Genomic DNA, 57,671 nt, shown 5'->3' with positions numbered 1-57,671 from the left:
ATCCCCGGGCGGAACAGTATCTATGTGCGTTACTATCCACAGGGTTTTGCTTTTGTCTTTGCCAGGAATCGTCGCAAGCAGGTTCGATCTCCATATTCCATTCTGGTCTTTTGTATCATAACGCTGAACACTGTATCCCATTTTTCTGAGAAGTTCTTCGAGCCAGTCGGCTTTCTCTTTTTCTCCAGGACCACCGAAGGCTGGGTTCACTGAGTTGATCGATATGAACCTTTTCAGGGAATCCACCATCTCGTCTTTCAATTCTTCTATCTTTTTTGTTATCTCCATCTGAAACACCTCCCAAGTACAAGTATATCTCTCTAAAAAAATATTTGAAATAACCCCGTGGAATTTTATATAATTGATTGATAGAAAAAATTTAGGGAGGTGTTCACATGGCAGAGTTCTTTCCAGAAATCCCAAAAGTGCAGTTTGAAGGTAAAGAAAGCACAAACCCGTTTGCATTCAAATTCTACGATCCAAACGAGGTGATCGACGGTAAACCTCTCAAGGACCATCTGAAATTCTCCGTTGCCTTCTGGCATACCTTCGTGAACGAAGGAAGAGATCCGTTCGGAGATCCAACGGCCGATCGTCCCTGGAACAAGTACACCGACCCTATAGACAAGGCCTTTGCAAGGGTGGATGCTCTCTTTGAATTCTGCGAAAAACTCAACATCGAGTACTTCTGCTTCCACGACAGAGACATCGCTCCCGAGGGAAAAACACTGAGAGAGACAAACAAAATTCTGGACAGAGTGGTGGAGAGAATCAAAGAGAGGATGAAAGACAGCAACGTGAAACTCCTCTGGGGTACCGCAAATCTCTTTTCACATCCAAGATACATGCACGGTGCAGCGACAACCTGCAGTGCAGATGTTTTTGCGTACGCAGCTGCCCAGGTGAAAAAGGCCCTCGAAATCACCAAAGAACTCGGAGGAGAAGGATATGTCTTCTGGGGCGGGAGAGAAGGATATGAAACACTCCTCAACACGAACCTTGAACTTGAACTCGAAAACCTCGCCCGCTTCCTCAGAATGGCCGTGGATTACGCAAAAAAGATCGGTTTTACCGGACAGTTCCTCATTGAACCAAAACCAAAAGAACCCACCAAACACCAGTACGACTTCGACGTTGCAACCGCCTATGCCTTTTTGAAGAGTCATGGTCTCGATGAGTACTTCAAATTCAACATCGAGGCGAATCACGCCACGCTCGCTGGCCATACCTTCCAGCATGAGCTGAGAATGGCAAGAATTCTTGGAAAACTCGGAAGTATCGATGCAAACCAGGGAGATCTTCTTCTTGGATGGGATACCGACCAGTTCCCAACAAACGTCTACGATACAACTCTTGCCATGTACGAAGTGATAAAAGCGGGAGGCTTCACAAAAGGCGGGCTCAACTTCGATGCGAAGGTGAGGAGGGCTTCTTACAAAGTGGAGGACCTCTTCATAGGGCACATAGCGGGAATGGACACCTTTGCTCTCGGCTTCAAGGTGGCATACAAACTCGTGAAGGATGGTGTTCTGGATAGATTCATCGAAGAAAAGTACAGAAGTTTCAGGGAGGGCATCGGAAAGGAAATTGTTGAAGGGAAAGTGGACTTTGAAAAACTCGAAGAGTATATAATAGACAAAGAGACGATAGAACTTCCATCTGGAAAGCAGGAGTACCTCGAAAGTCTTCTCAACAGCTACATAGTGAAGACCATTCTGGAACTGAGGTGACCCAGAATTTGAAACTCCTGAACATTAAAAGGCTGATTTTTCTTGCTCTGATCGTAGCTGGAATTGTAGCGATCATAGTTGCATCCGGTCAGGAAAAGAAGGTGAAATTTCCAGAAGGAGAGATTGTGATCACCGATGGAAAGAAATCTCTGAAACTCCGTGTTGAAATAGCAAACACACCTCTTCTGCGTTCAATTGGCCTGATGTACAGAGAGAGCATCCCGGACGATTTCGGGATGCTCTTTGTTTTCGAAGAAGATACAAGAAGCGGCTTCTGGATGAAAAACACCTACGTTCCCCTCGAAATCGCCTTTATAGACAGAAATGGCATCATATTTTCCATTCAGGAAATGGAGCCATGTGAAAAAGAACCATGCAAGGTTTACTATGCTCCAAAACCATTCAAATACGCTCTGGAAGTGAAGAAGGGCTTTTTCGAAAGGCACGGATTTAAGGTAGGAAGTAGGATTTCAATAGAAAAATAAGCGGAAAAATTCTCAAACAAAAACATAGTGGGTTTTCATCTTTTTTGCCTTGTACATCCTCGAGTCGGCCACTTTCAAGAGTTCTTCCAAATTCGTTCCATCCTCTGGAAATTTTGCAACACCCACGTTGGCAGATATGTGGGTTTCAGTGCTCCCTATTCTAACGGGCATCTTGAAAGCAGAAAAAAGTCTCTCCAGGAAAGAATCCAGGTAATCTTCCTTCATATCGTATAACAATAAAGCGAATTCATCTCCTCCAAAACGGGATATGACGTCGCTTTTTCTTATCCGGTCAATAATCCTCTTCGATATGGTTTTCAAAACCTCATCGCCGAAAGGATGACCGTAAGTATCGTTTATCTTCTTAAAACCAGAAAGGTCCAAAAAGAGTATAAAAACCTTCTTGCCCTCACGTTTTGCAATGTCGAGATATTTGCCCCCAAATTCGAAAAAATAACGCCTGTTTGGAAGCCCTGTTAGAGGATCGTGATAGGCCATGTGCTCCAGTTCTCTTACATTGAGATAGAAATCCTCACATTCTGATGCAGAAAGCAATGACTGGATCAACAAGATAGTTTCTTTCTCCAACGGTTTCTTCAAGTAAAGTAGCAACATTTTTCGACACTCACTGTCTTTTATGAGGGAGACCACAGCGGCATCCCTCTGAAACTTGAAAAGTTCTAACACCTCGTCTATCGTGAAAGAAAAACCTTCTTTGAAGAAAAGAGGAACCTTCCCCACTGATAATTTCACAGAGAGTTCTTCCCTTTCGTTTTCCAAAAGAACAAACCCCTGTACACTTTGAATGGAACCCAGTGTTCTTTTCAAAAGTTCGTGATGGCCATTTTTCATGTTTCCCCCCACCTCAAAAAAGAGCGGCCAGAGCCTTTTAGGCTCGTGGCGCGCTCTTTTCAAAACACAGAGAAGTTCGGGATCCTTATCATTTGATATTGTATCACAATTTCATGATAGAACATCATTGAACCGACCGTATCCGTAATTTGTCTTTGCACCAAGTCCATAGACTTTGAGCATCTCTATGAATCTTTCTTTTATCTCTTTCTTTTCTGAATCTTTGATCGACCTTTCGAGATCTTCCAGAACTGTAAACTGAAATATTCCTTCTCCCACAACGATGTATTTCACAGGAACTGGATCATACCAATCGTTCGGTGGAGACTTTTCTTGCATGTAATAAGGTTGAAAGTGTGGATTGATGATGTCAACTGAGAGTCTCAAATCTGATACAGGTATCGCATCGAGAAAGATCAATGCTCCCTCCTTTTCTTCATCCCCAAAGATATGAGAGAATTTGTCAAATTCCCCATTTTCGTAAAGAAAACTGGCGAAAGTTCCTTTTATGGCACTTCCTGGGATAACAGGAACACCGTAGTTTCTGGAGAGTGTGATACCGACCTCGACAGGAGAAGGAGATCCAGCCCCCACAAGGAGTTTGCTTCTCACCTTCATTTTTAGATTGATTATTGGTTTTCTTTTTTCATGAATGAGTTTCCGACGTGTTTGCAAAATATCTAAGATGTACTTTTTTTCCTTGAGATTTTGAAGAAGATCAATCATTTTTTTAAGAATTCCCTCTTTGTTATTATCGCTTTTTTTCAAAGAAAAGAAACTGTACTTGTCCCAATACAAACTCAAATTTTTACTCTCTGGAAGATTCATTTTTCTCACCACCTATGAGGATCTCTGCACACCTTTTGAGCCATTTTGAAGCCTCGAGTGCCGCTATCTGAATCTTCAAGTATTTTTCGATATCGATATTGTTCATCATATCTTCAGATAAATTTCCTATGCCCGTCATCTCTTCGATCAATTTCTTAAGATGATTTAATACCGTATTCTTTTTCTTTTCTTCGAGGAAGATCATTGCTCCAAGGATACCATTTTGCACGATTAAACTTCCCAGTTTTTTCACTGTTTTGAGATAGTCATCTTTTTCTTTCTCAGATACTTTGTCGTTTTCAGATATTTCCCTGACTAGCTCCATAGCTTTTTTCCCAAGTTTAAGACTGAGAATCTCCATCTTCATCCCCCCACGCGTAGATCCACACCATACCTTTTCCAACGGTTTCTTTTCCTCCGATATTAACGAGATTACCGTGTACTGTACTTTTAAAAGTCTCCATCAAAGAATCTTTCATGTTGTTGTAATAACTTTTTCTCACCACAAAGTACATCACCGTATCTTGCGGCAGATATTCTTCATACCACAACCCACCTTCTTCGACTGTTTTTGTCTCCCTGTTAATCCTTATTCTCGGCACTACTTCTGTCATGCTTTGAACTATCTCAGAAAAGAGAGTATCGTTCACTATGACCACATCACTTTTTATCTTGTTTTTCAAATAATCTATCGGTGCACATCTAGAAATTTTGGCTATCAACCTTCTTGTTTTTGGAAGATCTATATCAACTGCCTCCAGTTTTATCTCCTCAAGATAGACTTTTCTCGCATCGAAGAGAGGAAGACACTTGTCGTAATCTATCTTTGCCCTTTCTTCTATTTCTTTGATAACCTCTTCTTCATCGACCGCTTTTGCAAATCTTACCAAGACAAGGGGACAAGTGACCCAAACGAAAAGTTTGTCCGGGTTTCTAACAGGAAACAGAAGTATCTTTGCTTCGGAGAAGTTCAGATTTCCAGGTTTAGTTTCTTCTCCACTTTCAGGATCGCTTCCGAATATCTCTATTTCTTTACCCTTGTCTTTGCTATTCACTCTGAAATACGCCCTCAACGCTCCTTTTATTCCCTGTATAACGGGAAACTTCGTGGTTCTTTCCCTTTGAATCGGAAGATCAACAACACCCGTTTCAAAACCAGTTCCCGCGTGAACCTGGGTTTCTGCGTAGAGGAGAAAAACCTGCTTTTCTTCCATCTTCCTATCCCTCCCTAAGTTTTTTCCATTCCATGAACACGTACCTTCCGAATCCAAAGTCCCTAAGTTCACTTTCCTCATGCTCATTTTCATTGGCTTTATCACCAAGATAGTAAACCGCACCAGGAGATACTGCATGATAAATCTTCTTGGGCATTTTCTTCTGAAGATCCCATCCTGACACTGGAAGTTTTCGTACACCAACCGTTGTCAGAATCTTTCTTCCTACCAAAGTCCTCGAAGAAGGAACACCTCCACCACTGAACACGGCAGGGGTCACGAGGTAAACCGCGACATTTTCCTTTTCAAGAGGATCAAACACATCCGTTTTTATCTCCTCGATCTCCACGTTTACCCATCTACTTCTGAATCCAAGGAATACCCCTTCAATTTCGGATATCAATTCTGCTGTTCTTTCATCGTCTGTTAGCATAACGAAGCCGCCGTTTCTGAACCTGTAGTAGGATATCGAGTATATCATTCTCTCTCTGGCTCTTTTCTTATCAGTTTCAAGGGCAATTCCCACACGGGTTTCTCTGGCAACAAACTCAGCATGTTTAAGGGAAACGGCCTTGAAACTTTCTCCTTTTCTCATCCTTTCGAGTTCTCTCAGTTCAATGAAATCTTCCTCGATTTTGCTGTCTGCGTCTAATTCTGGTTTCCAGGGAAGAAATCCTTCTTCCGTTTCCAGAACCGGCATGGTTTTGTACTCATCACCAACTTTGTACACATTCTTTGGAATGGGAAAGCAGATTTTCTTTCCGTCGGAGGTGTTCTCAAAGATGAAAGGTCCGAACATCCTGATCGTTCCTGCCCTTTCTGAATCTCCGGGGTCAAAATCTTTGCCTCTTCTCATCAAAGCAGTCCTGACGGCTCCATAAAAGGGAAACGATGTTGGAAAAACACTCTCCACTCTGTCCGAGAAGGAGAAACTTCTCACTTCGCGAAAACCAACCCAATCTTCGGGTTCAAAAAATATTCCCCACAGTTTCACGAAACTTCACCTCTCTTCATGGTACGAAAAGTTATCAAAAATTCGAGAGTGTTCGAAACGGCCTCTGCGAAGGTAAAGTGTAAATCCTTCATGTAGAAGTCGACCATCTTTTTCAGGTGGTCTTTGAGTTCTTCTATTATCTTCTTCTCATCTTTTTCTGTATGGATAGATCTTTTCAAAACATATTCTATGAACTTTTCAAAGTATTCTTCGAAGAGAACATAATCTGGAGAAAGAAGTTTGTACAGGCTTCGGTGGGAGACTTTTTTGTTCTCCATATCTTCCAGGATCTTCAAGGATCTGTCAACCACATCCATATCGCCTATTTCCCACTTCGATCCAATGAAGATCATCTGACCAGATCTTTTCACATGAGAGATGCAGAAGGCATTCCGACCATATCTGTTCTTTGCCTGTCTTTCCGCTGCTCTTGCCATTTTCAGGGCCACCTGAAGTGGAAATTTGTGATGGACAACGGCAATACCTGCACTCATTGTGGTATTTTCACCCATCAATGGGGCAAATGGTTCGCCATTTAGATAGAGAATTCCATCTTTTGCTACAAACTCTTTCCCCTCTATCTCTACTCCCTTTCCAGAAAAGAACTTTCTCAACTTGTTGGCACATTCCAAAACACTGTCTGCAGGAAGAAGTGCCAGAACATCGTCCCCACCACTGTAAATGAGCATACCCTTGTGTTTCTCTACTATACTACTAACAAATTGAGAAAAGATTCCAAGGGTTCTTGAAACACCTCTGTGGTACGCGGGCTGGATTGTTCTTATCTTTCTTAAAATTTCCCACACCTTGCTCAATTCTTCATTTCTTTCGAAAGCATCTTTGACTTTTGGATGAACCACTTTTTCCAGAGGAGGGGCTTTTTCTCCAAACATCCACTTTCCCATCTGATCTCCATCCATCAGAAGAACTCCAATGTACCCGTTCTTGAACTTCCCAGGATCTTTGATATTCTGATTTGCTTCGTTGTTCTTTGCAATATCTGTCGTTGAATCAAATTTTAGTTTGATTCCAATAATCTCTGGAAGGAGTCTTTTCACGGCATTCAGTGTTCCAAGTTTGTCAACCTTTTCTATATCCTCCCACAAAACACATGCTCTGACTCCTGCCCCGAAATCGTCTGCATCCATAAGATCCGGAAAACCCGGGTAAATATTTTCTTCGTACTTCGGAAAAGATCTGGCTGCCTTTTTTGCGGCAAGTTTTGCAGAAAGAAGTTGATGAAAATATCTGTAGAACGCACCCGAATTCTCCTTGTATCCACCGTGGTCTTTCACTATTTTCAAAGCCTCTCTGAACTTTTCTATATCCTTTCCCACGAAAAGTTTTTTTATGGTCCTTTCAACTTCGTCGGGATTGGAAAAAGACACACTTGCTGTTTGTATATCGGGGAAAAGACCTACTTGGCAGTTGAAGGATTCCTCGTTGAATGTATATTTATATTTCTTCAGTTTTTCCTTTGTTTTATCAGTGAGTTCTTTCCACCTGTCTTTAATTGATTTTTCGCAGTCTTCGAGAATGCATTTTACTTCCGATTCTGGAACTATTGCGACGAAAAGGTTCGGAAGAGATGCGACGCTTTCGTTCGAAGGTACAGGACAGTAGTTTCCAAGATAGACCCCCATATCATTGAGAGTTTTTTCAACAAAGTAGTTCCCTCTTAAATAAGGAGATATGATGGAATCGAAACCGTATTTTTTCCCAACAGTTTCTATGGCGGCGTAGATGAGATACGAGAGAAGATAGCTTCCTGCCCACAAATCCCTTGCCTTTCTGGCCTGGGAAATGATCTCCTGAACAGGGCCTATTGCAACCGCTATTAGAGAAGCTTTTATTTCATTGCCTTCTAAACAGCCCTTCAGGGCAGATGTGACGTCCAAGTGGTCTATTATCGAGTGGTTGGCTATTCTGGTATCCGCTGGAAGAAACTGGCTTCCGTTCACAAGGTAGGGCAGATTCCACCAGAGAGCATGGAAGAGTTTTTCATAAGAATGGTTTTTCTCTTTCAATTCTTTCAATCTGCCATCCAGGAGCCTTTTCATTTCTTCGATGTTCTGGCTTTGAAAGAAATCTTTCACTTCATTTAGTTCTTCTCCGGTGAAAGGATGGACAAAAACAGTTTCAGCGAATGAGACGTAAATCTGCTTTCCAATTCTTTCATATGGAATCGGGAATCTGTCCATGGCACTTGCCAATGGGTCTTCTCTTCCTCTTTCGGGTTCGACCTCAAGGGTTTGCAGGATCTTTTTTGATACTTCTTCATGTTTTATAACATCAAAGGCCTTCGTTATAGGATCATGGAAAAGAGCGGATATCTTGGATTTCCAGAATTCTTCTCTGTTATTCACGAATATCCCCCCTGAAGCTCCTCAAAGCCTTGTGTTTTTAAGATACTGGTGACTTTTTCATAATCCTCCTTTTCTTTCACAAAAACCTTGACTTCGAAATCCTGTGATTCTTTATCTTTAATCACTTCCGCTATCAAACTGCCGTCTTTTTCAGATGTTACATTGCTTCTCATGAGAAGGAAGATCAACTCCCAATTCTTTTCATCTTTTCGGTGAGCAGAAATAAAGAGTGGAGATGCTTTTCTTCCCTTATCGATTCTTCCCTTATCGATTTTGAGTTCTTTCAGGGATGAAAAGACAACTACTTTTCTACCTTGAAACCCTTTCCCTTGATATTGAAGAGGAAGGCCCAATATAGCAGTGGGCACGTGTATTTTTGCTTTTCGCGAATTCACCAAGTGATTTTTGATGTGTCTAACACAATCTCCGTCGGAATATCTGAGTTGTTTTTTCAGTTCGATATAAACGTTAGCAGCTTCCTTTAAAGCTTCAATGACATTTTTTACCTTTTTTGCGGGAGATTTTAATATCATACAATCAGCGAAATTTGGAAATTCTGGCATTTCTTCGAATTTGGTTGGTTGCAACCTGAGTCTAATGTTGCTTTTGGAATTGTGTTTCTTTACAAATTCTCTTATTGCTTCTTTACAATTTTCTATAGCTCCAATATAATCGTTTCTATCAAGAGAAGGGTCTATTATTTCAAATTCTCCGAATCCTTTTCTGGTTTTCGCTCCAAAGCCAGAAAACGTGGAAACAAGCCACAACAGATTCAAGATAATTTGTTTGATATTTTCATCTCTTGTGTGAAGGAATATACTGAACCTGGCTTCAGGAGGAAGATATTCATAGACCGCCTTGTTATTTTCATCGTACAGTCCATACAAAAAATATCTGAGGGATTTTAGAGATTCGCATATTTGAACCTTGTATCCTTTCTTATTGTTTTTTTCTACAAAGGTTCCCAGAGTTTTCGGTTCACCATATGTTCTAACTTCCAACCCGAACGGTGCCTTTCTTTCTTGAGATCCGAAGATCAAACTCTCAAGATATTTCAAACCTTTGTATTTTTCATTGTTCCATCTTTTTTGTTCTTTGTCACTGAGATTTTCCGTGTCCTCAAATGTGTAAATATCTATTATCGTTGGAGCGATCGCTCTGAACCAGAATCTGAGAACACCTTTGATACTCTGTGAACTCAATTCGAAGGAATAGCTTGCCCCCCTTGAAAACATTGGCGTCACAATTCTGCACTTGATTTGTTCCAAAACCGTCACCTCCCTCAGAGGATGAACCCATTATCAGATTTCTCTAAACCCAGTGCCTCCAATTCGAAAACTTTTCTAGAATCCATCACATAAAACCTCACAGAATCTTCTTTTTTGTCAATCAATCTTTCTATCTCTAATTTTAACTTCTCGTATTTCCCTGGAGAAAGTTCGCCTTCAAGAACGGAGTTTTGGACCCATTTCAGATATTTCCTTGCAGTCTTTAGGATTTTTGCAACACGCTTTTCGTTAACGTCATAAACCATGATGATATACATGATGATCACTCACAAAAGAGGTTCGTACAACTTTTCTCCCAAAAGATGTTTTTCAAGTTTGTAAAGTTCCATCTTTATGAGAGATCTCAACGAGACATTTCGGTTCAACTTTTTGTGAAAGACAGTTTCTCTGAGAACTTGTTCGTAGTTTTTTATGAAAAGACTCTTTCCTTGATCGTTCAACATCAAACCTTCAGAAACCTCATCGAAATGCTTTTCGTTTATTTGTTTTGTATTAACAAGGTTCAAAAACAATCTGTCTACGATGACCGGTTTGAAGAGCTCTGAAATATCCAGATTCAGTGTGAACCTTCTGAAATTGGTCTCATGTAGATATCCAATTCTCGGATCAAGATGAGTCTGATATATGAGGCTCAAAATGGTGGTGTAAAGGAGGGAATTTCCAAAACTGATCAAGGTGTTTGCAAAGTTTTTTGGAGGTCTTCTGGTTCTTTTTCCTATGCGAAACTCTTCGTCAAATACCAGTTCGTCCAGCTTTGAGTAATATTCTTCTCTTGCATTTCCTTCTATTCCCATCAGTTCAGAGATGTCCTCTGCTTTTTCTGTTTTTTCTTTGTATTCTCTGAGAGAATCGTCTGTCACCTTTCTTTTCTTTAAAAATCCGATCATGCTCTGGATCGATCCAGAAACAATCCTTTTTGCAAGAAACAGACGCTTCTTTTTATCGATGCAGTGTTCTGCCTGCTTCAAGATCAAAAAACCACTATTCAAGTATTCTCTGGGATAAAAGGTGCCTACATAGTACCCTTCTCTGTTAAAAAAATGAAGAGGGATTCTTTTCTGGGTGAGAAACTCCAGGAACCTTTTGTTCAGATCAACTTCCCCAAACACCTTTATGTCCATCACGTTTTCAACAGGAATGTACTTCTTTCCAGATTCTGTTTCGATACATATGGTGTTTGCCTTTCTTCGCAAACTTCCGCTGGTGAAAAGATACACACTTTCCATCTTTCCACCTCACGAGAAACAAAACAGCTCATACCCACACTTTCTACAAATTCCTTTTCTTTCGGGAAGTGGTGGGAGATCTTCTTTTATCAGAAGAGAAATTTCTTCGATCACCTTCTTTATTTTTTCTCTTTTCTCTTCTGTCAATTCAACGGTGATCCTTCTGTTTTCCGCTGGCACTATGATCTCTCCTTTTGCTTTCACTCCTCTCTCTTCCAGCCTGAAAAGATAGTACAAAAGCTGAAGTTCAGCTCCCTTGATCGAAGCAGATGATTTCTTAACTTCCCCTACAACCTTCACTCCATCTCTCTCGAAAAGCATGTCCACTTTCATTCCTGGAAGATTGGGACCTGAGTTGTAATCTTCATGAAGAAACCTTCCTATTTCGATGTACATGTTGTTTTGATCAGGAACGATGTTTCGAGACATGAGCCAGGCTTCTCTTTTGCAGTTGATGTAACTCAGAACAACCGAGCCTGAGATCAAATCACAATCACCTCGCCTGAGCCTTCCACCCTGAGCCCCTTGATCGGATGGTACCAGTTGTCAAGAACGTTTCTTGGAATAACCACCATGCCTGCTATCGTCTCAGGATACACAGCATCTTTCTTTACCCTCGCGCTCACGATGTAGGGGGAAAGTTCCCTAAAAAGCTTCTTCAAAATCGAGAAACTCTCTCTTGTTCTTTTTTTGTCGAAAAACTTTTGAAACTCTTCGAAAACTCTTTCAGATTCTTCATCTACCAAAACAACAAATGGAACCGTCGGCTCCGGTGTGATGAGACTAAATTGTCCTATTTTCGCGAAGTTCAATATCTCCAAAGCTTCACCGATCTTCTTTGCATCGGGATTTCCAAATCTGTTTACGTGATCAAAAAATCTTTCTACAAGTTCGAAAAATTCACTCTCTTCTAAGGTTTCATAATTTTCCAATATCTTTTTTGCGGTGTCTGTAAGGAACCTTCCATAAACGTAAGAAGAGAAAAGAACGTTTCGCTTGTCCTTGACCGGAGCGACGATCACTTCTCCTTTCTTTGTTTCAAAGTGCCTGTTACATCTGCCCGCTGCCTGAACAATACTGTCAACGGGTGCTATGTCCCTTATCACCCTTTCAAAGGAGATGTCTACCCCCGCTTCCACAACTTGAGTTGTTACACATATGTCGTATTCGTTTATTTTGGATACAATTTCCATTCTGTGTTTTGGTATCACTCGGGAAGAAAGAAAACACACCTTCCCTATTCCCTCTACGGTGTCGTATATCTCTTCCGCCTCTTTTATAGTGTTTGTAATGATAAGTGTTCTTTTGCCGTCTTTCAAGGTATCTTTTATGAATTGTTTGTATTCTTCAAAACTCATTTCTCTTTCTATCTTGAGTATGGTTCTGTTTAGCCGGCTGAAGTAGATTTTTTTATCAAACACTACTTCTTGTGCGTCTTTCAAAAGAGATGGTTTTGTGGCGGTGGAAAGAACCACGGTGGTTCCCATCTTTGAGAGAAACCTGATAGTCTTTTCCACAGCGCTCCAGTATTCGTGGGGAATCGCCTGAACTTCATCGAGTATGAGGACTGCCTTCGGAAGTTTGTAGAAGAAGGGAATCTTTCTCAGAGTAATGATAGATTCTAAGAGCGAAACGAAGGTAGTAACAACAACCCGGGAGTGCCAAAGATTTATCAAAAGATCTTCAACTTCTTCGTACTTGCTGGAGTATTCCGGATTTGAAAGATGATGGAAAGGCAAAACAAAGAAAGGATCGTCTGTCTCGAACATTTCCCTGATTTTCTCCACCGTCTGCTCTATAATGTTGATGAAAGGAAGAGCGTAGATCACAATCGTGTCATCATCAGCAAAATGACTGGCAAAAAGGAGATTTCCCAAAGTTTTCCCTATTCCGGTCGGTGCTGTTATAGAGTAGATCTTTCCTCTTTCTGGCTGAAACCTCAGCACCTCTTCCTGAAACTCCCATCTCAAACGATCGATCTGATTCTTCTTTCCCAGTCTTTCTCTGTAAGCAAGGATCTTTTCTTTTTCGTAAGAAGGAAGCGGGGGTAGTGTTTCATCTTTGAAGACTACATCCTCTCTGTCAGAGGAGACAAGAATGGACATGAAAAGGTGTATCAAAAAATAATCGGATAGACTTTTTTCGCCAAGAAGTGCGAATTTGCTTTTTGTTTTTCTGAGCTCCTCGATGGTATCGGATAGATCCATGTCGACAAGATTGTACACTTCCAAAAGATCGAATGGGAGGGATTCGAACTGTTTTTTAAGAACGTCCTTGTTTGGATCACTCTCCAAGAAATCGTCGAAACGACCATGGTGCTTTCTTACGATCTCGAAACCAAAAAGTCTGAGTTTCTCCGGCAACTCCTTTGATCTGTGGAAAAATGCAACAGCAGAAAAAAGGGCGTGATTTCTCAAAGATTTGTTCACTTTCTCACCGTTCAAATAGTCTTGAAAATACACAGTTCCTTTGCCGATATCGTGTGATTCTGAAACCAGTAGAATGAATTTCTCCAGTACATCTTTTCCATACCCGAACAACTCTTTCCAAGAAAGATCGAGTGAGTAGAACTTCTCCAGAGATCTTTTCTTCACACCGTTTAGGTGGTCAACCAACTTCCTGTCGGGATGAGACCTCATCACATCCAGACTATATTTTGGCCTTCTACTTTCCACACTTCTCCACCTTCCACCTTCACAGGAGAGAGATCCCTTCTAAATATGTAGGTTGTAGCCTCAATGAGGTTTCTTTCTTCATCCATTTCTCTTGTAACCCTTTCAAACACAAGATAATGAGCCGGCTCTGGAGCAAGCTTTACAGTGTTTGGAACAACCGTGTGTACCTCACATGGGGGATCCACACGTACAGCGTTGTATTCTCCAACATAATCCAGTTTTGCTATGAAACTAGCTACTCCAAGGTACGGAGTGAAAATGGTTTCGTTGTTTTCAAGAAGAAGTTTCAATCGGTGAAAATCTTCGTTGTCCCAACTGAAGAAGATTCTGTAAGACGGTTCCTTCAGTAGTTGGAGACTGACCCTGATCCTCTTTGAAGCTTTCTTTTCTCTTTTTGTTTCGACAAAGTTTGTTCCTGTTCTCAAAAATCTCAGGGGACCTTTTATTTGAACCGCTACTTTTGCATTGTTGAGTTTTGATGGTTTGGGATAGCCAAGAACGCAACCAATAAGTCCCAGAATCGTCGTTCTTGGTGGAAAAGGAAGAGTATAGGAAGAGGTGGTCGTGTATGGCCTTCTGAACAGAGCATACGGAGCGGAAACATCAAAAACGAGAACTTTCATAATTACCACTCCAGCTTTTCAAGTTGAAACCCTCCGAATATCTCCTTGAAAGATCTTTCGATACCGTTTTCCAAGAGTCTGAGGCGATCATCGACGCTGTACTCAATTTTTTCGATTTTGTCTTTCAAAGAATCGAGTCTTCTTCGAAGATCCGTGATGTCGAGTTTCAGCTCGGAGACGTCTCTTATCTCTTCGTCTTCTTTCTCGGAGACAACTTTCACAAGGTAATCGAGTTCTCCAGAGTGGTAATTCACACCTTCCTTGTAAATGACCCTCACAAGAAGTCTGGGGTTGTGTTCCATCTTCGATCTTGTGATGAGATTCTTCGTGCCTAACCATACTCCTTCGAGGAATTTAGAAACATCGTCTTCCGTGAGACCAGTGAACCTCGCAGAGTTTTGATTTATCACTCCGTAGAAAGCAACGAGAGCATATGGAACCAGCTGATCCTCGCGAAAACTTCTCTGCTTGGAATCCTTTGTGGCAAACGCAGCGGTTCCCTGAACTGTCATGAGTTTCACTCTGTGAAGGCTCATTCCGTATCTGAACTGGATGGGACCCGTTATGGAAGTCTCCATAGCCCCCTTCTTCGCCTGTGGGATAACTGCTCCAAAGAGTCTGATATCGATACACTTCTGACATGCATCGGCCACATCTGTGATATCAAGTTCTCTCATTCTCTCTTCAGGTACTACGGCTTCGCCTGTTACCCAAAGGGTTTCGTTGTAGCGCTCTGCGAGATAATCTCTAACCGTCCTTTTGAGTCTCACATCGGTGACAAAGAGTTTTGAAGTTTCCTCATCGAAGCGTGGTCTGTTTTCGTCGAGGGGATCTCCGTTTGGATTTGCCCACTTCACATCGTAGATGAAGAGAATTTCACTCCTGTTCAGCACCGGATTCATCAGCATCTACCTCCTTGAAGAAAGTCTTTCCAAGTGTCAACCCTGAAACAAAAACAAAACTGATTTCATCTGGTAGTGCAGACCAATTTCCCGCTTCCAAAAATGCCTTGGCTGTTTCCATGAAAAGTTCCGCCACGTTTTCGTTCATGCCGTTGTACGCTTCTATCTTGGCTCTGATCTCCGGGAGAAGTCCTTCCACATCTTTTTTGTTCAATCTAAGGCTTTTCAGTTTTTTCATGAAGGCTTTGGAGTTTCTCTTGACGTACTGAAGATAAAGAAGGTAACTTGCAAGAACTCCTTCCAGAAACACCGCCTTTTTCCACGGTTCATCGAAGAATTCGGGATACTTTGAAAAGAAATCTTCTCCTTTCAAGGTAGGAACACCCCCTTTCAAAACGTTCAAGCGTTTCAGATAGACGTACGTTGCAAAGGCCTCGATTGTTGAACGCTTGTCTTCTTTTCCAAGAATATCGCTTCTTATTCTGGAAAGAAAAAGTGTTATTAACAACCTCTTGTCAAAGGCCCCTTCGGAGAAGACAGCGTTGAACAGCGTGTTGAAGTATCTGTCGACCTTTTCAAAGAACTTGTATATTGTAAAGAGATTCACAGAAACGTTGAATCCATCCTCTTTCAGTTGATTTTCCAGCTTTTCCGATTCTTCGAGGACTTTCTTTATCCTTGTGGGAGAAACCTCTTCGGTGTGAAGAACAATTCTTTCTGCCTGTTGCTCTTTCTCTATCACGATGAAATCGAAAACAGCTTTTTCGTTAGCCAAAACGTTCTCTATATCCTTCTCTAACCGTGCAAAACTTCGAAGTTTTGATCTTCCTTCTGTGTCTTTTATCTCTGCGATCTTCTCCACAACGGATTCCAAAATATCTGATTCAGATACAGAGGGAATGATCCAAAGGATTCTGTTTTTAAAAAACGAAAAGGAAAGCTTCTCATCGATCACTCTCCTTGCTTTCTCCAAAATACTTTTGCAGTCTTCACATATCTGTATGGGAGGCTTTTTGGAAAGGAATGGTGTGAAACTAGGTTTGTCGAACGTGGCGAATTTGAATATGTCACTCAATCTTAGGTTAGCTTCCTTTCCACAGAGAAAACACTTTGTCTCTCCATTGCTTTTTCCTTTCTTAACTGTCTCTTCGAACACTTGAATTATCTTTGGAACTTCTGCTGGGAATCTTCCATCTATGGATATTGTTAGAAATCTTTTTCTTAAATCGTGTTTTCTAAGTAGGTCAATTATGAGTTGTTTGTTGTTTTCTAAAACTTGCCTTATGTCAGACAAAGTTGGATGATCAAAAAAGCCTGTGAATATTTCAAAAGTTCTTTGTGCAGAGTCTTTATCTTTATCTTTTTTCTCGGGCAAAAATTTCATTGTAGGAGAGGAAGACACAGAAAAATTCCCACGCTGTTTTCTGTAGAGAAAAACCTTTGAACTTTTCCCTCCAGGATTTTTCTGAACAGGTACGATCCCTTTGAAAATCAAGCCGTTTGGCGTGGTCTCAAGAGAGATGACAAGGCCTTCTTCCTCAGGAACTTCTTCAGCGAAATCGGAAAAAGAACTGGTCTGAGTTTTTCCAAGATCATAGATTTTCTTCAACATCTCGATCCCCCCAGTAAATTCTTTTCAATGAACCAGCTCTGTTTGTATTGTTTGCTGTTTTAACCTTTCGTTTTCGAACAATTCCACCCAGTCTTTGAAGTTTTTCGTTTTCGTCTTTGTTTCTATATTTTTAGGCACATTTTCCGCCAAAAAGTTCGGTGCCTATACCCAAAAAGGAAGGATTGAGGCTACCCTCCTTCTTATCGACAATGTCCATACCTCTAAGGAAGTATTGAAACTAGCTCCAGAAATTGCAAGATTACTTCAACGATGCTAGTTTCCATACCTCTAAGGAAGTATTGAAACACATACACTTGATGATTAACCCATGCCCACCACGCCCCAAGTTTCCATACCTCTAAGGAAGTATTGAAACGTGTGGTTTCAGTTCTATTCACGGGTACGTCTACTCCGTTTCCATACCTCTAAGGAAGTATTGAAACAAAACTTCAACTGGCACAACGAAGATTATGAATATATGTTTCCATACCTCTAAGGAAGTATTGAAACATTCCTCTATAATGTGTGATATCGGTGTTTCTAATAGTGGTTTCCATACCTCTAAGGAAGTATTGAAACTGGGAAAGCATATGCTAGGGATCTTGGAAAATGCTAGTTTCCATACCTCTAAGGAAGTATTGAAACTAAACGAACTGGCAAGACTGACAGACTCCTCAAGGGAGTTTCCATACCTCTAAGGAAGTATTGAAACCCCCCGACGACACAAACGACGATGTCTCCTTCTTCGAGTTTCCATACCTCTAAGGAAGTATTGAAACCTCGTGCGTCTTGTATTTCTGATAGTTCTTTTATCTGGTTTCCATACCTCTAAGGAAGTATTGAAACTTGGAGCAGCTTGCGCTTCTATCTTTACACCACCAAGTTTCCATACCTCTAAGGAAGTATTGAAACAAGTTACATCACTATCACAGGGTATAGGGCTTCTGTTGTTTCCATACCTCTAAGGAAGTATTGAAACAAGATGCGGGCTATTTAGATGGTGAAGGATGGGTGGAAATGTTTCCATACCTCTAAGGAAGTATTGAAACACTTTCAAAACGCCCATCCTAAGCCGGTTTCCGATATCGTTTCCATACCTCTAAGGAAGTATTGAAACTTCGCAAGGATATCGGCTATCTCATCAGACAAAGTAGTTTCCATACCTCTAAGGAAGTATTGAAACTTTTGGAACCGAACGAAGCGGAGGTTTAATAATCTTGTTTCCATACCTCTAAGGAAGTATTGAAACTATATATTTTCTTAGTGTACTATATTCCCTGTTAGAGTTTCCATACCTCTAAGGAAGTATTGAAACACTTGAGCTTACAAACAAGAATAATATCTCCATCACGTTTCCATACCTCTAAGGAAGTATTGAAACGTTCCCAGTCACTTGCACGTCACCGTCAGTTGTATTAAGTTTCCATACCTCTAAGGAAGTATTGAAACAAGGAATCTTTGCTACTGGAAGTCACACAAGAGGACAGTTTCCATACCTCTAAGGAAGTATTGAAACGAAAAAAGAATTCAGGAGAATTTACAGAAAACAGCTGTGTTTCCATACCTCTAAGGAAGTATTGAAACCCAAACCCTGTTCTCTGAGTGCTTGCAAAATTTGATTACCGCGTTTCCATACCTCTAAGGAAGTATTGAAACTTTGATCGTAATAGATAATCATTGAGTAGGGTAAAGAGTTTCCATACCTCTAAGGAAGTATTGAAACCCGTTGGATTTCAAAGAAATTATACCACAGAACATATCAGAAAGCAAGAGTATATAAGAAGATAGAGAGGGTGTTTCATCATAGGTGATTCTAACACACAGAAAGGGTCAGTCAAGTACTGTTTGGAAAAATGGAATAATTGCATAGTCAATGAAAAGCCTAAACCATAGCAAAAACAAAAGATAAATTACCCTAACCTAGGTCAGGCCATTTTGGGGTGTTTCAGGGGAAAATCAACTAGTTCTTGTTTTCACAAATTCTCGTAAAAAGGTCTACCTTAAAGTGTTAAAGGATAAGTATGTCGCTTCTTTATTTGTCGTCAAATCATAAGTTCATGTTCAAGTTATTTCTGAGTAGTTATTTTCCTTTTTCGCTCATTATTCCTTTTTTATTGCATAGCTTCCGGTACCACAAAGGCGCATGAAATTTTTCGTTACCGGTAATTGCATACTCTATATCACACATCCAGTGCCAAATACAAACACATCCCACTTTGTGAATAAATGGAACTTACCATGGTTTAGTGAATAAAATAAATGAAGTAAATTCAAATAAACTTTTGACTAACATATAAGTTGTGGAATGTATCACAAATTCTGAAGATTTGATAAGATATCACTGCGGAGGTGATATCTGTGAATCCCTATGAAGTTCTCGGTGTTGGACCTGATGCTTCAAAGGAAGAGATAGAAAGGGCTTACCGTGAACTTGTAAAGAAGTACCACCCCGATCGCTACAAAGACCATCCACTCAGAGATCTCGCAGAAGGAAAAATGAAGCAAATCAACGAAGCGTATCAAATGTTAATGAATGGAGATTTCTCAAAGCAATCATCCCAGAAAAGCAGTTCAAATTTTTATCCGTACTCATATTCCATGAGTTACAGAAGAAGGGACGATTGTCGAGACATACTGGCATGTCTTGGATGTGCTTGGTGTACCGACACTTGCTGTGAAGCATGTGGGGGTGATTGTATCCCTTGCATGTGAAAAAGATCTCCTACGGAGGGATAATTTCTGCCCTTGTCATTTTCTTGCTTTACACGGGAAATTTCACAAAGAGCAAGATCTTTTTCGCTGCTCTATGCAGTGTTTTTACAGGATTTCTGGTGGAATTGTTTGGTAAGGGAGCTATTGCATTGATCGTTGCTTTGAATCTACTTTCGTTTCTTATCATTCCCAATCCAGGGTACGTTTTGATATTCCTGGTGCTTTCTTTCTATTCCCTCGTAAGGAAAAAATCTTTTCTTCTCAGATTTTTTTATCTCAACGCGAGTTTTTTTCTTCTCTTGATCGTTGCCATCAAGTTCTTCAAGATAGAACTTCCTGAAGTTTCTTCCATTCTCTACATTTTCGGAGTGGCAGGTCTTCAATTAGCTTTTCTGGCTTACGACTATCTTTACACAAGAATTCTCGATTATCTTCTTCATCTTACAAGGGAGAGAAAATGATGTTTGGATATATCAAACCATTGAAGTGTGAGCTCAAGGTTAAAGAATACGAAGAGTTTCGAAGATACTACTGCGGGATCTGCCGTGCTCTGAAGAGATATTCTATCGTTCCAAGATTTCTTCTCACCTACGAGGCAGCTTCACTTTCTCTTCTTCTTTCGAGTCTGAAAGGTGAGCATGTAGAGAAAAAGAAAAACTTCTGTTTCTTCACCTTGAAAAAGGTGGAATACTACCAATCTGAATCTATAAACCGTGTTGCGGAAATTTTTGTGGCGCTTCTTTCTGAGAAGATGAAAGATAACTACCTAGACACAAAAAATCCAATTTATCTTCTGATCAAATCCTTTTTGAAAAAAGATCCAGAAATATCGAAACTCTTTAACGAATTCTACTCGCTTGAAAGAAAAAAGGCAAATTTTGAAGAACTCGCAAAAGAGCAGGGAAGAATACTTGGAAAGATCCTGGAATCGACCGTTGAAGAAGAAAAACAAAAGAGAATCCTTTACTATCTTGGTACGTACCTTGGAGAGTGGCTCTACATCGTTGACGCGTTCGATGATTTCGAGAAGGATAAAAAGAAGGGGGTATACAACCCCCTCGTCGAAGAGTACAGAGATTTTGAAAAAGCAAAGGCCGCTACAAAGAGCATTCTCGAAAGCTGTGTCAACGAAATCTGGAAGACGTACGATCTTCTGGATATAAGGAGAAACAAGCCAATTCTTGATAACATAGTGTACCTTGGGATACCGGTTGTAACAGAGCAAATTTTGAAAGAAAAGGGAAAATGTAGTTGAGGCTAGGAGGTTTTAAAAAGCACTATTTCACCGTATTGAGGATAGTAGATCTTTATCTTTCCACTTTCGTATCTTCCAGTTAATGGTGTTGCATTCTCGAATCCAGTGAGCCTGATTGTTAAGTACCCGTACTGGTCTATAGTACCAGTTATATCTAAAAGGATATCTATTCCCATGCTGTTTGCACCGAATCTACCCGTAAAACTGAATCCGTCTTGTTGTTCAACGACCAGGACAAATTTCATTGATTCTACCGTCCCATTGTTGTCAAAATCACCCGTAAATGTCTGACTTTCCCATCTTCCTTTTATAACAGGAATAGAAGGACCAGAACTGGACGACACGCAGGAAGTAACCAGAAGCAACGCAGCAACAACCAATCCAAGAAAGACAAATCCCTTCTTCATGATATCTGACCTCCTCTTTGCACATTGGTCCTCTCCCATTCTTTCTTGCACGGCAGGTTGAGTTTTTTGATGGAGAGAATAGAACCTGGTAGATATGCTCTAACGGAGGCAACCCCGGGAAACTTCAGGCAGGAAAGGCTTTAAAAAGTAAAAGGGAGGGAAAGCGTTTCTCATTCAACAACCCTGTAAACTTCCACATCTCCCAGTCCAAGCCTTCTGTTTTTTCCCACACCACACAGTCTTGAAAGTCTCACAAGAGCCGTTGTTTGAGGATCTAGCGTTCTCAAAGTGACGACAAGGCCACTTTTAAGATTTTTCGCGGAAACAGGGAGGAAATTTGGCTCGATTTCTTCTCCTAGAAAGAGCTTCATGTCCTCTTTGAGTTGTTTCAAAGAAAAGGAATTTACACCTTTTACCTTCAAAGCAAACACACCTGGATCTTCAAAGAGGGTCTTTTTGTCGTAGATTTCAACGTACGCTCTTTCGGGTTTCACGACGGCATTCATCACGCGCGGGACGTTGAGAACGAGGAAACGAAAAAGTGAAGAAAGGGGTGAGGAGAGAACAAGTGCATACCCGCTCCTCACCCTGAAAGGGCCTATCACACGAAACGTCCCATCGGGTGCTTCTTCTATGAAGGATGCAACCGCTGGATCGATCGACTCGATTTTTGAAAGAACGAACTCCCACTTTTTCTCACCGGAGAGTTCCTCTTCTACGTAGACTGGGAACCTTCCAACCACAGAACACACCACCCTATGGGAGAGATGAGTTTGTAACTTCTATTCTCTTCTTGGACAAGATATCTCCTTGTGAGAGGCGCTTCGTCGTTTCCGTGATTCTTTATGATGTTTCTCACCCTTTTTCTTGTCTCTTCGTCGAGCAAAATGAACAGAGAGTTTGCCATGAGTCCTCCACCGTATCCTACGTGAATCAGAAAGGTATTTTCCTTCTTTGCCTTTTCTATCTGTTCAAACCTTTTTTCTATCTTTTCAGTGTCTATGTTTTTGAAGTTTTCTTTTGCCTTTTCGAAACGCTCTTTTTCAAATTTGAACACCTCTGTGTAGAAATCATCAACGATCTTCAAAATCTCTTCGAGGCTTTCTGGAAGATCCACTTTGTAACGCTTCCTTGTTTCTTCAAGGAAATATCTGTAATCGTCCTTTGCAAAGGTTATATCAAACTTGAATTCCTTTTTGATAGGCACAAACTCCACGGGAAATGTTCTTGGATTGTTATTTGGACGGGCCATGTAAAACACACCAACATCATGGACAACAACCTGTGCGACTATTCTTTCAGAATCAGAAATTCTCAAGAAACGAAAGTAATCGCTGTTGATGTTTTGGTGGTCGAATCTAAACAGTTCATCTAAGAATTTACGTGTTCTGAAAAAATTTCTTCTTCGATTTGAAATATCTTGCCTGACATTTTCACGAAACTTTTCAAGATATTTTTTGTTGTTCTTCAAGACGTACCATGTCAGTGCAAGTCTAATGGCTCCTTTCAGAGAACTTCCGGGAATGTAGACGGTTCCGTCTGGATGATGGATCAACTCCAATATTTCGGGAGCTCTTTTTCTGGTTTTAAAATCTGAATAAAGGCTCACTTCGTAGAAAATGCCGTCAGTTAAATCACCAGCGATAGATGGAGTGAGAGGAGTTGAAAGAGAATCTTTGAGTTCTTTGTGCTTGGCGAAAATTTCAAGAAATTTTCTTGTTTTGAGTCTTACCGCATGGTTTTTTCTTTCACCACTTCCAAGCACAACGAGATTGCAAGGTGGGTACTTTTCTCCACTTCCTATGTGAAGCGGTGTGAGGGTTTGGAGGATTACTTTCATGATGCATCACCACCGAATGCCACACAGAGTGGTGAGGTCTGAACGAAATAATCTTCTATCTTCAACACCCCACGGCCCACAGGTTTGAAAGGAAATACGGAACCTTCTTGGATATAGTGGAGTTCTTTTTTAACCTTCATAACGTCTTTTTTCACGCCTCTTCTTCTTACCACTTTGTAGAAGCCTTCGTTCAATCTTCTTCTTTCTTCAACAGAAGGTATAAAAAGAGACAGAGAAAGATAGTATTTTCCTTCTTCCGAAAGAAAGGGAGCTTCTTCAAAGTCTGCATCGAACAAACCGTATCCGTAAGTTGAATCTCCACCAAGTCCGCTGTCACCAAGAGATCTCACAGAAGCCTTGAATAATTCCTCGTATTCGTCTGGAAACTCCGCCAGTACAACTGGTGTGAAGCTTTCTTTTACAAAAGCAACCTCAACAAAATAAAGGTTTGAAGAGTTTGTGACTCTGTCCAGAGTGTTTCTTGGTATTCTTGAAACTTCTACCGGAGACTCTTCACATACAGATTCCATTGCCTTTTCTATCGATGTGTAATCCTTAAGACTGTCCAGAAATACATAGTTCGCTTTTTTCAATTTCTTGAAGTCTCCCTTCTTGCTGTCTTCATCCTCTGGATCAAGAACGTTGTACGAAAGAGGCTTTGGAACAAGAAGGCGCTCTTTTTTGTCAGATTTTTTAAGGAAAATAAGGGAGGAAACCTTTAGATTTTTTGCAAAATCTTCTGCTTTATCCGAATGTTTAAACGCATGATACACAATAGCCCCGTAGATGGTATCAGAGTGAATGGTGGGGAGGGTGGAATCGGATTCATCCCCCCTTCCCACCCTGAAACCACCCCGGAAATTCATTTTCACAAGAAGGCGCACTTCTATCACCCTTTCACAAGTTCAGAGATAGCTTTCTTGAAGTCTTCGATATCTCCTTTAAGAGTTTTCGATTTTGGATCTTCTTTTCCAAGGTAGTAGTCTGAACTCTTGAAGATCAACTCTTCTATTTTGAACTCAACCTTCCCGTATCCTCTGCTTCCACTTCCCCCAAGATAGTCGTCTTCGACGAGTTCAAGTGCGGTTGCTATGTTTTCAAGGTCTTCTTTTATATGTTCTTTGTTCTCTGCAGTGTAAACAATTTCAAATTCAAATTCTGCACCTGCAGGAACTCTTTCGACCGGTCTTGGAACAGCACTGCATGTGACCCTATCAAGAGCGTTTTCTGTTTTCCATTCCGTATATGGAAGATCTGTTTCCATGTTGAGGAGTCTGTCTTTCGACTCTTCCGTGAGAAAGGCATCTCTTACGATAAGACGAGAAGGAATGCTTATCCTCTTCTCATTATCTAATTTTCCAGATGCTCCAAAAAGGCGACATATCTCACAATCTTTTTCTTTGCAAATGTGAATACTTATCTTAGTACTCCCATCAACTATAGGTACGAGATCCTTATTTTTCAATCTTTCCATCAGACTTCTCATCTTTCCCTTTATGGAGCTTCCTGGAATGTAAGGTTCGCCGGTAAGAGGATTTCTGATAACAGGATTATCAACTCCTCCGATGTTCACACCGAGTTCTTGACCACCCACTCTGAGACCTGTTTTTAAGATGATCTTTCCTTTTATAATGTACTTTCCATGAATCGGTCTCTCCACCGCTCATCCCTCCTCACTTTCTCACTGATCTGCTATTCCTTGCGGTTTCAGAATAGAACTTGTGGTACGCAAGAACTGCATCGTAGAACTTTTTGAATTTCTCGAAATCTTCTGGCGTTTTTATCTCATCTATGAGTGGTTCAAGAACTTTTCTGAGTTTTTTGATGTCTTCGGAAACACCCCTGCCGGCCTGATAAGCAAGAAATATCTTCATGAAATGGACTTCATTCAGAATATCCTCTTTGAATGCTTGCTGGTTCTGACTGTACTTTCTTCTGTTGTAAGCGTACTTGCTCCATATCTTTGTCAGGTGTCCGTGGAATTTTCTGAGTTGGTTTGTGTTGGAAAGGTTTTTCCCAATCTCCTCTGCCTTTTTCACAAGATCCATCAAATCGCTTTTGAGAGAAACCTCCACGTCTCATCCCTCCTTTTTCCTTGCAAGAAGATCTACAAACTGGAGAATTACGTTCAAACTGTCTTCTCCGAGTTCTTCGAGTTTTTCTCTTGTCAGACTGGCCACTCTTTTGTCCTCTTCTTTGTTCTCTCTTGCTTCTATGTAGGCAAGAAAGGCTCTGTTGAGAGGGGTGTCCTCTTGTGTGAGTTTGAGAGCCTTCCTGATAACGCTTCTGTCCACTTTCGTTGCAAGTTCCTTCAACTCCGAATAAACTTCGTACATTTTGAAGAACATCTCCCAGCTAACGGCATAGTAGTTTTTGCTCGAGAATGCGATGCTGTTCTTTCCTGATCTTTTTGCAGAACTTTCTGCCCTTTCGGACATCTCTCTTATGAGTCTCATACTCGTTTTTTCGTCTGTTATAACATAGCCTGCAGAGAAGGTGATGAAGTCGTTCGTCGTAAACTTCGAAAACTCCTCTCTCAATTGTTTAGCAACATCGAGCACATCGTTCCAGCCTCCAACAAGGTAGAGGTCGTCTCCTCCAGAATAGATCACCATTACGTTTTTTCCCTCGACAATTTTTTCAACCCTTTCTTTGAAGAAGAAACTCATGAGCCTTGAAAGTGTGCTGTATCTTGAAAGGGTTTTTCTTTTAAGACCATCACGAAAGATCCTTCCCAGATTGTCAACGTCAACAAGAAGGCTTGCTATCTTCTTTCCAGGTGCTTCTTTTGCGATCTCCTCGAACTCTTGGTGCTCGAAATACGTTATCACCTGGATTCTTCTGACGTTTTCTTCGTTTTCTGAGAACTGATATATGTCTCTTATTTTGTAAGCACCTTTTTCTGGTTTTTTAGAGAACTCGAAGTGTTTGTCGAAGATCTCGAACTTTCCATTTTCCTTTTCAACGATATAAACGTGATCTTTCTTGAGAAGATCTTTTCCGAGTTCGTACATTTCTCTGCAGAAATCACAGGCTATTTCTTCTTCACTATCGCCTAGGGTGAAGAGCTTTTCAACCCTGTTTCCACACACTTTACACGTAAAACTTCCCCTTTCTGTAATCGAAGAAAGATCGTCCGGGAAAAGTTCTTCGAGGTCTTCTTCTGTGTACATTCTGAGTTTTCTCAGGTTCACCTTCTTTACTATGTCATCGAAGATATTTTTCATGTCGCTGACATCATTCGCTGAAAACTGTGTGTATTCCATCACAAGATGGAGTGAAAGCCCTTTCTTTCTAAACCAGGCGTTCAGCTCCTTTCTGATACCTTCAAGAGCCTTCTTCACCTTTTCTGTGTTGGAAAGAACAATATAGAAGTGACCACCGCCTATGAAGTGAACGTTCGTTCTGTAAAAGCCCGTTCTTTCAAGAATCTCATCCACAACAACTTCTTGAAGGATTTCTATGAAGAAACTCCTTCCTCTGTAAGACCTGAGAGCTCCCTTTGAAGAAACACTGGCGATGAAGTTCTGTATTCCAGAAACGTCTCCTCCCACAAGGAGGAAGGGTTTCACAGCGGGATTTTTGAAATAGTTCTTCATCTCATCGTAAGTTCGGAACGTTAGGTTATTTTCCTTCGCGTAATCGTACAGGGAAATGGCGAGCATGGCCGTGACCTTCAAATGGTCGTAGAGAGAAATATCCATGTCTCCTTCCACTTTGGTTTCCTGAGGAATGAAGGAGAAATACTTGTACACAAGGAAATTCACATCATCTGGAGATAGGGTTATCTTCTCTGCATCTTTAACGAACGATTCATAAAGATCAATGTGACTTTTCTCTTCTTCTTCCATTTCAGTGACAGCCTCTGTTATTCTGTCTGCGGACTTAACGGGGAAGTAGGTAGGCTTTCTTGCGTTTTCCTTTTCAGGAATCTTTGAAAGAAGATTTTCTATCCTGCGATGTTCGTTGAACCTGCCTCCCTCAGTCATTCTTTCACTGCTGGACAGATTGTCCGCAAAGCACACATACCAAACCTTTTCATCATCTAACTTCTTTTCTTTAAGATCTTTTTCATGGTGATAGTGTATGTATTTTTGGAACTTTGCAAACTTCTTTGCTTTGTTTGTGAAATCATACCCTGCCAGTTGATGTTTTTCTGCGCTTTTTTCCGCTCTTCTCACAACCTTTCCCACATCGTGAATGAGAGCACCCAGAACTATTTCCTCCCTCTCTGTGTCGCTCAAGAGAAACTCACCCCCTTATCCTGGTGTTCATTATTAAGAATTATAAAACAAATATCCAAATTAAATGAAATTGAAAAAAAAGGACACAAGAGTGCGTCCGTTAGATGATCCCTTTGCTCTTAGCTTTCATTATGAGGTCTTTCACTTCGTTGTAGACCATTGCAATGACCGTTATATCATCTATGTAGCCTACAGCTGGTATAAAATCTGCTATGAGATCAGTAGGTATGAGAAAGTACAGAATAGCTCCTATGATTATTGCCTTGGTCTTTCCCGGTATCTTCATTCTCCCACTCATGACTGCTTCGAGGAGTGCCCAGAGATCTTTGAACTTTTGAAAAGCCTTGCCGAGCACATTCTTCTTCTTTTCCGCTTTTCTTGCCGCAGCGTTCAGTTCTGATTCCGAGATGTTGTCTCTTTTGTAATTATCTAAGTAGTCCATCGAACCACCTCCTTCTAGTGTTGTTCCATGTTTTTAAGTACACTTTCCGACAAACCGTTTTATGATTTTCCTGGAAGTCTGCCAATCTGAAAATTTTTCCATGTTTTTAAGTACACTTTCTGGCACACAGGATCATGTTAAAATAAACACGAGTACAACGAATGGGGGGATCTATGTGAAAGTCGCACGTGTTTTTTCAAAATCTTCTGATGTAACAATCACTATAAGATACTCCTCCAAGATTGGATTTTCTTTTTCTTATTCTGGAAAGCCCATAGACTATAGAAAAAAAGATATGATAGTTATAGAAACAGACGGTGAAAAAGAAGAATTCTCTGGATTTTCTCTCTTTGAAGCTATAAAACTGGCGAAGAACATACTCAAAAGCCCTGCCACTCTCATCTGTCCCATAGGCACCTCCGTACTTACTAAGAGAAATATGGAAAAAGCCTTGAAAGATATAAAACCCATTTTCTCTGAGGAAAATCATCTGAAAAGAATAAAAATGCTCTGGGAAGCAAAACTGGAATTACAGGAGCTTCCAGCAGAAGTTAGCTCTTTTGTTGGAATAATCAAAAGTGGCTTTGCCATCGATAAAATCGTTCTGATAGCGTTCCCCGATAAGAATAAAAAGTATGAACATCTTGAAAAGTTGAAAGAAGTATTCAAAGAAAACATCAACATAAGTATGGAAGAAATTAAAAAAGAATTCTCCCCAGCAGATAGAGGAAGTTATTCTTCTCTCTTTGTTGACCTTTGGAAAGTCTTGAAAGAGCTGATAAATAGAGAGAAAGATAAAACGGTTCTTTTCAATGCAACAGCCTCCTACAAGATAGTTACTTTGATCACCTCGGTGATGTCCTTTCACAGCAGGAGAAACGCTTTCTATTCCTTTGAAGGGAGTCAAGAAACACTCGAAATACCTCCTTTTGGTATGGATTGGGATTATTCCTATCTTGATGAGATTCTTCCATTCATTCAGGCAGAGCAGATGGACCTTCTTGATATTCCTTCGGAGCTTCAGGACATATATCTAGATGGTTCCGTTTCTTACTATCCTCTAAACGAGATAAAGGAGTTGTACAAAGAAAAACGAGATGTCCCTTTCGACTACGGAGAAAGGTACATAAACATAATCGATTCTGAAGAACTGAAAAGTTACTTAAGAGAGGGAATAAAGCGTGTTTGGTCGTACATGTGGATAGGTGATCAGATCCCTGAAACCGTTGAACATTCTCAAAGACACAGTAGAAGGTTGATGAATCTAGCATACCACATCATCAGAACGATGGGACTTGAAAAAGTATCCGAAGAAATAGATCTGGAAGGTAAGTATGTAAACGGGATTTCATACAGGGATATGTTCCTTTTCATTCTAGGTGTTGCCATCTACGTTCACGACCTTGGTCATGTCTACCCGATCTTGAAAACATCGGACGGAGAGTACATTCTGGAAGGTTTCCCTTCCCTCATAAGAGATCTGCACAACGAACTCACCGTGAGCCTTATTGAGAGCGGTGAATACAACGTCTTGGGGATCGACGAAGGGTTCAAAAACGCCAAATCTTTGAAAGAAATCTTTGGTGAAAAAAAAGAAGAAGTAGTAAACGCTATAAAACTGGTATGCCGCTATCACAGAAAGCATTTACCAATCTATCAGAAAAGTACTCTGAACAAAACAATGGAGATACTTACAAGGGCTTTCAAAATAAAAATATCACCGCTTGTCGATGAAGCAAAACAGATAGAAGATGAGAAATTACGTAAAATAGTCATAAAAGCAGCTCAGTGGTTGAGATTCATCGATGGGCTGGACGTTCAGGCAGATCGAACCGTCACAGAAAGTTATCAGAGGATGAGAGTCGAAAGGACTTCAAAGGAAATAAACTATCTGTATAGAAAGTGGCTTATGATCGATCAAAAGGAAAAGGAAGAGTTTCGATCGATCCAGGATAAGATCGAAGAAATCTACAATTTGAACATTGATCTGTTAAGCCCAGATAGATCCAGAAAGATGGAAGAAATTTCAAAGGAATTGGAGAGTTACCTCTACAAACTTTTAGAAAGTGACAAAAAAAGAATACTATCCTCTCGAACAGCTGAAATCCTCTTCAAGATTGCTTTCAAAGCAAGGCAGTTTGTTCACTTTGATAAACACAAAGCGGTCAGCACAGTGTTCCCTGCAAGATTCGATGAGAAAACGAAAAAACTTCTCATAAAGATCTTCAAAAATCCGGAATTCAACGCCGAAAGTGAAATGAAATCTATAAAAGAGGAAATAGAGAGGGAGAAGGAAAGTGCTGAACTTACGGATTTCGAACTGGAGGTGCTTGTGAAATGAAAGGGGCAGAGTTTTCCACAACGGTGTTGAAGAATCTTTTGAATTTCCTTTCAAAACAGTTTGGGGTGAATCCAGAGTTCTCAATAGAAATTCAGGAAGAAGTGGAAAACGATACATCGTGCATCGTCAGATTCTCCGCTAATGATAAGGCAATCGAATTTCCACTCTTGTTTCCGAACGAGGAGAACGTTTATATCGCTCTTGGAGAAAAACTTGTGACTCCTTATGTGATAATACCGGATTTCAAAGCGGCAAATGAAGAGGATGAAGAGAATGAGGAAGAACCAACACTTGAAGAAAACAGAGTGATGAATCTTGATGCGCACAAAGTAGCGCCCGGCTATCTGTTTGCAGTTGCATCCACTTTGTTTTACTATTTGTCATCCGGGAAGCTAGAAAAAGCAGAACCTCATTTAAACAAGCTCTATGGTAAAAAAGGAGCCCTCTTCTGCCCTGTATTCAGAAAAGAAAAAAAGACCTACGGAGTAAAGATACTCGTATTTCAGGACCTCGAAAACTTAAACGATCTTGAAAGAAATTTTCTGGCAAAGAAAGTGGTTTACCCACGAGAAAAAGTTCCAGAGAGCATGCGCTATCCACATGAAAGTCACGTTCGAAGAGTGGATCTTTTTGAAACGCCTGAATCGGAAAAGATTGGGCTTCTCCTTTCCCTCACAGAAAATGCAAGTTTCAACCCTGAAACACTTTCGATAGAGGAAGGAGATCTCTTCAGTCTTGCCACGTATCAGATTCCATTCATACTCCACTCAGATGGTGCACGCGTTCTGATGGGTTCTAAAAATCTGAAACAAGCCATGCCGTTGAAGAATCCAGAAGAACCGATCGTCAAAGCCGAAAAGAGTCTGAAGTTAGGTGTAAATGCCTTTGTAGTTTACATGCTCTATAAGGGATTGAACTTCGAAGATGGTATAGTGGTCAGTGAGTCTTTCGCCAAGAAGATGCTTTCCGAAGTTGAGGAAACCTACAAAGTGACTCTGATGGGCATTTTCCCGTCGGAAATCGAAGAAAAAGGAAACACAATCGTTTTTTCATGGGAGGCGTCTAAGAAATCGAACGAAATAAAAACGGAAGTTCGGCTGTGTAAAGATATAGGTTCAAAGATAAGAAGAGGGGATACGTTGGTCGAAATGTCGATCTACGAAAATGGAAAAAATATCAAAAAGGTGACAAAGCGATACGAGGGATACTACGATGCAGTAATTGAAACCATAAAAATTCATCCTCCCAAATATCCTTTCAAGGCTCAGAGCAAAGAAGAAAGCGAAATGCTGATCGAATTTCGTTTGAAAGTGATAAAACCTCTCAAAGTGGGAGACAAATTATCGGGAAGACATGGAAACAAGGGAGTAGTGAGTAAAATCTTGCCAGATGAAAAAATGCCGGAGGTGTTCATCGACGGTCGGTGGCAAAAAGCAGAAGTCCTTCTGAGTCCACTTGGTGTAGTTTCCCGAATGAACCTGGGACAACTTTATGAAACTACCATATCTCCTCTGATAAAAAAAGGCCTGTATCAAAGCGTCTTTCCTATGAATTACAGATTCTCGGACGAAGAAAGAAAGAACATCCTAGAAAGGTTGAGAGATCTTGGTGCAGATGAGCTTGGAAGATACAGAGTGAGATTCGAAGGCAGAGAAATAAGAGCACTTGCCGGGTTTCAGTACATCATCAGACTCGATCACTGCGTGGGTGACAAAATACACGTGATAGGTCGAAATGCACCTATCAGTCCTATAACGTTCCAACCTTTCAAAGGAAGAAGAAGAAAAGGTGGTCAGAGGTTCGGTGAGATGGAATTTTGGTGCCTTCTGGAGCATAATGCTTTCAAAACCCTGGAAGTTTTCAGAAGATGCAATACAAAAGATTATGATCCAACACCTAAACTGAACGAGGCATTGAATGTTCTCATATACAAACTCGGTGGAAAGGATTCTTCCGGAGAGAATTTCTCCTATGTAGTGGAAGAAGGGAAAACAAAAATTGTTGAAAGGATAGAAAAAAGCAGTATTCTTGAAAACGAACATTTCAACAATTTCTTGGAGTCCCTAGCTAAACAGAACCAAAAACAATTTATAAACCTTTTCAAGAAAGAAGGTTATGTGAGAAATGTAATGATCGCAAGAAGGTTGTTCTACTCAGGAAGAAGCGTGATCGTACCTGCTCCGTATCTCGAACCAGACACCGTTTTACTTCCTGCGGAATTTGGAAAGGCATTCACTGGAAAAGATCTTTCTCTCGAAGAGCTGAACAAGTGGGCCAAAGGGAAATATGTCCTTCTCAACAGGCAACCCTCACTTCACAAAAACAGTGTTCTTGCATTCAAGTTCAGATTTTGGAACGAACTGGCAATAGGTTTCCCTATACTTGCCTGCAAAGGATTCAACGCAGATTTCGATGGAGACACAATGGCAGTTTACTTCCCAATAGAACAATCTCAAGAACTTGTCAGAATGACCATTAAAAACGTTCCCTTCACACCTGAGAACGGTTCTCTTGCCATTAGTGTTGACCAGGATTTCGTCTATGGACTCTACAGACTTGGAAAAGCAAAAAACAAAAAGGAAGCCCAGAAGTATATCAGTGGTCTGATACAATCTGGAAAATTCGATGAGGCTGTTAATGCCCTACAAGAAGCTCTTGAAAAAGCTACCGAAGAAAATCTCACACTGAGCATTTACGAGATAGAGAAGGACGAAGGTAGTTTCAAGATAATCAAGGAGACGAAATGTCGTGGAAACGAAGTTCAATATACCCAATTGAATGAGAAAATAGATCATTTGAACGAAAACTTCTTGAACGGTGTGAGTTTGGAAAATTACATCGACTACATAGCTAAAAGGGCAAGAAGAACCCTTATGGACAAGAAACTCCACGTTGCAAACGCCGGAGATTTCACCAGAGAACTTGTGGAGATATTGGGAGATGTTATTTTGGAAGAAGAAGGTGAAGGTGTTCTGGAGTACTCTTTAGAAGACATCGAGTGGCTCTCTGAAACAGGTTTGTTGAAAAACGCCCTTCTTGGAAGATACGATCTAGATGAAAGGAAATTTCTAGAAGAGAGCGACCTGGATGAAATATCAAAAAACCCCAGGAAGGTGAGGATATATTCCCCCATCGGTGGAAAGGTCACCAGAAGATCCTTCGGTCTTGATCCTGCAACGTTCAAACCACTGGAAGTGAAGTACGTTGGGGTCTACGCAGGACACACGATAGGTGAGAGAGGAACGCAGCTTTCAATGGAAACCTTCCATACCGGAAAGCCTTTTAACATGGCTGTAGTGAGAGCGTACATTTTCAGAAAGCTGGAAGAGTCAAAGTCTTTCGTAGGTTTCATAAAGAAACTTTCTACTGAGATCGATGAAGATAGAATAAGAGAACTGTTTAGTAGCTCAAAAGGAATTTTTGAAAAATTAGACCTGAACTTTATCTACTTTGAAATCCTCTTTGAAGAGATGAAGAAAGGAAAGAGGAAAATCCTGAACAGATTGAAATCTTGGGGAACTAACGAAAACAAAGAAAAGATGAAGGAACTCCTCAAAGAAAGGGGATTTTTAACGGCCATTAGTTATCAAAACGGGCACAATCTTGTAAAACTTGTCGAGAAAGGTGATTCGTTCGAAGAAAAACATCCCAGAGCCTTCATGTTCTCAGCCTACAAGTTGAAGGGGGAATAAAAAATGTCTGAAATCAGGAAACAAAAAAGAGAAAGGAGTACTGAACAAAAAACGTCACAAAAACAAAAACGAAGATACGCACTCTCTGATGTCTACGAGACTCCTGATGAGTATCTCGAGATAGAACCAGAGGACACCACATGGGATGACGAAAGAGAAACCTCTGTTTATCGAGATTTAGAATACAACATCGAAACGTTGGGGTATGAGAAACCCTTACAGTGTGCAGCTTTCATTTTAAAAACCAAAAAAGGATATCGATGTTTTTTCACAAAACCTTATGAAAAGGTTCCGTACAGGGAAATTGTGGAAGAGATCACGGAAAAACTCAACGAAGGAAAGGAAATTGAAGAAATAAAGGGAAACATCACTTCAGGTGGGAAGTCAAGAACGAATCTGAAAAAATACGGTGTTGTTATAAAGACCAAAGAAAATCTATACTCCTTGAACTATTTCACCGCAAAAGGAAGACCCAAAAAAGAGAGTGCAGAATCCCTGGCTGAGCACTTTTTGGAGAAGCGTTTAGAAGACATTAAAATCGTGCAGAGTTTGAGTCCCTCGAAACTGGAGGAAAAGCTAGAGAAAATGCTGGATGAAGAGTATCCTACCATGGGAGAAAGGAAAAAGAAAGAGGTGAAAAAACATGTCCTCAAGAAACTCCAAAGTTGACATAGTGATCTTCTTCCGAGACACGAATCTGAAAGACGTCGTAAGCGAAATCCTCAAAAACCTCAAAGAAAAAGTTGCGAAAGATTTGGGAAAGCCGGAACTGGAAAGATTTGAGGTTCATGAAAAACTCCCTGAAAAATCACAGAAGATAATACTCATCACAGACGATCCCAGAGTGTGTGAACATTACAAAAAAGACTTCGAACGCATTTTGTTCTTTGTAGAAAAATCCATCCCATCTTCTCTAATAGACCACCTTATTGACTATCCAGTATCTGGCATCTTCTCCAAGAAAAACTTCATGACAGAATACGAAGAGAAGGGGAAATTTGAAGCAAGAGTAAAGGAAATAATCAGAGATCTTCTAGAAGATGAGATCGAAGAGAAAGAAATCAGAAAAAGCATAGACTGGAAATACAGTGCAGAAGATCGTGGTAAAAAGTTTGTGAGCTTGTTTCTGGACCCCGCAATGGAAAAAACAGTAGAGAACATAAGATACATAATACGTCAGTTAAGAATAATATATGAAAAACTTAAACTGGTAGAGATTCTAAAAGAAAGAAAGAAAATAATGAATCAATGGGAAAAGAGCGGGGATCAGAAATGGAAATCTCTAATCGAATTTTCTAATTTTGAGAAATATTTTGAGCAAAATTATCGAATTGTTCCTTCTGTTCTCATAGAAGGGCCAACTGGATCTGGGAAAACTCTTCTTGCAGAGCTCATAGCAAGAAGTATTTATGAAAACATCAAGATTGACAAGGTGGAATTTTCTGACTTTTATTCGAAGATATCTATTCTAAATCTCGGAAATCTCGTTGAAACAGAGTTGTTTGGTAGTGCAGAAGGAAGTTTTACCGACTCGAAGGACTACCCTGGAGAATTTCTCTCCTATTCAGGCGGGGTAGTTTTTCTGGATGAGATAGGGGAACTACCACCTGAGACACAGGCAAAGCTTCTTCTTTATCTTGATAACTTGAAAGTCAGACCACTTGGAAGAACAGAACAGTTCTTCGCTCCAACCATCATTATTGCAGCAACAAACAAAGATCTTGAGCATGAGATTACCAAAGGCACCTTTAGAACAGATCTTTACAGAAGATTTCTCTTTAGAATAAAGCTTCCGTCACTGAATGAAAGAAAAGAGGATTTTAGATTGTTAATCAGTTTTGTTCTGAGCACATCTCCCTATAATACAGGAAATGTCAGGTACATTAGTATGAGAGCTATCAAAAAACTGGAGAAACACAACTTCACTGGAAACTTCAGAGAACTTGAAGAAATACTCAGCAATGCCCTGATAAAAGCTAGTATCGCCGATAGGGATATTATCCTTGAAAAAGATCTAGATATCTGATTCACAGCTCTCACAACGATCTCCCAGAAAATCTTTTTATATCCTCAAGATATGGTTCTATGATGTGAGAGAGTCCTGAAACGTCGAAAACTGCCGTTATAGGGATTTGCTGATATGTCCACGCTCTTATTACGAACGTTTTTGTTTTCATCAATTTCTCTAAAAATTGATAAACAGATTTTCCAGAATAATTAGAACTGTAAAAACTCGCTTCACCGTTAGTTGAAGGATTCCAGAGATCAAATATCGGTTCTTCATAGTCAAACTTGTAAACAACCGTGTGTTCGTACAACGTTCCAACAAAATGATCCCAGTAAACATAGGGTTCGACTTTTCTCAAGGAGTAATCGATACGAATATAAAGAGAAGGTACTACCAGGAAGTTATCGGGCACATAGTCATAGTCCGTCGCCGTAGTGTAGATAAAAACCTTCTTGCTGCCTGTGAGTAGATCTTTCTCGACATTTGTATACCACATGGAAAACATCAATGTACAGGACAGAACAATGGTCAAAATAAAAAACCTCTTCATGAAAACACCTCCTATTCACTTTTTCCGTGTTTCGGCCATGATCTTTTTTTAAAAAAGACACTTCAAATCTCTGTCATTTCATTCGTGGCAACAAAAGACTTCGTTTTTTACAAGGTATGCAAAAAACCGAACCGGCAGGAATGAGAGTCCTTCTTGAATCGATCGTGACAGCACAGATCTGATCAGCCCACCGGTTTTTCCTGTTATTCATGCTTTATGCTATGAAAAAAGGTGACAGAAAAGGTGAGAAGAACAAAAAACGCCCAGGCGGGCGTTTTTTAGATATTCTCGGACAGAACCTTTTCCACTTTGAATCTTACAGCTTCCAAAAAACGATCCGACCTGTACCTACAATAGGCTTTCATATAAAGTGCTCCTTTTTCTGTAAAAAGTTCTACCTTTAAACATCCATCCTGAACAAGTGTCCTGATAGAACTTCCAGAACTCTTCTCAGAACTGCCTGTCAGGTGCAGAGAGTTTATCCATGGAAGTTCAACCAACTTTTCAATTATCTTGTAAGCCTGTTTAACGACCTTTTGACCATGAATTTCAAAGCCAACCAGTTTTTCTTCAGGTTCTCTGTTAGAGTAGAATATGGGATGATCGATGGCTGAGTAGTCCCATTCAACGCTCTCTGCGTAGATCAAACCCATTGGATTCAAAGCAACAAAGTCTTTCCCGTCTATATGTACTCTATCAAGAAACAGCTTCATCTTTTCAGGGACATCTGCCCAGCTTTTCCACCCAATAACCTTTAGAAATTCTGAAAGTTCTAATTCACCGGCAGCGTCGAGAAGAGTAAAGATCAGTTTGTTTTCGTTGTAGATTTTTTGATCTAAGCCTATCGGAAGAGGGGGAAGTTCCACCATGTGATTGAATCTATCAAATCTGTAACAAACAGGTATGCCAAGAGCCTGTCCCAGAGCCACTGCGTAGGCTATCTGTGCTTTGTATCCTCCCGTTGCATTGATGACAACCCTTTCTCTATTCAATCTCGCATACTTCGCCATCTCCCTGATAAGGTTTCTCAATCCTTTGTTTCTGAAAGTGAATTCGTCACTGTCGTTCAATCCTTCTACTTTCACCACATGAACATTTTTAAAGTCCAACTCATGGTCGTTTTCTTTGAAATAGTCTTTTAGAATCTTGCCAATCTTTTCCCCTTCGGTAGTGTCTGAAACAAGAAGGTAGAGTGTTTCTCTTTGATCTACAATTCCCTGTTTGACGATGCTTGCCATAGAGTTGATCTCTGCTCCAAAGTTTCTGTTGTTCAGAGGATCATCCTGTTTTCTCAAAATTCTGGATATCTCTGAAAGCCTATCTTCTTCATAAAACCTCTTGGCTTCCTCACCAAAGACCAAACCCCTAACGATATTGTTTTGAAGACTTGCCCCCACTGTACAAATCACATGATCCCTCATGCTTCTCCCCCTTTCAAAGCTACCATTCCAAATCCCATACTGTTCTTTTCTCCAAAGCCTGCCTCATAACCGATCTCTATCAGTTTCCTATCACCCCTTACTCTAAATGGAAAGACAACAGCTCTGACGAATACATCTTTCAACTTGATTCTTTTTGTTATACGCTCTTTGGATTTTATATAGTTCCAATCTGGAATGATTTCTACATCACCCTCTGGGTCTTTTCCATAAAAGATGCGGTACTTCTTATACAGGTTTCTCTTGAAAGCCTCGTAAAAGCCTTCTTCACCGGGGTGAAGGTATCTGTGAACCAGTTTCCCGTTTTTTTCTTCAGGAACACTCACAACAAGAGGAGAGATCATGATGAAGTTGTATTCTGAAAGGACTGGAAGAGAATCTTCAACTGTGATTGACTGAACCACGAATTCTGCCTTTCCAACTCTTATCACAGGATTTTCAGATAGAGAGGAGAACATATACCTTACAAAGTCGACGACAGGGGAAGATACGTGCCACCATCCCTTTCCCGGAAATATCACTAGCTTATCATCCTTCACCTTTGAGTTTTCCAAAAAAAGTTGAGAGAAAGTAAAAAATTTGAATCTTTCTCCGTATCCTCTCTCATGAAGAAATTTGGCGAAGTTCTCGTTCTGAGAAGCCAGCTTTTTGTAGATAAACGACGAAAGAAGGTAGTTGTAATTCAGAGGAATTATAGCCTCCGTAGTTTGAAAATGAATTTTTATCCTCATATCATACCCCCTTCTTTCTTGTGATAATTTTATCATTAAATTAGTAAGTCACACAGCGTGTAATTCTCCTAAACACCCCCCATGGTGATATTTTTTGTCTTCAGATTTTTCGAATCACAGGACTTTCAAAAATGCATCGTACAGAGTTGTTCTTTTTCTCGATCTAACTGAACGCCTGATAATCCTGAAATCCCTTGGGTTTGCAACTCCGTAGTTATACCTGAAATGCAGTATGTCATTTTTGTTTTTGAAGGCAGGCAAAAGACTGTACCTGACAACATCTGCTTTAAAACCTATCCTATCCCCAACTGCTATATCAAGAGTGTGGGGCAATCTTTTTATCACCGTCCACAGATGATCGATTTTCACTGATTTGCTTCCGTATCTGACGATAACATTAGTTAATAACATCGTTGGATAATTGCAAGACGGATGTCTTGTCGCACCGAATTTTTTCACATTACCAACAATCTTAACAGTTTTTCCAACAAATTGTTTGAGTTCGGTCCTGATACCTTCTTTTTGGAGAACTTTCATGTGTGACCACCTCGGATTTTACAAAAGTGGATCGATGAATCTTTTGCTTTTTGTATCTCACTTCTGAATATCTAATTGTGTCGAAAAAAGCAGTGGGAAAGCTCCCACTGCCAGGAAATACTTATCGGGTCATTCTTCTTAAGACTCTTCAGTAATCTCTTCGATGATTTCTAATGTCGTTGCTACACCTGTCAAGATCGCCGAAATTACTTTGATGGTACTCATCTGGTTCACCTCCTTTCTTTTCAGTTTCATCCTCCAAATTTGTAAGTACACTTTCTGACATCACAAATAACCCACGAACGCATTTTGGTTACCTCTCTGTTTTGTTTCCTTCTGAATTTTTAAGTACACTTTCTGGAAAAACAATGAAACAAAAAACCGGGCTCAAAGCCCGGTACGTTTTCTGGATTCAAATTTCAGAATTTCACATAAGTCCCCTTCTGCTTTGCAAATTCCACGAGCCTTCTGTACGTTGGATGAACAGAGAGAGTGCTGGAGTCTCCTATTGCTATCAACTTTCTTTTGGCTCTTGTGAGAGAGACGTTGAGCCTTCTCAGGTCTTCGAGAAAACCTATTTCTCCATTCCTGTTGGATCTCACAAAGGATATGATGATCACCTCTTTTTCTCTTCCCTGAAACCCATCCACGCTATGAACTTCCACATTTTCACCGATTAAACTTTTTATAAGATCTACCTGATCATCGTAGGGAGTGATGACGCCTATCCATTCTTCCTTCACTCCCATCGAAAGAAGTCTTTCCACTGTTTCTTTCACTATCTGCGCCTCCAATGGATTTTCTTTGGATGGTGAGTCCTTTCTCTGTCTTTCGAATCTATCCGGCTTGTCTTTCGTATCTATGAACACAAGAACGTTCTTGGGAGATAACACAATATCCCAAAATCTTCCAAAGTTTGGAATCTCTACGCCAAGATCAAAGAGCGTGATATTTCTGACAGTTTCAGCTGCTTTCAGCTTTCCGTCGTAAAATTCATTACTCGGAAATTCCATCAACAACTCGTTCATACGGTACTGAATGTCGAGAAGGGCGGATTTTTCAGGATAGCGTCTTATGAGTTCTTCAAAGAGTGTTCTGGACAGATCCCTTGCCTCTTCTGAGAGTATCGTTGGGGGAAGTTGTTTGTGGTCTCCCGCAAGAACGAACTTTTTCCCCCTGGATATGGGAATCAGGATGCTAGGAATCGTTGCTTGGGATGCTTCATCCACCACCACGACGTCGAAGAGAATACCAGAGACTATATCGAGGGCGGCGGACGAGTTGGTGGAGAGCACCACCTGGGCTTTTCTCACGATGCTTCTTGCTATCGCCTCTTCTTTTGCTTCGATCAACTCCCGCACTTCCTGGATCTGGTTGTTCAGCTTTATCCACTCGGCCATCTCTTTTATCTTTTCTTTTGGAACTCCTCTGACGCTCCAGTTCTTTTCGGCGTATTCCAGGATCTTTTCATCACTCAGACCTCTTCTCCACTGGGGAGATGGTTTTGTGAATCTGTCTCTTTTCTCGATCAGTCTGGAAAGATTTTCCTTCATCTCTTTCACCTTTGTGTATTCATCGTGGGTTTCTATCTGGTGTGCGAGGGTGGATTCTTTCAGGTGGGGTGACACCCTCGAGGGATGACCGATCCTCACAAGAGACACCTTTCCCCAGAGCCTTTCCACCAGATTGTCCACTGCAAGATTGCTTTCTGCCGTGACAAGAAGTTTTTTACCGCGCTCTGCCTCCTGCCTTATGTACTCCACAAGAGTTCTTGTCTTTCCTGTTCCGAACGGACCGTGTATGAGAAAGAAATCAAGACTTCCAAGAGCCAGAGAAATTGCTTCCTTCTGACTTTCGTTGAGTCCCTCATCGAACGGGGTGAACTCTTCTTCGACCGATTCCGCTGGCTCTCTTTTTCCGAGTAGAAATTCCAAGACTTTTTTTCCTTCTGAAGAGAGGCTCTGTAGATTCTCTATCTGTCTTCTGAATGTAATGTCACTCGCAAACAGGTCTATTCTGACGTTTTTGAGTTTCCAAGAAGGAAGTCTGTCAACCGCAACGGTGATGAATCTTGTTCCTTTTTCTACCACCGTTCCTGTGTAATCACTCTTTAAAGGATTTCCTTTACTTATGAGCACAAGGTCTCCCACACTGATTTCGGTGTCTATTTCCTTTCTTCTTCCAAATCTCACAAGAAAGTACCCGAGTTCTTCTCCCACAAACTTTCCCGTGAGACCAAGAACGGCTCGGCCTTTCTTTTCCCTTTCCTCTCCGGAGAGCCGCTTTATTTCATCGAGCATGGCAGAGATCTCGGCGTTTCTTTCGAGTTCCACAAGTTTTATGAGTTTCTTCACAAACTGATGAACCGTCATTCTTCCTTCACCCTCATCTTCGATCCTTCCTGAACAAATTTCCCTCTGAATTTTCCCTCTTTCAACATCAGATGACTGTCCAGATCATGGTACTCGAACGCCCCGGTTCCGAGAGCAAAGTGAACGCTCTGATTTATCCCAAGGCTGGACTCTCCCATACACCCGATCATGAGTTTTAATCCGGCTGTTTCTGCTATCTTCACTATGGCAAGTGCATCGGAGATACCGGACTTCATGAGTTTTATGTTCACATAATCCACTGCTTCTTCTTTCACCAGTCTCATCACGTCAAACTTCGTCCTTGCAGATTCGTCCGCCGCCACTGGAAACGGAGAATGAAACCTTACAAACTTCAGACCGTCGATATCTTCTCTTTTCACTGGTTGTTCGAAAACTGCAACGTCTATTCCTTTTTGATAAACTTCTTTTGCGAACTCCACCGCTTCTTTGGGAGTGTATCCCATATTGGCATCGACGATGTATTTCGCACCGGGAGTGACCCTCGCTATCTCTTCCATCGCTTCTATGTCTTCTTTCAGGTTCTCTCCAACTTTGACCTTTATAACCCTGAAACCTTCCTCGAAGATCCTCTTTGCATCATTTATCCTATTCTCTACTGTGTCTATTCCCACGGTTTTGTCTGTCTCTATTTCATCTTTCTTTCCTCCTAGGAGATAACAAACCTGAGTTCCCAGTTCCTGAGCCAGAGCATCGAGAACAGCAAACTGTACAGCTGCTTTCAAACTCGGGAAAGCAAAGAGTTTATCCGTGATCTCAAAGATCCTTGCATAGTTTCGAACGTCAAAGCCGGTGATCATGTTTTTTACTACGTTTTCAATTGCCAAAAGAGCTTCCACCCTCTCCCCGTTCACTCTGAACGAAGGAGATGCCTCTCCATAACCCTTGATTCCGCTCTCGAGTGTGATTTCGACCTCCACGTTTCTGCTCTCTGAGGAGATGCTTCCTGTTATATGGAACGGCTTTTCGTACTCGTACCTTCTGAGAGTGAACTTCACGTCCACTATTTTCGACATCCTTCACACCTCCTCAAAACTCAAAACTTCTATAAAACTTTCGAACGGAAGACGACCTTCATCACTTTCTGCCTCTCCCATCTGATTGTCAGTTGGATCGTTCCTGAAAAAGCGTGGTTTGGGATCGAAATCTTTCATGAAATCGTCGTTTGCCACCATCCTGAAACCATCCAGGTTTCCAAAGTAGAAACTTCTGAAATCTTCCCTTTCCCTCCTTGCACCTCCAAAGGAAAGATCCGCTGGAAGCCATCCATAAGGTTCGATGTAAAAGAGTGCCCAGTCGTGTGGGGAAGCAAAGAGTGGATTTATGTACCATCCGGACTGCCATCTCGCCGGAACACCTGCTATTCTACACATCGTTATGAACAACAGAGCCTGAAAACCACAATCACCTTTCAGGTTGTTCGCCACAAAATCTGTGATGTTCTCGTAGAGAGCGTACGGTTTCACATAAGAGTACCTCACGTTGAAGGTGATCCAGTCGTAGATCTTCTTTGCTTTCAGATACGGATTGGTTTCCTTTCCCACGATCTCTTCGGTGAGCCATCTGAGTTTCGGTGAAAAGACGATATGAGGAGGTTCTTCTCTCAGAAACTCTCCAACAACCCCCGTTTCTGAAACCTTCTCTGGCTCAACACGATTCACCCACTCTCTGATGATGTACTCGAACTCTACAAAATAGGTGTTTTCCTTTCCTTCGAAATATATCGTGCGCTGGGGAACATCGTTTGGTGCAATATAGAACGTTCTGTGACTCGCCCTCAAAAGTTTCACACTTTCCACCTGAAGATCTTCCTTTGGAAACGGAAGCCACACACGGTTCTTGGAAGTAGTTTTCTTCAATTTCAGGGTAATTCTTGCTCTTACACGATATTTCTTTGGATTTTCTCCATTTATGAGACGTCTCAGACGTTCATGAAGAATCTTCCTTGCTTTCTCTCTCTTTTCATCTTTCTTTTTGAGTCTTTTTTCGTACTCGGGCTTTGCAAAAACAAGGTTGTGATGAAAGCGTCTTTCGAACTTTCTTTTTCCATCAACAACGATGTAATCGAAAGCGCCGTTCTCTAAAAGATGATGGAACTCTTCTTCAGAGAAATTCTCAAACGTCTCTTTGAGTTTTTCATAGGCTTCTCTTTCATCGAAAGGATAATCTTCAAGGAGCCTTTCGATCCTCTCTTTCTCGTAGAGAAGTCTTCCTCGATGAAGGGATGGTAGGTCTTTCCTCAAAAAGTCTTCGATCAATCTCAAAGCAGTCGAATAGTTTCCAAGCATTTCCTCTCGGATGATTTCTTCTGGTAAACTGTAGATGAGAAACTCCATGATCTTAACCTCCTGGAAGGGAAGTGATGGGTATGTTCATAGAACTATCTTACCCCATAGAGGAGAAAATGTTGACGTATCCAGATAACCCTCCTACCCGTTTCGAGCCGGTGGATAGGATCGAGCAAGGAGATGTTGCCAACACCACAATGATCCATCATTTCTCCCACACAGGAACTCATGTGGATGCCCCATATCACTTTTGTGAAGACGGTTGGACTCTCGATCAGATACCACTGGAATATTTCGTGTTCGAACATCCTTTGCTAGTGAACAGGGAAAAAGAACCAATGGAACTGTTCACCTTGGAGGACCTCGAAGGATTGGATCTGAGCAGAGTGGATCTTCTTCTGTTCAGATCAGGATTTGCAAGGTTCAGAAAAGAAGATCCTGCCACTTACAGATTCCTGTTTCCTGGAATTTCCCCTGAACTTGCAAAATTTTTGAGAGAAGAAGTTCCCTCACTCAGGGCGATCATGCTCGATTTTCTCAGTGCCGATCCCATCGTTTCGGGAGCAAAAGAGGGATATCCTGCACACAGGTGGCTTCTTTCGAAGAATTTCAGTAGAAAAAGACCGATAATCATCTTCGAAGATGTGAATTTGGAACCTGTTGTTGGAAAGAAGATAAAACGTGTGATAGCACTTCCAGTGAGATTCAAAGGACTGGATGGAGGGCCCGTCAGTATTCTGGCAGAGGTGGAGTGAGTCAGAATAGATTCATCGCAAGAGAAGAGAACACAGGAACGGATACGTTGTCATCTATCGACAGAGGAAGAACCTCACATGTTGTGGCAACCACGCTTCCCAAAAAGGCGGGAAAGAAATCCATCAACCCAGAAAGAAAGATCGTATAAGCGACAAAAAGGTTGACGGCAAAAGCCGCCATTGTTCCTTCGAAACTTTTGTGAAACAGCCTTTTCCTTCCAAAGGAGACTCCCACGATCTTTGCAGTCATATCACCGAAGATGAGAAAACATCCCGCTGTGAAAGAGATCTCCCTTTCGAAAAGCAGAAAACTGAGAAGTACTCCAAGCAAAAATAACGTCATGGAGGAGATCTTTTTTCTTTCTTCGCTTCTGTAGATCTTCACCTCAAGTTCCTCGTGGAAGAATCTGTGAACCCGCCGACTGATCAACCTCGAGATATCGGCCAGAAGGAAGATGGAGAAAACTATCACCACAAGAAGCAAAAATTTTTCCTTTTCCATCTTCAATCCAAGAAGAAGGAGCAAAAAAGCAGAGGGTCTGACCAGAACTCTCCAGCTTGCTTCGCCCAGTTTGATGACTTTTTCCTCAAGCACGTTTCTCAGATTGATCGTCCAGAGTGTACCCACAAGGACCCAGAGAAACCAGAGGTTGTCTACTCTCCTGAACGATAGGACTAACCCAAGAGCGGGAAGAACGAACAATCCTACAACGTCTCCTTTTCTGGTAGCCCAAAAGAAAGTGAACACAAGTAACAAAAGAACAAGCAGGTCAGAAAGAAAATATTGAACCGGAAGTTTCAACCACGTATTCCAAAGAAAGAAGAGAAGAAGACCAACGCTGGTTGCCGCTCCCTTTCCCCCTTTGAACTGTAAATAGAAAGGAAAAACATGACCTATTACTGCAAAATATCCTGAAAGAAGTGCGACAAAATCCGATTGTCCCATCATTTTCGAGATTTGAACGGCGAGGATACCTTTTGTTGTGTCGTAAAAAGCAGTGACGGCGGCCGGCCATAATCCAACCGTTCGATAAACGTTCATGGTACCTGCGTGCCTTGTTCCCACGCTCCTCACATCGATCCCCGCCATGGCTTTCACAAGAAAATAAGCGGGCAAGAAACTGCCAAGGAAGTATCCGATCAGAAGAGAAAGAACTATTTTCACTCACCTCGAAAAAACCCCGCCGGTCGGCGGGGCTGTTTCACACATCAAGTCTCAAAAGATCTCTAAGGTGCTTTTTTTCCTCATCGATGATCAACTGAATCGGCTCTTTTTCTGGCACAAAACCCAATATTTCACTGTAGAAAACAATGGAGTCTTTCTCCACCTCTATTGCTCTTCTTACAGCTTCTCTCAGGTCATCGGGTGGTGTGTCCTCCAGCTTTGGGAAGATCGAGATCTCGGCAAGGGACTCAAGGTATCCGAGAACCTCATCGGAAGGATTGAGATCTTGTTCGTATTTGTCCAAGATTTCCTTGAATCTTCTTGAATGATCTCTTTCCTGTTCTGCAAGCCTTTCAAAGAGTGCTTTTGTTTCCCCTTCTGTTTTCTCTGCCAGGTTTTTGTAGTAGGAGTACCCGGTTGATTCGATCTTCAAAGCGATGTTCAAAAGATCCTTCGGACCTATCATTCTACCGCCTCCTCCACGGGCAAAGCCGGTGTGACTTTGCTGATGGCACCGAACCTGCAGACCTCGATACAACTACCGCACCTGACACACTCTGCCTGATCTATCACATGTGGTTGTCTCACCTGACCGCTTATACACTGAACAGGACACACCCTCGCACAGGCGGTACAACCGACACACTTTTCTGGATCTATCACGTAACTGATGAGTGCTTTACATTTCTTGGCAGGGCACTTTTTCTCTCTGACGTGCGCAAGATACTCGTCTCTGAAGTACCTCAGGGTTGAAAGAACAGGGTTTGGTGCGGTCTGGCCGAGTCCACAGAGGGAAGTATCCTTTATCACGTTTGCGAGTTTCTCGAGTTCTTCAATATCTTCCTCGGTTCCCTCTCCAGATGTGATCTTTTCCAGGATTTCGAGCATTTTCTTTGTTCCTTCTCTGCAAGGAGTACACTTTCCACAGGACTCTTCCACGGTGAACTCTAGGAAGAACCTCGCAACGTCGACCATACAATCATCCTCGTCCATCACGATCATTCCACCAGAACCCATGATCGCCCCAAGTTTCTGAAGAGACTCAAAATCAACAGGGGTGTCTATGTACTCGGCGGGAATACATCCCCCACTAGGGCCTCCAGTCTGGACGGCTTTCAGTTTCTTGTCTCCTGCTATTCCTCCACCGATCTCGTAGATGAGTTCTCTGAGGGTGATTCCCATTGGAACTTCCACAAGTCCCGTGTTCTTTACTTTACCGGCAAGTGCGAACACCTTCGTACCCGGAGAGGTCTCTGTTCCATACTTTCTGAATTCTTTCGCACCGTTTCTGATGATCCAGGGAACGTTCGCCAGCGTTTCAACGTTGTTGATCACCGTTGGGTATCCCCACAGTCCCTTCTCAACGGGATAAGGGGGCTTCACCCTGGGTTGACCTCTTTCTCCTTCTATGGAAGCCATGAGTGCCGTCTCTTCACCGCAAACAAACGCTCCAGCTCCGATTCTGATTTCTATGTCGAAGAAGAAATCTGTTCCCATGATGTTTTCCCCGAGAAAACCGTATTCTCTTGCCTGTTCCAATGCAATGTTGAGCCTTTCTATGGCGAGGGGATACTCAGCCCTGACGTAGACAAAGCCCTTCTGAGCACCGATTGCATAGGCGGCGATCGCCATACCCTCTATGACAGCGTGTGGATCTCCCTCGAGGATGGATCTGTCCATGAACGCTCCTGGATCTCCTTCGTCTGCGTTACACACAACGAACTTCCTCTCAGCCTTTTGTTTTGCAGCCAACTCCCACTTGAGCCCTGTTGGAAAACCTGCTCCTCCTCTTCCCCTGAGGCCACTGTCTTTGATCTCCCTTATCACATCTTCTGGTTTCATCTGAAGAGCCTTTGCAAGGGCAAAGTATCCATCCCTTGCGATGTATTCTTCTATCTTCGTTGGATCTATGATCCCGAGATTTCTTGTGACGATCTTCACCTGTTTTTTGAAGAATGGAACTTCTTCATGAACCCGCGGGACGGGTTTTCCTTCCGGTGCTTTGTAAAGATGTTTTTCGACGATCCTTCCCTTGAGAATGTGTTCTTCTACTATCTCTTTTGCTGCCTCAGGAGTGAGTTTCTGATAGAACACTCCTTCCGGATAAATCACAGCGATCGGACCCAGTGTACACGCACCCATACAACCCGTCTCTATCACCCTGACAACTTCATCGAGACCGTACTTTTTCAATTCTTCTTCGAGGGCGTCCTTGACACTCTTTTCACCCGCAGAGATACAGGCTCCTCCCGCACAGATGAGGATCGTGTTCGTTGTGAGTGGCACTCTCTTCACCTCCAGTGTCAGACTTCTCCTCTTTTGACAACTAGATCTTCTACCACTCTACCTTCCAATATATGCATCTTCACTATCCTCTTTGCATTCTCAGGTGTCACCCTACCGTACACAACGGGTTCCTGCCCTTCGAGCCTCACTTCCACCGTCGGTTCAACCTCACAGAGGCCCATGCAACCAGACTGAACCACGGCCACATCATCCACACCGTGTTCGTTGAGTGCCTCAACGATCGCTTTCAGAGTCTCTTTCGCACCGGCAGCAATTCCACATGTTCCCATGGCAACCGTTATTTTCCCTCTCTTACCCGTCTCGCCCCTCAGCTGTAAATCCTTGAGAGCTTGTTCTTTTATCTTCATGAGTTCTTCCAGGCTTTTCACCTTACCCATTCCTCATCCCTCCCGCCTGTACTTGTTTATGATCTGAGGTACCATGTCGGGTGTCACTCTACCGTAAAAGTCGTCCTCGTCCACCATGACAACCGGTGCCATACTGCACGCACCAAGACATCTCACACCGTGAACAGAGAAGAGTCCGTCGCTAGTAGGTTCATCTGGCTTCACCTTGAGTTCTTCAAGGAATCTTTCAAAGATCCTATCTGCTCCCTTCACATAGCATGCAGTTCCAAGACACACCTTGATCTGGTGCTTTCCTTTCGGTTTTGTGGAGAAGAAGTTGTAGAAAGTGACCACACCGTAGATCTTGGAGAGAGGAACATTGAGTTTCTCCGAAATAAATTCGAGAACGTCAGCGGGAAGATAACCGAACAATTCTTGGGCTTTGTGAAGAACTTGTATGAGGACATCTTTTTTTCCTTCGTAGTTGTTCTTTTCTATGAATCCATCCAGTTCTTTGAAGAGTTCTTCCTTTGACTTAACCAACACGGCCACCTCCTAACAAGATTAAATCGAGATTTTTTTCACAATTTTCATCTGATATTTTTTTCACATTCATCACACCAATTATACCATTCTAGGATGCTGTACACCGAAAAGAAAAGAAAAATTCGTGAAGTGATAGAATTAAAGAGGGCGAAAGTTCAGGAGGTGGTCGATCGATGTTCGATAACGAGGTTCTCTACGATGATGGACAGCACAAGTTCTTCTTCCTGGGATGGGAAGAAAAAGAAGAAGAAATCGTTCAGACAAACCAGTATCTGATAATGGACGGTAACGAGGGAGTTCTTTTGGATCCCGGCGGGGCACACGTCTTTCCACGTGTCATGTCCAACATAGCAGAGATAACGGATCTTTCCGGTATAAAACACATATTCTACACACACCAGGATCCCGACGTCACCTCTGGAATCCTCCTGTGGCTTTCCATATGTGAAAACGCAAAAGTATACATCTCCTCTCTCTGGGTCAGGTTCCTTCCTCACTTTGGAATTTTCGATCAGAAAAGGATCGTTCCCATCCCAGACAGAGGATCGAAGATAAAACTTGCCAGCGGAAATGAACTTGAGATATTGCCCGCTCATTTCCTCCACTCAACCGGAAACTTCGTCGTTTACGATCCTGTCGCGAAGATACTGTTTTCCGGTGACATCGGGGCAGCGGTATTCGAGCGCGGAAAGAGATACAGGTACGTCGACAACTTCGAAAAGCACGTTCCGCTGATGGAGGCATTTCACAAAAGATACATGGCTTCCAACGTAGTCTGTAAAAAATGGGTGGACATGGTCTCAAAGAGGCCCATAGAGATGATAGCCCCACAACATGGAGCTGTTTTCAGAGGCGAGTCCGTGAAGAAGTTCTTGGAGTGGTTCAGAAATCTCAAGTGTGGAGTCGACCTTGTTGACAATCTTTATTCTGTGTGAGGTGATCCCATGAGAGAAATCATGGATAAACTGACTTCCGCCTTCTTTGCAGAAAATACCATCATATCGTTCACCAGTCAGCTCGATGAAGCTCTGAACAGAAAGCTTCAGAGGGTCCAGCGGAAAGTCGAGAACATCAAAGATAGATTCATAGAGCTTAACAGGGTGTTTCAAAAGATCTCTCAAGACTTTCAAAAAAACAGTGAGAAACTGATTGAAGCCGTTCAGGAAATGGAAAACATGAACAGCCAGATCATCGAGGATCTAAAAAAATCGGGTACAAGCGTTGATCAGGTTGTCGATAGAGTGAATGAGGCATCTTCACAAATAGCGGAAACACTGGAAAACATAAAATCCATAGAAGAACTCGTTCAAAGTATCATGAAAATAGCAAGGGAAACTAACATCCTTGCTCTGAACGCCACCATAGAAGCAGCTCGGGCAGGAGAAGCCGGAAGAGGTTTTGCGGTGGTTGCAAGCGAGGTTCAAAACCTCTCCAACGAGACGAACAGGGTGACAAAACAGATTGAAATCAAGACAAGAGAGATAATAGAATCCACTCAGCGCTCCCTTGAAAATCTGGAGTTCATGGCAAACCTTTTCGAAACGGTGGGAAGAACCCTTCAGAGCATGATCCAGTTCATGGAAAAAAACGTGGCTCTCCTTCAAGAGGTGAAAGACACCCTTGACAACTCAAATAAAGCATTGATCGAAGAAAGCGAAGAGATCAACTCAGCTACAAAGGTGCTGGAAGAGACAACAAGAGGATTTACAACGATAACCAGAGTGATAAACTCCGTGGTCTCTGCTCAAAAGAAACTGAAGGATCTGAAAATTTAATAATTCGTTCAAATATTCCATTTATGAAATGAACTATGTATTTGATACAATTACGTGGGTTAAATTACATTGTGTAAGGAGGTGCGATCGATGCCCGTTGCGAAGAAATACTTTGAGATTCGCTGGCACGGTAGAGCCGGGCAGGGTGCAAAGAGCGCCTCTCAGATGCTGGCAGAGGCGGCACTGGAAGCAGGAAAATTCGTTCAGGCGTTTCCAGAATACGGTGCAGAAAGAACGGGTGCTCCCATGAGGGCGTTCAACAGAATAGGCGATGAGTACATCAGAGTGAGATCCGCCATAGAGAATCCAGACGTTGTCGTGGTAATCGATGAAACGCTACTTTCTCCCGCCATTGTAGAAGGTCTCTCGGAAGACGGAATCCTCCTTGTGAACACGGTGAAAGACTTCGAGTTCGTCCGACAGAAAACAGGCTTCAACGGAAAGATCTGCGTGGTCGATGCCACAGATATTGCCCTTCAGGAAATAAAACGTGGTATACCGAACACGCCCATGCTTGGAGCACTGGTCAGAGTAACAGGAGTTGTGCCACTTGAGGTAATAGAACAGAGAATCGAAAAGATGTTCGGAAAGAAATTCCCCCAGGAAGTGGTGGAAGCAAACAAGAGAGCCCTCAGACGCGGATACGAAGAAGTGAAATGCTCAGAGTGAGGAGGTGTAAAAATGTCCCTTAAAAGCTGGAAGGAGATCCCCATCGGTGGCGTTATTGACAAACCAGGAACAGCGAGAGAATACAAAACGGGAACGTGGCGTGTGATGAGACCCATACTTCACAAAGAAAAATGTATAGATTGTATGTTCTGCTGGCTGTACTGTCCTGATCAGGCAATCGTTCAGGAAGGCGGAATCATGAAGGGATTCAACTACGACTACTGCAAAGGTTGCGGGCTCTGTGCAAACGTCTGTCCAAAGCAGGCTATAGAGATGAGACCTGAGACGGAGTTTCTGGGTGAGGAGGGATGAAGATGGAAAGGGTCGTTGAGAGAGTGGCCGTCACCGGTGCCGAAGCTGTTGCCAATGCGATGAGACAGATAGAGCCCGATGTCGTCGCGGCGTACCCCATAACTCCACAAACTCCCATCGTGGAATACTTTGCTAGGTTCGTCGCAGACGGCGTCGTCAGAACAGAGATGATACCTGTTGAGAGCGAACACAGTGCAATGAGTGCCGTTGTGGGAGCTGCCGCAGCAGGCGCAAGGGCAATGACAGCAACCAGTGCGAACGGTCTTGCCCTGATGCATGAAATAGTTTACATCGCTGCATCCTACAGACTTCCCATAGTGATGCCCGTTGTAAACAGGGCTCTGAGTGGTCCGATAAACATACATTGTGATCACAGCGATGCTATGGCAGAAAGAGACTCAGGCTGGATACAGCTCTTTGCAGAGACAAACCAAGAGGCCTACGACTTCACCATCCTTGCTGTGAGACTGGCAGAACACCCCGATGTGAGACTTCCCGTCATGGTGAACCTCGATGGATTCATCCTCTCCCACGGGGTGGAACCCGTTGAGTTTTATCCCGACGACCTTGTGAAGAAGTTCGTCGGTGAACTGAAACCCATGTATCCTCTCCTGGACACAGAACATCCGGTGACGTGGGGACCTCTTGATCTTTACGATTACTACTTTGAACACAAAAGACAGCAGATAGAAGCAATGGAAAATGTGAAGAAGGTCTTTCCGGAGATTGCAAGAGAGTTCGAAGAAACGTTTGGAAGAAGATACTGGTTCGTCGAACCGTACAAACTAGACGACGCAGAACACGTGATGGTGGCCCTCGGTTCCACAAACAGCACGATAAAGTACGTTATCGACGAACTCAGAGAGGAAGGGCACAAAGTTGGTGCATTGAAGATATGGATGTTCAGACCGTTCCCGAAGGAACAACTCCAGGAGCTTCTCAACGGTAGAAAGAGCGTTATCGTGCTTGACAGAGCAGTTTCCTTCGGAGCAGAAGCTCCCCTGTATGAAGCTGTTAAATCCTCCCTGTACGAAGTGGCCGCAAGGCCAAGTCTTGGATCCTACGTTTACGGTCTTGGTGGAAGGGATATTAAACCGGAACACATCAGAAAAGCCTTTGAGGACGCCATAAACGGAAATCTGATCGCCGACGAACAGAGATATCTTGGCCTCAGAGAATGAAGGAGGTGTGAAGAATGCCCGTTAACATAAAACAACTGGCACAGGAGTTCGACAAGAAGGAAATAGGTATCACACAGGGGCACAGGCTCTGCCCTGGATGCGGTGCTCCCATCACGGTCAAATTCGTTATGATGATCGCAAGACACCTTGGGTACGAACCCGTTGTTGGACTAGCAACAGGTTGTCTGGAGGTTTCCACCACCATCTATCCATACACCGCCTGGAGCGTTCCCTACATCCACAACGCCTTCGAAAACGTCGCAGCAACGATGAGCGGTGTAGAAACCGCCTACAGAGCTCTTAAGAACAAAGGAAAGATTCCAGAAGATAAAAAGTACGCCTTCATAGCGTTCGGAGGAGACGGAGGAACGTACGACATCGGTTTGCAGTCGCTTTCTGGAAAGATTGAGAGAGGCCACAAGGTGCTCTATGTCCTCTACGACAACGAAGGTTACATGAACACAGGAAACCAGAGATCCAGTTCCACACCACCGGGTTCCGACACAACAACGGCTCCCGTTGGAAAGAAACTTCCCGGAAAGGTTCAGTTGAAAAAGAACATCGTCGAGATCGTGGCAGCTCATGAGAATGTCTACGCCGCAACTGCTGCCCTGTCCGAGCCGATGGACTTCTTCGCCAAAGTGGAAAAGGCACTGAACTTCGATGGACCTTCTTTCCTTGCGGTGTTCTCTCCCTGTGTCAGGTTCTGGAGGGTGAACGACGACAAAACGGTTGAGATCTCGAAACTTGCTGTGGAAACAAAGTACTGGCCTCTGTACGAAGTGGAAAGGGGAGTCTACAGAGTTACAAGAAAGCCAAGACAGTTCAAACCCGTGGAGGAATTTCTGAAAGCCCAGGGAAGGTTCAGAAGACTGCTCTCAAGACCCGACGCGAAAGAGATCATAGACGAACTTCAGGAGTATGTTGACAGGAGATGGGAAAGACTCCTAGCACTGGAAGAGGTGACAAAAGACAAACCGATCAGATGAAAGGGCGGGGAACCCCGCCCTTTTTTGGAGGGAGAATCATGCTTTCTGGTAAGGTCGCTGTTGTCACGGGTGGTGGACAGGGAATAGGCGCTGCGATCGCTCAACTTTTTGCAGAAAACGGAATGAAAGTTGTCATAGCAGAAATAGATGAAGAAGCTGGCCTTGAAAGAGAAGAGATTCTGAGATCGAAGGGACTGGATGTCACCTTTGTGAAAACGGACGTTTCCAATGAAGAATCTGTGAAGAACATGGTGAAAAGAACCGTGGAACTCTACGGTGGAATAGATGTTCTTGTGAACAACGCGGCCATCACGTCCGTGAAAAGCATATTCGAAAGGTCCCTTGAAGAGTGGGAAAGAGTGATCAGAGTGAATCTCACAGGTCCCTACATCTGTTCCAGATACTGCGCAGAAGAGATGATAAAACGCGGCGGTGGAGTGATCATAAACATCGCAAGCACAAGAGCTTTCCAGTCAGAACCAGATACGGAGCCTTATTCAGCCTCAAAAGGAGGTCTTGTTGCCCTCACTCATTCTCTGGCTGTGAGCCTTTCAAAGTACAAAATAAGAGTGGTGTGCATCAGTCCGGGATGGATAGAGACATCGGAGTGGAAGAAGAAATCTCTGAGAAAAAAGCCAGACTTGAGACCCATCGATCATGAACAGCACCCCGCAGGAAGGGTAGGAAACCCGCTGGATATAGCTCATCTGTGTGTCTTCCTTGTGGACGATGAAAAGGCCGGTTTCATAACAGGAGTGAATTTCACCGTCGATGGAGGAATGACGATAAAGATGATCTATGAGGAGTGAAGACAGGTTGGAATATCTCCTTGTGGCAATCGGCGGATCGATCGGAGCCGTCTTCAGGTATTTCATCTCCAAAATGTTCAACTCCCTTTTTCCATTCTCCTATCTTCCCCTTGGAACAATCGTTGTGAACACCACTGGATCTTTTTTTCTATCTCTTATGATGTTTGCCTCTCTTGAAAAGGTTCCCGTGTCGAAGGAAGTGATCCTCTTTTTTGGAACAGGTCTTCTTGGTGCCTTCACTACCTTTTCTACTTTCACGTATGAGACGCTTTCTCTCATAGAAGAAAGTCCGGCAAGGGGAGTGGTGTACATGTTGACTAACTTGCTGCTTTCTTTCACCGGTGCCTATTTCGGTATGATTCTGGGGAGAGGAAAGATATGAAGCTTTTGAAGATCTATCTTGGGGAAAAGGACAAACACAAAGGAAAACCTCTCTTTGAGTACCTTGTGAAGAGAGCCTATGAACTTGGCATGAAGGGAGTAACCGTCTACAGAGGAATAATGGGATTTGGCCACAAGAGGCACATACACAGAAGTGACTTTTTCAGCCTCTCACCGGATCTTCCTATTGTTCTGGAGATCGTCGACGAAGAAGGAAGGATAAATACGTTTTTGAAAGAACTCGACGGCATAGATTTCGATGGTCTTGTCCTCTTAATCGATGTCGAAGTTGTAAAAATGGGTTAACGCTCGAAGAACCTGTCCAGATCTTCATAACTGATCCTGAAAGAGATCGGTCTTCCGTGTGGGCATCTTTCGTATTTCTTCTGGAAGTAAAGATCTACAAGTCTTGAAGCCGTCTTTTCATCGAATTCACCGGATTTTGTGGCAAGCTTGCACGCAGCAAGGGCGATTTTTTCCTTCAACATCTCCGTACTACCGTGGATGATCTCCTTGAAGAATTCCTCCACGGCATCCTCTGTGAGAAACTCTGGAACCTTCTGAACAACCAGAGATTCACCTTCAAACTGGAAAGAAAAACCCAGTTCTTGCAGTTTTTCCCGTTCTTCATCCGGCAGGCTGGTAATGATCCTTCTCTTCAGGTTCTTCGATCTCCATACTTTTTTTGACAGGATCTCTTCGTATATGACCCGCTCATGAAGTGCGTGAAGATCGATGAAAAAAAGGGCATCTTCAGTCTCCACAACAGCGTACTTTTTCTTCACAAGAAACCACCTGTAGGAGGAAGATTCTGCCACGCTGAGTGCCCGGGAGGAGATTTCTTCGTACGTGACCGATCTGTACCACTTTCTTGCAAGGTTTTTCGCTAAAACCTCCTCCAGGGCTCTTTTGATCTTTTCTTCCTCCAGAAACCTCACCACGATCTTCGAAGGGTGTATGTTGACATCGAGTTTTTCTGGATCTGTTTCTACGAATAAAACGGCGATCGGATACCTTCTTTTTGGAAGGTCGTAGACCTTCATGAGAACCTCGTGGAGTTCCTCAGAGATGACAAAGCGTCCGTTCACATAGAAGTACTCTCCTGTTCTATTCGGTCGTGTGATTTCACGCGTTGAAACGATTCCTTTTATCTTCAGATCCGAAAGTTCTTCCTCGAACGTTATATAGCCCTTTCTCAGATCCTCGAGTATCAAAAGAGCCCTTTCGAAAGGGCCGCTCGTTGCTGGGAAAGAATGAACTATTCTTCCGTCCGAGATGAAGGCGAAGTCCACGTTGTTTTTCACAAGGGCGAATCTTTCGAACATCTCACGACACATTCTGAGTTCTATTGAGGAAGATTTCAGCGACTTTCTTCGAACGGGTAGATTGAAGAAAAGATCTTTCACCTCAACTGTTGTACCGCTGTCTCTGTGGGTTTCAGAGATTTCTTCCACTTTTCCTCCGGTTATCAGAACCTGAGTTGCAAGGACATCCTCTTTCGTTTTAGTCACAATTCTGGTTCTGCTCACCTGAACGATCGAAGCAAGAGCCTCTCCTCTGAAACCGTACGTTCTGATCCTGTAGAGATCTTCTTCTTTTTCAATCTTACTCGTTGTGTGAGGTTCTATAGCAACGAGGACTTCTTCCTTTGTCATCCCCGTTCCGTTGTCTGATACTCTCACGAGATTCTTCCCACCGTTTTCGACCTCAACAACCACCTTAGTTGCCTGTGCATCCAGGCTGTTTTCAACGAGCTCTTTCACGACGAAGGAAGGATTGTGAATTACCTCACCTGCTGCTATTTTTCTGACCAAGCTTTCAGGAAGCCTTCTTATTCTCAAAGTGTCACTCCCTATTTATTTGATCCAGTGATGATTTTAACATCGGAACAATAAAATGTTGTGGGGGTGAGATTATGTCGAAAGTTACAGGAATAGTCGGTAGTCCCAGAAAAAATGGAAACACAAAAATTTTGGTTGAAAAGGTACTGGAGGGTGCAAGAAGAAAGGGCGTAGAGGCAAGAATCTACATTCTCAACGACATGAAAATCAATGGATGCCAGGGCTGTTTTTACTGTCAGGAACATGGCGAATGCAAACAAAACGACGATATGAAGGAGTTATATCTGGCGCTGAAAGAATCCCAGGGGATAGTTATAGGATCACCCATATACATGGACTATGTGACAGGTCAGACAAAAATATTCATAGATCGGCTGTTTGCACTGATGAGGCTAAATTCGGAAGAAAAACCTTTGTCTGGAAAACGTCTGGTTCTTGTTTACTCTCAGGGTGGTGGTAATACCGGTGAGAGTGTTATGAAAGAGATCTCGAGATTTTTTGAATTTCTCGGAATGGAAACGGTGGGAATCATCGGTGGAAACGGCCTGAACGACCCTGGTTCCGTTCTGAACAGAACAGATCTTCTCAAAAAAGCTAAAGAAATCGGAGAAAAACTTCTGGAATAAAAAGAGTGGGGATTCACCCCACTCTGAATTTTGATACCAGTTCAGAGAGTGTCTCAGACATTTTCAAAAGTTTCTCTGCTGCCTCACTGACTTTTGCAGAGGAGCTGGTCTGGTTTTCGATGAGGGACTCCATTCTTGAGAGACTTTCCACAACTTTCTCCACAACCTTTGTGACGTTGTCCATGGCACTCGCCATCTCTTCCGCCGCAGCTCCCTGCTCCTGAGCTGTTGCCGCCGTGTTCTCTATCATACTGTTGATCTCCTCTATCCTTCCAAGGATCTCTTTGAACCTCTTTGTGATCTCTTCTCCCTTCACC

At 42.3% G+C, this 57,671-nt stretch carries 56 protein-coding genes, 1 pseudogene and 1 CRISPR repeat array (1 of these 58 running past the window's edge); of the genes and pseudogenes, 20 read left to right on the top strand and 37 right to left on the bottom strand.

The window, feature by feature from the left end:
• A protein-coding gene (locus AS006_RS02425; RefSeq protein ID WP_101512790.1) for a M20 family metallo-hydrolase crosses the window boundary here: on the bottom strand, positions 1 to 288 show its 5' portion. It extends 903 nt beyond the left edge of the window; the window shows 288 of its 1,191 coding nt (coding positions 1-288); it begins with the start codon at positions 286 to 288; its stop codon lies beyond the left edge, outside the window.
• Between the two features lie 107 nt (positions 289 to 395).
• On the opposite strand from AS006_RS02425, the gene xylA reads away from it, so the two are divergent.
• Positions 396 to 1,730, top strand: coding sequence for a xylose isomerase (gene xylA / locus AS006_RS02420; protein ID WP_101512789.1), 1,335 nt, complete (start codon positions 396 to 398; stop codon positions 1,728 to 1,730).
• Positions 1,731 to 1,747: 17 nt separating this feature from the next.
• Positions 1,748 to 2,215, top strand: a complete 468-nt coding sequence (locus AS006_RS02415; RefSeq protein WP_369819744.1) for a DUF192 domain-containing protein — start codon at positions 1,748 to 1,750, stop codon at positions 2,213 to 2,215.
• A gap of 12 nt (positions 2,216 to 2,227) precedes the next feature.
• Here AS006_RS02415 and AS006_RS02410 read toward each other — a convergent pair whose 3' ends face one another.
• The 14 genes from AS006_RS02410 to AS006_RS02345 all read right to left on the bottom strand — a co-directional run bounded on the left by AS006_RS02410 (position 2,228) and on the right by AS006_RS02345 (position 16,796).
• Positions 2,228 to 3,067: a GGDEF domain-containing protein gene (locus AS006_RS02410; RefSeq protein WP_101512787.1), complete on the bottom strand. Its 840-nt coding sequence runs from the start codon at positions 3,065 to 3,067 to the stop codon at positions 2,228 to 2,230.
• 111 nt (positions 3,068 to 3,178) lie between these two features.
• A complete protein-coding gene (cmr6, locus tag AS006_RS02405; RefSeq protein WP_233185604.1) occupies positions 3,179 to 3,793 on the bottom strand; it encodes a type III-B CRISPR module RAMP protein Cmr6 in 615 nt (204 codons plus the stop codon).
• 82 nt (positions 3,794 to 3,875) lie between these two features.
• Positions 3,876 to 4,256 (bottom strand): type III-B CRISPR module-associated protein Cmr5, encoded by a 381-nt coding sequence (gene cmr5, locus AS006_RS02400; protein WP_101512785.1) that lies wholly within the window; start codon positions 4,254 to 4,256, stop codon positions 3,876 to 3,878.
• Complete coding sequence (gene cmr4 / locus AS006_RS02395; RefSeq protein WP_101512784.1) at positions 4,237 to 5,109, bottom strand: type III-B CRISPR module RAMP protein Cmr4; 873 nt, start codon at positions 5,107 to 5,109, stop codon at positions 4,237 to 4,239. Before cmr4 ends, cmr5 begins: the two co-directional genes overlap by 20 nt.
• 4 nt (positions 5,110 to 5,113) lie before the next feature.
• Positions 5,114 to 6,103, bottom strand: coding sequence for a type III-B CRISPR module-associated protein Cmr3 (cmr3, locus tag AS006_RS02390; RefSeq protein ID WP_101512783.1), 990 nt, complete (start codon positions 6,101 to 6,103; stop codon positions 5,114 to 5,116).
• Positions 6,100 to 8,469: a type III-B CRISPR-associated protein Cas10/Cmr2 gene (gene cas10, locus AS006_RS02385; RefSeq protein WP_101512782.1), complete on the bottom strand. Its 2,370-nt coding sequence runs from the start codon at positions 8,467 to 8,469 to the stop codon at positions 6,100 to 6,102. The genes cmr3 and cas10 (AS006_RS02385) overlap by 4 nt, the downstream gene beginning before the upstream one ends.
• Positions 8,466 to 9,737 (bottom strand): type III-B CRISPR module RAMP protein Cmr1, encoded by a 1,272-nt coding sequence (cmr1, locus tag AS006_RS02380; RefSeq protein ID WP_233185603.1) that lies wholly within the window; start codon positions 9,735 to 9,737, stop codon positions 8,466 to 8,468. The genes cas10 (AS006_RS02385) and cmr1 overlap by 4 nt, the downstream gene beginning before the upstream one ends.
• A 14-nt stretch (positions 9,738 to 9,751) precedes the next feature.
• Positions 9,752 to 10,015 carry a CRISPR-associated endonuclease Cas2 gene (gene cas2 / locus AS006_RS02375; RefSeq protein ID WP_101512874.1) on the bottom strand — a complete coding sequence of 88 codons (264 nt, stop codon included), beginning with the start codon at positions 10,013 to 10,015 and terminating at the stop codon, positions 9,752 to 9,754.
• Positions 10,016 to 10,024: 9 nt separating this feature from the next.
• Positions 10,025 to 10,984 (bottom strand): type I-B CRISPR-associated endonuclease Cas1b, encoded by a 960-nt coding sequence (cas1b, locus tag AS006_RS02370; RefSeq protein ID WP_101512781.1) that lies wholly within the window; start codon positions 10,982 to 10,984, stop codon positions 10,025 to 10,027.
• 9 nt (positions 10,985 to 10,993) lie between these two features.
• Positions 10,994 to 11,470: a CRISPR-associated protein Cas4 gene (gene cas4 / locus AS006_RS02365; protein WP_101512780.1), complete on the bottom strand. Its 477-nt coding sequence runs from the start codon at positions 11,468 to 11,470 to the stop codon at positions 10,994 to 10,996.
• The gene (gene cas3, locus AS006_RS02360; RefSeq protein WP_233185602.1) at positions 11,467 to 13,659 is read right to left on the bottom strand and encodes a CRISPR-associated helicase Cas3'; all 2,193 of its coding nucleotides are present in this window, start codon (positions 13,657 to 13,659) and stop codon (positions 11,467 to 11,469) included. Before cas3 ends, cas4 begins: the two co-directional genes overlap by 4 nt.
• Complete coding sequence (gene cas5b, locus AS006_RS02355; RefSeq protein ID WP_101512779.1) at positions 13,623 to 14,282, bottom strand: type I-B CRISPR-associated protein Cas5b; 660 nt, start codon at positions 14,280 to 14,282, stop codon at positions 13,623 to 13,625. The genes cas3 and cas5b overlap by 37 nt, the downstream gene beginning before the upstream one ends.
• Positions 14,283 to 14,284: 2 nt before the next feature.
• Positions 14,285 to 15,184: a type I-B CRISPR-associated protein Cas7/Csh2 gene (cas7b, locus tag AS006_RS02350; RefSeq protein ID WP_101512778.1), complete on the bottom strand. Its 900-nt coding sequence runs from the start codon at positions 15,182 to 15,184 to the stop codon at positions 14,285 to 14,287.
• Positions 15,159 to 16,796: a TIGR02556 family CRISPR-associated protein gene (locus AS006_RS02345; RefSeq protein WP_101512777.1), complete on the bottom strand. Its 1,638-nt coding sequence runs from the start codon at positions 16,794 to 16,796 to the stop codon at positions 15,159 to 15,161. Before AS006_RS02345 ends, cas7b begins: the two co-directional genes overlap by 26 nt.
• 209 nt (positions 16,797 to 17,005) lie before the next feature.
• Positions 17,006 to 18,519: direct repeats of the CRISPR family, unit length 30 nt; unit sequence GTTTCCATACCTCTAAGGAAGTATTGAAAC.
• 635 nt (positions 18,520 to 19,154) lie between these two features.
• Here AS006_RS02345 and AS006_RS02340 point away from each other — a divergent pair.
• From AS006_RS02340 to AS006_RS02330, 3 genes are read left to right on the top strand one after another with little or no spacing between them, the layout of a single operon-like run.
• Complete coding sequence (locus AS006_RS02340) at positions 19,155 to 19,508, top strand: J domain-containing protein (protein ID WP_101512776.1); 354 nt, start codon at positions 19,155 to 19,157, stop codon at positions 19,506 to 19,508.
• Positions 19,490 to 19,969 (top strand): hypothetical protein, encoded by a 480-nt coding sequence (locus AS006_RS02335; protein WP_233185601.1) that lies wholly within the window; start codon positions 19,490 to 19,492, stop codon positions 19,967 to 19,969. Before AS006_RS02340 ends, AS006_RS02335 begins: the two co-directional genes overlap by 19 nt.
• The gene (locus AS006_RS02330; protein WP_199167304.1) at positions 19,969 to 20,763 is read left to right on the top strand and encodes a DUF5685 family protein; all 795 of its coding nucleotides are present in this window, start codon (positions 19,969 to 19,971) and stop codon (positions 20,761 to 20,763) included. The genes AS006_RS02335 and AS006_RS02330 overlap by 1 nt, the downstream gene beginning before the upstream one ends.
• Positions 20,764 to 20,765: 2 nt before the next feature.
• Here AS006_RS02330 and AS006_RS02325 read toward each other — a convergent pair whose 3' ends face one another.
• From AS006_RS02325 to AS006_RS02290, 8 genes are all read right to left on the bottom strand, one after another.
• Positions 20,766 to 21,170, bottom strand: a complete 405-nt coding sequence (locus AS006_RS02325) for a hypothetical protein (protein WP_101512773.1) — start codon at positions 21,168 to 21,170, stop codon at positions 20,766 to 20,768.
• Positions 21,171 to 21,340: 170 nt separating this feature from the next.
• A complete protein-coding gene (locus tag AS006_RS02320; protein ID WP_199167302.1) occupies positions 21,341 to 21,913 on the bottom strand; it encodes a hypothetical protein in 573 nt (190 codons plus the stop codon).
• Positions 21,886 to 23,010, bottom strand: a complete 1,125-nt coding sequence (gene csm5, locus AS006_RS02315) for a type III-A CRISPR-associated RAMP protein Csm5 (protein WP_101512771.1) — start codon at positions 23,008 to 23,010, stop codon at positions 21,886 to 21,888. The genes AS006_RS02320 and csm5 overlap by 28 nt, the downstream gene beginning before the upstream one ends.
• Entirely contained in the window at positions 23,007 to 23,876 is an 870-nt protein-coding gene (gene csm4 / locus AS006_RS02310; protein WP_101512872.1) for a type III-A CRISPR-associated RAMP protein Csm4, read from the bottom strand. The genes csm5 and csm4 overlap by 4 nt, the downstream gene beginning before the upstream one ends.
• 23 nt (positions 23,877 to 23,899) lie before the next feature.
• Positions 23,900 to 24,670 (bottom strand): type III-A CRISPR-associated RAMP protein Csm3, encoded by a 771-nt coding sequence (csm3, locus tag AS006_RS02305; protein WP_101512770.1) that lies wholly within the window; start codon positions 24,668 to 24,670, stop codon positions 23,900 to 23,902.
• A gap of 13 nt (positions 24,671 to 24,683) precedes the next feature.
• Entirely contained in the window at positions 24,684 to 25,085 is a 402-nt protein-coding gene (gene csm2, locus AS006_RS02300) for a type III-A CRISPR-associated protein Csm2 (RefSeq protein WP_233185599.1), read from the bottom strand.
• A 3-nt stretch (positions 25,086 to 25,088) separates the two neighbouring features.
• The gene (cas10, locus tag AS006_RS02295) at positions 25,089 to 27,254 is read right to left on the bottom strand and encodes a type III-A CRISPR-associated protein Cas10/Csm1 (RefSeq protein WP_101512769.1); all 2,166 of its coding nucleotides are present in this window, start codon (positions 27,252 to 27,254) and stop codon (positions 25,089 to 25,091) included.
• 100 nt (positions 27,255 to 27,354) lie between these two features.
• On the bottom strand, positions 27,355 to 27,696 hold the full coding sequence (locus tag AS006_RS02290) for a YkvA family protein (protein ID WP_101512768.1): 342 nt from the start codon (positions 27,694 to 27,696) through the stop codon (positions 27,355 to 27,357).
• 175 nt (positions 27,697 to 27,871) lie between these two features.
• Between AS006_RS02290 and AS006_RS02285 the strand changes: the two genes are divergently transcribed.
• Genes AS006_RS02285 through AS006_RS02270 form a run of 4 tightly spaced genes read left to right on the top strand, consistent with a single transcriptional unit; the run spans position 27,872 to position 35,755 of the window.
• Positions 27,872 to 30,037 carry a hypothetical protein gene (locus AS006_RS02285; RefSeq protein ID WP_158241069.1) on the top strand — a complete coding sequence of 722 codons (2,166 nt, stop codon included), beginning with the start codon at positions 27,872 to 27,874 and terminating at the stop codon, positions 30,035 to 30,037.
• Positions 30,034 to 33,729: a hypothetical protein gene (locus AS006_RS02280; protein ID WP_101512766.1), complete on the top strand. Its 3,696-nt coding sequence runs from the start codon at positions 30,034 to 30,036 to the stop codon at positions 33,727 to 33,729. The genes AS006_RS02285 and AS006_RS02280 overlap by 4 nt, the downstream gene beginning before the upstream one ends.
• A 3-nt stretch (positions 33,730 to 33,732) precedes the next feature.
• Positions 33,733 to 34,398, top strand: coding sequence for a hypothetical protein (locus tag AS006_RS02275; protein ID WP_101512765.1), 666 nt, complete (start codon positions 33,733 to 33,735; stop codon positions 34,396 to 34,398).
• Positions 34,373 to 35,755 carry a sigma-54 dependent transcriptional regulator gene (locus AS006_RS02270; RefSeq protein WP_101512764.1) on the top strand — a complete coding sequence of 461 codons (1,383 nt, stop codon included), beginning with the start codon at positions 34,373 to 34,375 and terminating at the stop codon, positions 35,753 to 35,755. The genes AS006_RS02275 and AS006_RS02270 overlap by 26 nt, the downstream gene beginning before the upstream one ends.
• A gap of 10 nt (positions 35,756 to 35,765) precedes the next feature.
• Here the strand turns inward: AS006_RS02270 and AS006_RS02265 are convergent, their stop codons facing one another.
• The 7 genes from AS006_RS02265 to AS006_RS02235 all read right to left on the bottom strand — a co-directional run bounded on the left by AS006_RS02265 (position 35,766) and on the right by AS006_RS02235 (position 43,720).
• Positions 35,766 to 36,287 (bottom strand): hypothetical protein, encoded by a 522-nt coding sequence (locus tag AS006_RS02265; RefSeq protein WP_101512763.1) that lies wholly within the window; start codon positions 36,285 to 36,287, stop codon positions 35,766 to 35,768.
• 278 nt (positions 36,288 to 36,565) lie between these two features.
• Positions 36,566 to 37,648: a putative CRISPR-associated protein gene (locus tag AS006_RS02260; RefSeq protein ID WP_158241068.1), complete on the bottom strand. Its 1,083-nt coding sequence runs from the start codon at positions 37,646 to 37,648 to the stop codon at positions 36,566 to 36,568.
• 56 nt (positions 37,649 to 37,704) lie between these two features.
• The gene (gene cas6, locus AS006_RS02255) at positions 37,705 to 38,457 is read right to left on the bottom strand and encodes a CRISPR-associated endoribonuclease Cas6 (RefSeq protein WP_101512761.1); all 753 of its coding nucleotides are present in this window, start codon (positions 38,455 to 38,457) and stop codon (positions 37,705 to 37,707) included.
• 114 nt (positions 38,458 to 38,571) lie between these two features.
• On the bottom strand, positions 38,572 to 38,994 hold the full coding sequence (locus AS006_RS02250) for a hypothetical protein (RefSeq protein WP_101512760.1): 423 nt from the start codon (positions 38,992 to 38,994) through the stop codon (positions 38,572 to 38,574).
• A gap of 419 nt (positions 38,995 to 39,413) precedes the next feature.
• On the bottom strand, positions 39,414 to 41,366 hold the full coding sequence (locus tag AS006_RS02245) for an IGHMBP2 family helicase (RefSeq protein WP_101512759.1): 1,953 nt from the start codon (positions 41,364 to 41,366) through the stop codon (positions 39,414 to 39,416).
• Positions 41,363 to 42,400 carry an L-Ala-D/L-Glu epimerase gene (locus AS006_RS02240; RefSeq protein ID WP_101512758.1) on the bottom strand — a complete coding sequence of 346 codons (1,038 nt, stop codon included), beginning with the start codon at positions 42,398 to 42,400 and terminating at the stop codon, positions 41,363 to 41,365. Before AS006_RS02240 ends, AS006_RS02245 begins: the two co-directional genes overlap by 4 nt.
• 3 nt (positions 42,401 to 42,403) lie before the next feature.
• The gene (locus AS006_RS02235) at positions 42,404 to 43,720 is read right to left on the bottom strand and encodes a transglutaminase-like domain-containing protein (protein WP_101512757.1); all 1,317 of its coding nucleotides are present in this window, start codon (positions 43,718 to 43,720) and stop codon (positions 42,404 to 42,406) included.
• 32 nt (positions 43,721 to 43,752) lie between these two features.
• Between AS006_RS02235 and AS006_RS02230 the strand changes: the two genes are divergently transcribed.
• Positions 43,753 to 44,427, top strand: a complete 675-nt coding sequence (locus AS006_RS02230; protein WP_101512756.1) for a cyclase family protein — start codon at positions 43,753 to 43,755, stop codon at positions 44,425 to 44,427.
• Position 44,428: 1 nt separating this feature from the next.
• Here the strand turns inward: AS006_RS02230 and AS006_RS02225 are convergent, their stop codons facing one another.
• Genes AS006_RS02225 through AS006_RS02205 form a run of 5 tightly spaced genes read right to left on the bottom strand, consistent with a single transcriptional unit; the run spans position 44,429 to position 48,768 of the window.
• Positions 44,429 to 45,592, bottom strand: coding sequence for a glycerol-3-phosphate acyltransferase (locus tag AS006_RS02225; protein WP_101512755.1), 1,164 nt, complete (start codon positions 45,590 to 45,592; stop codon positions 44,429 to 44,431).
• 37 nt (positions 45,593 to 45,629) lie between these two features.
• Positions 45,630 to 46,058 (bottom strand): ferritin family protein, encoded by a 429-nt coding sequence (locus AS006_RS02220; RefSeq protein WP_101512754.1) that lies wholly within the window; start codon positions 46,056 to 46,058, stop codon positions 45,630 to 45,632.
• Complete coding sequence (gene nuoF / locus AS006_RS02215) at positions 46,055 to 47,878, bottom strand: NADH-quinone oxidoreductase subunit NuoF (protein WP_101512753.1); 1,824 nt, start codon at positions 47,876 to 47,878, stop codon at positions 46,055 to 46,057. Before nuoF ends, AS006_RS02220 begins: the two co-directional genes overlap by 4 nt.
• A gap of 17 nt (positions 47,879 to 47,895) precedes the next feature.
• Positions 47,896 to 48,276 carry a ferredoxin gene (locus tag AS006_RS02210; protein WP_101512752.1) on the bottom strand — a complete coding sequence of 127 codons (381 nt, stop codon included), beginning with the start codon at positions 48,274 to 48,276 and terminating at the stop codon, positions 47,896 to 47,898.
• A gap of 3 nt (positions 48,277 to 48,279) precedes the next feature.
• On the bottom strand, positions 48,280 to 48,768 hold the full coding sequence (locus tag AS006_RS02205; protein ID WP_101512751.1) for an NAD(P)H-dependent oxidoreductase subunit E: 489 nt from the start codon (positions 48,766 to 48,768) through the stop codon (positions 48,280 to 48,282).
• Between the two features lie 176 nt (positions 48,769 to 48,944).
• Between AS006_RS02205 and AS006_RS02200 the strand changes: the two genes are divergently transcribed.
• The 9 genes from AS006_RS02200 (at position 48,945) to AS006_RS02160 (ending at position 55,193) form a co-directional block, all read left to right on the top strand.
• Positions 48,945 to 49,706: an MBL fold metallo-hydrolase gene (locus AS006_RS02200; protein ID WP_101512750.1), complete on the top strand. Its 762-nt coding sequence runs from the start codon at positions 48,945 to 48,947 to the stop codon at positions 49,704 to 49,706.
• 9 nt (positions 49,707 to 49,715) lie between these two features.
• Positions 49,716 to 50,546: a methyl-accepting chemotaxis protein gene (locus AS006_RS02195; RefSeq protein WP_101512749.1), complete on the top strand. Its 831-nt coding sequence runs from the start codon at positions 49,716 to 49,718 to the stop codon at positions 50,544 to 50,546.
• A gap of 90 nt (positions 50,547 to 50,636) precedes the next feature.
• Positions 50,637 to 51,215: a pyruvate synthase subunit PorC gene (gene porC, locus AS006_RS02190; protein ID WP_101512748.1), complete on the top strand. Its 579-nt coding sequence runs from the start codon at positions 50,637 to 50,639 to the stop codon at positions 51,213 to 51,215.
• A gap of 12 nt (positions 51,216 to 51,227) precedes the next feature.
• Positions 51,228 to 51,527: a pyruvate synthase subunit PorD gene (gene porD, locus AS006_RS02185; RefSeq protein WP_015919177.1), complete on the top strand. Its 300-nt coding sequence runs from the start codon at positions 51,228 to 51,230 to the stop codon at positions 51,525 to 51,527.
• A 2-nt stretch (positions 51,528 to 51,529) separates the two neighbouring features.
• Positions 51,530 to 52,708, top strand: coding sequence for a pyruvate synthase subunit PorA (porA, locus tag AS006_RS02180; protein ID WP_199167300.1), 1,179 nt, complete (start codon positions 51,530 to 51,532; stop codon positions 52,706 to 52,708).
• 14 nt (positions 52,709 to 52,722) lie between these two features.
• Positions 52,723 to 53,697 (top strand): thiamine pyrophosphate-dependent enzyme, encoded by a 975-nt coding sequence (locus tag AS006_RS02175; protein ID WP_101512746.1) that lies wholly within the window; start codon positions 52,723 to 52,725, stop codon positions 53,695 to 53,697.
• 38 nt (positions 53,698 to 53,735) lie between these two features.
• Positions 53,736 to 54,506: a glucose 1-dehydrogenase gene (locus AS006_RS02170; protein ID WP_101512745.1), complete on the top strand. Its 771-nt coding sequence runs from the start codon at positions 53,736 to 53,738 to the stop codon at positions 54,504 to 54,506.
• Positions 54,496 to 54,888 carry a fluoride efflux transporter CrcB gene (gene crcB / locus AS006_RS02165; protein ID WP_101512744.1) on the top strand — a complete coding sequence of 131 codons (393 nt, stop codon included), beginning with the start codon at positions 54,496 to 54,498 and terminating at the stop codon, positions 54,886 to 54,888. Before AS006_RS02170 ends, crcB begins: the two co-directional genes overlap by 11 nt.
• Positions 54,885 to 55,193, top strand: coding sequence for a DUF190 domain-containing protein (locus AS006_RS02160; RefSeq protein ID WP_101512743.1), 309 nt, complete (start codon positions 54,885 to 54,887; stop codon positions 55,191 to 55,193). Before crcB ends, AS006_RS02160 begins: the two co-directional genes overlap by 4 nt.
• On the opposite strand, the gene mutL is transcribed toward AS006_RS02160, so the two are convergent.
• On the bottom strand, positions 55,190 to 56,728 hold the full coding sequence (gene mutL, locus AS006_RS02155) for a DNA mismatch repair endonuclease MutL (protein WP_101512742.1): 1,539 nt from the start codon (positions 56,726 to 56,728) through the stop codon (positions 55,190 to 55,192). The two genes, AS006_RS02160 and mutL, sit on opposite strands and share 4 nt — an antisense overlap.
• 74 nt (positions 56,729 to 56,802) lie before the next feature.
• Between mutL and AS006_RS02150 the strand changes: the two genes are divergently transcribed.
• Positions 56,803 to 57,354 carry a flavodoxin family protein gene (locus AS006_RS02150; RefSeq protein WP_101512741.1) on the top strand — a complete coding sequence of 184 codons (552 nt, stop codon included), beginning with the start codon at positions 56,803 to 56,805 and terminating at the stop codon, positions 57,352 to 57,354.
• 13 nt (positions 57,355 to 57,367) lie between these two features.
• Here the strand turns inward: AS006_RS02150 and AS006_RS02145 are convergent.
• Positions 57,368 to 57,671: pseudogene (locus AS006_RS02145) on the bottom strand (methyl-accepting chemotaxis protein); the annotation flags it as partial.

The sequence above is a fragment of the Thermotoga sp. SG1 genome (genome assembly GCF_002865985.1).
Classification (GTDB): Bacteria; Thermotogota; Thermotogae; order Thermotogales; family Thermotogaceae; genus Thermotoga.
This window is presented reverse-complemented; position numbering and strand designations above follow the sequence as displayed.

Coding starts and splice junctions, on each gene's coding strand:
- xylA (WP_101512789.1), top strand. CDS start 396: ATGGCAGAGTTCTTTCCAGAAATCCCAAAAGTGCAGTTTGAAGGTAAA.
- AS006_RS02410 (WP_101512787.1), bottom strand. CDS start 3,067: ATGAAAAATGGCCATCACGAACTTTTGAAAAGAACACTGGGTTCCATT.
- cmr6 (WP_233185604.1), bottom strand. CDS start 3,793: ATGATTGATCTTCTTCAAAATCTCAAGGAAAAAAAGTACATCTTAGAT.
- cmr5 (WP_101512785.1), bottom strand. CDS start 4,256: ATGGAGATTCTCAGTCTTAAACTTGGGAAAAAAGCTATGGAGCTAGTC.
- cmr4 (WP_101512784.1), bottom strand. CDS start 5,109: ATGGAAGAAAAGCAGGTTTTTCTCCTCTACGCAGAAACCCAGGTTCAC.
- cas2 (WP_101512874.1), bottom strand. CDS start 10,015: ATGTATATCATCATGGTTTATGACGTTAACGAAAAGCGTGTTGCAAAA.
- cas1b (WP_101512781.1), bottom strand. CDS start 10,984: ATGGAAAGTGTGTATCTTTTCACCAGCGGAAGTTTGCGAAGAAAGGCA.
- cas5b (WP_101512779.1), bottom strand. CDS start 14,282: ATGAAAGTTCTCGTTTTTGATGTTTCCGCTCCGTATGCTCTGTTCAGA.
- cas7b (WP_101512778.1), bottom strand. CDS start 15,184: ATGAATCCGGTGCTGAACAGGAGTGAAATTCTCTTCATCTACGATGTG.
- AS006_RS02345 (WP_101512777.1), bottom strand. CDS start 16,796: ATGTTGAAGAAAATCTATGATCTTGGAAAAACTCAGACCAGTTCTTTT.
- AS006_RS02330 (WP_199167304.1), top strand. CDS start 19,969: ATGTTTGGATATATCAAACCATTGAAGTGTGAGCTCAAGGTTAAAGAA.
- AS006_RS02325 (WP_101512773.1), bottom strand. CDS start 21,170: ATGAAGAAGGGATTTGTCTTTCTTGGATTGGTTGTTGCTGCGTTGCTT.
- csm5 (WP_101512771.1), bottom strand. CDS start 23,010: ATGAAAGTAATCCTCCAAACCCTCACACCGCTTCACATAGGAAGTGGA.
- csm4 (WP_101512872.1), bottom strand. CDS start 23,876: ATGAATTTCCGGGGTGGTTTCAGGGTGGGAAGGGGGGATGAATCCGAT.
- AS006_RS02290 (WP_101512768.1), bottom strand. CDS start 27,696: ATGGACTACTTAGATAATTACAAAAGAGACAACATCTCGGAATCAGAA.
- AS006_RS02280 (WP_101512766.1), top strand. CDS start 30,034: ATGAAAGGGGCAGAGTTTTCCACAACGGTGTTGAAGAATCTTTTGAAT.
- AS006_RS02275 (WP_101512765.1), top strand. CDS start 33,733: ATGTCTGAAATCAGGAAACAAAAAAGAGAAAGGAGTACTGAACAAAAA.
- AS006_RS02270 (WP_101512764.1), top strand. CDS start 34,373: ATGTCCTCAAGAAACTCCAAAGTTGACATAGTGATCTTCTTCCGAGAC.
- AS006_RS02265 (WP_101512763.1), bottom strand. CDS start 36,287: ATGAAGAGGTTTTTTATTTTGACCATTGTTCTGTCCTGTACATTGATG.
- cas6 (WP_101512761.1), bottom strand. CDS start 38,457: ATGAGGATAAAAATTCATTTTCAAACTACGGAGGCTATAATTCCTCTG.
- AS006_RS02250 (WP_101512760.1), bottom strand. CDS start 38,994: ATGAAAGTTCTCCAAAAAGAAGGTATCAGGACCGAACTCAAACAATTT.
- AS006_RS02245 (WP_101512759.1), bottom strand. CDS start 41,366: ATGACGGTTCATCAGTTTGTGAAGAAACTCATAAAACTTGTGGAACTC.
- AS006_RS02240 (WP_101512758.1), bottom strand. CDS start 42,400: ATGTCGAAAATAGTGGACGTGAAGTTCACTCTCAGAAGGTACGAGTAC.
- AS006_RS02235 (WP_101512757.1), bottom strand. CDS start 43,720: ATGGAGTTTCTCATCTACAGTTTACCAGAAGAAATCATCCGAGAGGAA.
- AS006_RS02230 (WP_101512756.1), top strand. CDS start 43,753: ATGTTCATAGAACTATCTTACCCCATAGAGGAGAAAATGTTGACGTAT.
- AS006_RS02220 (WP_101512754.1), bottom strand. CDS start 46,058: ATGATAGGTCCGAAGGATCTTTTGAACATCGCTTTGAAGATCGAATCA.
- AS006_RS02210 (WP_101512752.1), bottom strand. CDS start 48,276: ATGGGTAAGGTGAAAAGCCTGGAAGAACTCATGAAGATAAAAGAACAA.
- AS006_RS02200 (WP_101512750.1), top strand. CDS start 48,945: ATGTTCGATAACGAGGTTCTCTACGATGATGGACAGCACAAGTTCTTC.
- AS006_RS02195 (WP_101512749.1), top strand. CDS start 49,716: ATGAGAGAAATCATGGATAAACTGACTTCCGCCTTCTTTGCAGAAAAT.
- porC (WP_101512748.1), top strand. CDS start 50,637: ATGCCCGTTGCGAAGAAATACTTTGAGATTCGCTGGCACGGTAGAGCC.
- porD (WP_015919177.1), top strand. CDS start 51,228: ATGTCCCTTAAAAGCTGGAAGGAGATCCCCATCGGTGGCGTTATTGAC.
- porA (WP_199167300.1), top strand. CDS start 51,530: ATGGAAAGGGTCGTTGAGAGAGTGGCCGTCACCGGTGCCGAAGCTGTT.
- AS006_RS02175 (WP_101512746.1), top strand. CDS start 52,723: ATGCCCGTTAACATAAAACAACTGGCACAGGAGTTCGACAAGAAGGAA.
- AS006_RS02170 (WP_101512745.1), top strand. CDS start 53,736: ATGCTTTCTGGTAAGGTCGCTGTTGTCACGGGTGGTGGACAGGGAATA.
- crcB (WP_101512744.1), top strand. CDS start 54,496: ATGAGGAGTGAAGACAGGTTGGAATATCTCCTTGTGGCAATCGGCGGA.
- AS006_RS02160 (WP_101512743.1), top strand. CDS start 54,885: ATGAAGCTTTTGAAGATCTATCTTGGGGAAAAGGACAAACACAAAGGA.
- AS006_RS02150 (WP_101512741.1), top strand. CDS start 56,803: ATGTCGAAAGTTACAGGAATAGTCGGTAGTCCCAGAAAAAATGGAAAC.